Below are 57,671 nucleotides of genomic sequence, written 5' to 3'. Positions count from 1 at the left end.
GCTACCTGAATCTCGGCACCACCTACCAAACGTGCATTTTTCATTACTTTGCCAGAAGTGTCACCTTTTACTGCCGGTTCAGTATATTCCACTTCACGCACGATAATAGTAGGCAGTTCTACAGAAATAGCGCGACCGTCATAGAAAGTTACTTCGCATTTTTCTTCCATGCCGTCTACAATAAACTTGATGGCATCACCGATGTTTTCTGCTTCCACTTCATACTGATTGAATTCATCATCCATGAAAACATACATCGGATCAGCAAAATAGCTGTAAGTGCACTGTTTGCGATCCAGCACTACCACATCAAATTTTTCATCGGCTTTATAAACCGTTTCTGTAGCAGCACCAGTCAACAGGTTTTTCAATTTCATTTTTACCACGGCAGCATTACGACCGGATTTATTGTATTCGGACTTCTGCACCACCATCGGATCATTGCCCACCATAAATACATTACCCGGGCGCAATTCTTGTGCGGTTTTCATCTTTAATCTAACTTCCAAAAATGTTCAGCAAATAATAAGTATATTATTTTAGCGGAAGATGGCTGAATCTGGCTAGTTTTTCCAGCGCATTGTCCTGCCCATGCAGCATTTCTGACCACGCAGCGGCTGATTTTACCCAACTTTGCCAATGCGCGCACAAATACTGCCATGCCTGTTCACATTTTAACGAACTCACAGCCCCTGCACCATTCAGATCATCCGACAAAACAGTAAACGCCTGTCTGAGTTCTGCCGGCCAGCCTTGCATCGCCTTAAACCAGAATGAATGCAGCTTTTGCAGATGGACATCATCATCCTGACGGTAAATATGCCAGAAAAACGGTAATCCTGCCCATAATGCCCGGACAAAACTGTCTTCACCGCGCACAATAGCCGCATCTGCCAGCCACAGCAAACGGTCAAAGGCCGCCTGTGGCACAAACGGAATACGTACCAGCGTCACGTTCCCCAGCTCACAGATATCCCCTTCCTGCTGCAGCTCCTCCGGTGCAATTAATTTTGCCGCACGTAAACTTTCAATGACCTGTCCGCCGGCAAGCCACAACGTTACCGGCGTATCCGCCTGCTGCCACATAGCCATCCATTGTGCCCACTGACCGGAAGTATAAGCAAATATCAGCCATAACTGCCCTGTATGCTGTAACGGCAAACCATATTCCAGCCTGAATGCCTGCTGAAGCTGCGGCTGCTGTCTGAATTTTTCCCGCTCAGCCAGATAATCCGGTTCCCGTAACAAACCGCCACTGTCCGCATCAATACCCATAAACCAGAAATACTTTTCCAGACCATTAGGCTGCAACGATGACATAGCATGTAAACCAACCGCCCAGTCTTCGGCGGTCAGATACTCCCAGTTCAGCCACAATGGCCGGCACTGCCTCATTCTTTCCAATACCTGAGGCGGGAGCTCACAACCAAACGTTTCTATTACCAGTACCGGATCGGCAGCAGCAGACAGCTGTTGCTGCATCATGGCATCGCCCTGCCATGCTTCGATAGTAATCCGTGCCTGTTTTTCCGGTGCCGGCACTAGCTTATTAAGTGCATCAGTATCATCAATCCACAAACGCACATGCATGTGCAGATATTCAGCCAGCAGACAGCTTAGCCGCCAGCCTACGCCTGCATCACCATAATTATCAATTACCCGTACAAATACCCATGCCTCTGCCATAGACTCATCCGACAGCATAGTTTCAGGTAAATTTAAAACATGCATTAAAATTTCCTTACAGACAGCACAACTTACTCACACATTCTCACTATTTATCCTTTTGTCAACCATAAAACAGACTTGACAAACTGATTTTATCCACATGAATTAAGCAACGCATACTGAACCCTATAAAAAGCAAAAATAGCTGCACACATGCAACTTATTTTTATATATATTTGTTTTTAAACAATTTTATTTTAAGGCTTATTTTTTAAGCAAGCACATCCAAGTCTTGATTTATAGGCAATTATGCACGCTCATCTTTCATTTTCCACAGATTTATCCACAAATATTGTGAGCATATCTTTAACCCCTTTAACAACAAGGTTTTTTATGCCAGATCATCCGCGCCATGAAAAATAATCAGAAACTAATTACCATTATGGTAAAATAAACCATGCTCTCTAAAGTAGTAAAGCCATTATGTCTGATGCACTTTTTGCCAAAGAAACCATAGCAGTATCACTTGAAGATGAAATGCGCAGTTCCTATCTGGATTACGCCATGAGCGTGATTGTAGGACGTGCCCTTCCTGATGTACGCGATGGGCTGAAACCGGTTCATCGTCGTGTGCTGTATGCAATGAACGAAGCGAATAACGACTGGAACCGGCCTTACAAAAAATCTGCGCGCATTGTCGGCGATGTTATTGGTAAATACCATCCGCACGGCGATACAGCAGTTTACGATACTATCGTACGTCTGGCGCAGGATTTCTCCATGCGTTATCTGCTGGTCGACGGACAGGGTAATTTCGGTTCCGTTGATGGCGACAGTGCAGCGGCTATGCGGTACACCGAAATCCGCATGACAAGAATTGCGCATGAGCTAATGGCTGATATCGAACAGGAAACTGTTGACTTTGTCCCGAATTATGACGGCAAAGAACAAGAGCCGGCGGTATTGCCAACACGTATTCCGACATTACTGATTAATGGTTCTTCCGGTATTGCCGTCGGTATGGCTACCAACATTCCGCCGCACAATATTAACGAAGTAATAGGCGGTGCCAAAGCTCTGCTGGCTAATGAAAACCTCAGTATTGACGAGCTTATCGATCTGATTCCTGCCCCGGATTTTCCAACTGGCGGTATTATTTACGGACTTTCAGGCGTACGTGAGGGTTATCGTACCGGTCGCGGTCGCGTCATTATTCGTGGTAAAACCCATATCGAACCTGTCGGACATCATGATGAACGCGAAGCAATCATCATTGATGAAATTCCGTATCAGGTAAACAAAGCCAGACTAGTCGAAAAAATCGGCGAACTGGTACGCAATAAAATTCTCGAAGGTATTTCAGACCTGCGCGACGAGTCGGACAGATCCGGCATGCGTGTGGTTATTGAGCTCAAACGCAATGAAAATAGCGAAGTTGTTCTTAATCAGCTATATAAATTAACTCAGCTTCAGGACAGTTTCGGCATCAATATGGTGGCTCTGGTAGACGGTCAGCCGCGCCTGCTGAACCTGAAACAGATTCTGAATGAATTTCTGCGTCACCGTCGCGAAGTTGTTACCCGGCGTACCATGTTTAATCTGCGTAAAGCACGTGAACGCGGACACTTGCTCGAAGGTCTGGCAGTCGCTCTGTCTAATGTCGATGAAATCATTGCCCTGATTAAATCGTCTCCTACCCCTTCAGAAGCCAAAATCGCTTTAACCTCACGGGCATGGCGTCCTGATCTGGTTAAAAACATGCTCGTACGCAGCGATATTGATGCAAAATTGATCAAGCCTCAGAATTTACCGGAAAATACCGGTCTGAGTGCTGACGGCTATTTCCTCTCCGACGCACAGGCTCAGGCCATTCTCGAAATGCGCCTGCAACGTCTTACCGGTTTGGAACAGGATAAAATTGTCGATGAATACAAAACTATCCTTGATAATATTGTCGACTTACTTGATATTCTTGCCAAACCGGCTCGTATCAACCAGATTATTCATGATGAGCTGACCGCCATCCAGCAACAATTCGGAGATGAACGTCGCAGCGAAATCAACACTTTTGGTGGCGACATTGCCGATGAAGACCTGATACCGAAACGTGACATGGTGGTTACACTGACTCACGGCGGCTATATCAAAACCCAGCAGGCAGATGACTATCAGGCACAACGGCGTGGCGGTCGTGGTAAACAAGCTACTGCCACCAAAGATGAAGACTTTATTGAAACTCTGTTTATCGCCAACACACACGACTACCTGCTGTGTTTCACCAGTCTGGGTAAATGCCACTGGATTAAAGTATACAAACTGCCTGAAGGCGGTCGCAACAGCCGTGGGCGGCCGGTTAACAACCTGATTCAGCTTGAAGAAGGTGAAAAAATTAACACCATTCTGCCAGTACGTGAATTCAGTGAAAATGAATACGTCTTTATGTGTACCGAACAGGGTATCGTTAAGAAAACCTCACTAATCGATTTCTCACGTCCGCGCTCAGCCGGCATTATCGCCCTCGGACTGGATGAAGGTGACCATCTGATTGGTGCGGTTAAAACTGCCGGTAAACACGACATCATGTTGTTTTCCAATGGTGGTAAAGCAGTACGTTTCAGTGAAGACAATGTTCGTCCGATGGGACGCAGTGCCCGCGGCGTACGCGGCATGAAACTGGCTGAAAATAATCAGGTAATCAGCCTGCTGGCCTATGATGCTGAAGAAGATGGCGACAAACTGGTACTGACCGCCACAGCCAACGGCTTTGGTAAACGCACTGCTGTCGATGACTACCGTCGTTCCGGCCGTGGTACTCAGGGCGTAATTGCCATCGATACCGGTGAACGTAATGGTGACCTGGTAGCCGCTACACTCGTAGCCGATAGCGACGACCTGATGCTGATTACCAGTGGCGGTGTACTGATTCGTACCAAAGTCGATCAGATCCGTTCTACCGGTCGTGCCGCTGCCGGTGTTAAACTGATTAACCTGGATGAAGGCGAAAAACTGGTCAGTCTGGAACGTATTGCTGAAGCAGAAGAAAACAGCGATAACGAAGTAGATATACTGGATACACCAGAAGCTTAATTCCGACATTTAAAAGCATGAAGCCGACTTTCCCAGTCGGCTTTATTTTTACCGGTATAAACATAATCAGCTTTCAGACAGCATAAATCCACTACTTGATAATAATAATGAAATCCACTATCATCTTTACCCACAAAAGAAACCAAACACACACAAAGGACAAAACATGTACGTTTGTCTGTGCAATGCCATTACCGATCGCCAGATAAAAGAAACTGTTGCTGCCGGCGCCTCAAGTCTCACTGATTTACAGGCTCAGCTTGGTGTAGCCACTTGTTGTGGCTGCTGTGCTGATTTAGCCAGCTCATTCCTGTCCTGCCATCAGGATCGTCAGATTAATTGCACCAAAGCGGATAACACATAAAAATTTGATACTCATACGAATAATTAACCGTTATTTTCTTTACTGCATTCTTTATTTATCAAACATTTCATATTTTTATCTTTTAACTAAATATAGATAACTTATTTATAATTAGTTGCGCTACCCGAATCAACAAAACCATATATTTTACATAAATCAACAAACAGGCATATAAGAACACATAAGCCTTTTGGTTTGTTTATTATGTTCAATGTTTTGTTTTTTACTTAAAGGGAGCAATAAATGAAAAAGAATAATCTGATAAAACACTATTTTCTTACATCAAGCTTAGCGATATTAATTACATTAGCATTACCTGCTACTGCAAAAACCACTACCAGAGTTAATAAAGCTGAAGTTGATCGTTTATCGAATTATTTTATAGCTCAGGATAAATCAGTCAGCAGCAAAATTGATTTTGATGGTTACATGAAATTAGCCGAAGAAGTAAAACAATACAGAGCTAAAAGACTTCTTCCTTTAAACCAATTTTTGGCCAAATCCAAAAATTCAAAAACCATTATTTTGGACTCCAGATCTAAAGAAATGTATGACAGAAAACATTTGAAAGGGGCTATTCATCTGAATTTCTCCGACTATAATCAGATTAGCCTATACAGATTAATTCCAGATAAAAATACAACCATTCTCATTTATTGCAATAATAATTTTATAGATGACCAGGAAAACTTTGCCAGTAAAATGGCAGTAACACCAAAAGACCTGAACGGACTGCCATCTTATCGTAATAAGATCAGTTTAGCCCTTAATATACCTACCTTTATCAATCTATACGGATATGGCTATCGTAATGTTTACGAATTAGGAGATCTCGTTTCTGTTAACGATAAAAGATTAAAATTTGAAGGTAGCGAAGTTAAATAAATCATTTATCCGCACAAATCATTAAACCCATCTATTCTGACTATTCACATGAGTAGTCAGAATAGATGACCGTACTTACTTTTTTCTCTCTGTTGATTGAAACCATACTAAGTTATTAACTTGCAGGCAAATACCAATATCACCTTCAGGAGCAAAACAGGAATCCGCCATCATAGCCCTGCACTTATTTTGTGATTATCGACCAAACCTGCCTGTCCGGCACCCGTCACGACAAAAGAATAATCAATAGCAACGAACTGTATTTACTATCATAACGGTTTCTTTAAAACCCATGCAGATGTATGAGCAGTAAAACCGATATGACCATAATAGTCGACAGCCTGTGGGGCAGCAATTAAAACAATTCCGGCATTCTCTCCAGTATTTTTCTGAATTTCCCGAATCAACTGCTTACCAATACCCTGCTTTTGATAGCGCTCATCAACAGCCAAATCAGCCAGATAAGTAATATAAACAAAATCAGTTAAACAGCGCGCAATACCTACCAACTTCTGTCCGTCCCATGCTGTAATAATTAAATTTGCATTATTCAGCATAGACTGAAAACGGGATTTATCCGTAATCGGACGCCGCTCCCCCAGACTGCAATTTCGGTAAAGATTCAGCGTTTCTTCGAGTTCGGGTTTGATATCAGAACGGTAAGCAATATTATTCATACATAATACCTCCAGTAAACGAACAAATTATTAACTTCACATACAGATACAGTGAAAAACTAATTTGTTCAGATGAAACCAACTAATAACCCTGTTCATGGTTCAGCATACTTTAAAATTTGTTTAGAAACTCAATATAATCAGCAGCACTTTGATTGATTGCCTGCGGAGTAATTGTTACTAATAAAGCATCTGTATTAGCGCCAAACAAAGAAAATGCACCCTGATAATTTGCTTTAACATAATGTAAAGTCATTTCATACGGACGCAGAACTGCTGTTAAATCATAATGTGCCCGATAATCCTGTTCCGAGCTTCCCATAGAAACAGCCAAACCGATTTTTCGATCTTTAAGCTGAGTCCCGCGGGAACCATATGCCCATCCGTAGGTTAAAACATCATCAAACCACTGTTTCATTAGTGGCGGGCAGTTAAACCAGTAAACCGGAAATTGCCAGATCAGACTACCATGTACCTCTACCAAAGCCTGCTCTTTCTCCACATCAATCTTACCGTCCGGATAAGACTGATACAGCTCATGCACCGTAAATTTTTCCGGAAATTTTTTTTACTTCTTCAATCCAGCGTTTATTAACTAAAGAATGTTCAATATCAGGATGCACTACAATAATCAGTATTTTTTCATTTTATTCCCCTTGGTTATTTGATTACTAAATATAAATAAAAATTAGCTTATCCGAACACATCCGAATTTCAGTTTACAGTACAGCCTGCACTTAAACCAGACGACAGAGCACAGCATTACAGACTATGGCCGTTGCTGATTAAATATTCAGCAAAACTCACCTGTTCAGATAAAAGACCCTGCTGCCGTCGCTGATACCATTCAATCTTGTCATTCAAAATCTGCAGATGTTTTTGCAGTTTTGCCTGCTGTTGCAAAAAATTATCACGAGTCTGTAACAACAACTCCAGCCGCTCAGCAATAGTTATATCCCCCTGACTGCGCAGCAACACATACTGCTGAAGCTGTTCCATACTCATACCGGTATTTTTCAGATGCAAAATAAAACGCATCCAATCAACGTCCTTTTCGGTATAGAAACGACGCTGATTGACAGAGCGCTGCGGAGAAATCAGCCCAAGACTTTCATAATACCGGACAGTTGCCGGCGTTAATCCGAATATATCCGCAAAAGCACGGATACTGTATTGTTGTGACTCTGTCATTCTTATTCCCATCACTAAAATAAAGCTCAAACAACTTAAAATATCATTTCATATTAAAAACTAAGTAATAGCAAATCAGGCAAAACAAACAGACTGAGCAATAACTTGCCTGCCTAACCCTTTTAATGCGTAAAATAAAGAATCAATCTGTATAAAAATAGTAATAAAACTTTGATAATGAATAAAAAATATAATTTAAAATAGATATTCAGATAATAATACAGGAAAGCATATGCTTAATATATTGCTAAGGTATAATCAAACCACCACAGCAAAATCAGACAGTACTGGTAACCGTACTTAATTTTTACCAGAGATTAACACCATACATAAAACTCTAAAATATTAAAAATCTGAAAAATAATGGAATACCTGAATAATATTAATTGCCAACACTTTCCATTGGTATGGGATAACCATAAAACCAGTATTTATCAGTTTTTACTCCCTTATCAAAACGCGGATAAACTTCCCGAAACGGCCAAAGTTCTGCCTGATCACTCTTTAGATAGTAGAAAAATAAAACGGATAGCAGGAATGAGGGATGGAATTACAAATTATCATAGCGCCTCTGCAGAACAAAGTTACGTAGAAAAAATTTTAGCATTACTCACCAAAATAACTGCGCAACCTAATCAATCAGATATCGAAACACTTTACACCCTAGTCCAAACAGGACGAACCTTAAGTTATATTGAAGATTTAACTGAGGAAATACCTAAACTCATTATTGATTTTGATAAATTATACGAATTTATTTATTGGCTAGCACTTAATAGTCCGGATCGTGAAATCATTAAATTCAGTATTGCGATATTAGGATGTTTTACTACCGAACAAACAGAATTATTTTTGTTATTTGGTATGCATGAAGAATTTTCATTATATTCTGCTGGCGCATTACAAAATACACTATCATCTGAAACCGATATTGAAAATGCCTTGCTGACATTAGCAAAAAAAATTGATGGCTGGGGACGTATCCATATCATTTATCGTTTAGCAACATATCCCTTATCATCATCAACAAAAGACTGGTTACTAATATCCGGCTATCGAAATAGTTTGATGAATGAATATCTTGCTTATACCTGTGCAATGTCAGGTGAATTAGATAAAGCTTTAGCGCTTGAAACCATTGATAGTGAATTAATCAGCTCCACAAGTGAAATTATTGAAGCGCTGATAAACGGCGGACCCACCCAGGATATGCATAACTATGCTGCTGGTGCTAAAGTCTGTCTAAATTATTTAACTCATTTACTCAATCTACCAAATTTAACGGATCTGAAAATATTATGAACCGTTTGGTTATTACACGATTTTGTGGTTAATAAAGTAAACGATTATTATCCTAACTGGGATACGCAAATCAAAAATCAAATAATCAACAAAGCAAATGAGGTTATTAAGCAGGATAAATGGTTAGACTTGCTTAAAAATACGCTGACAACTAATAATACGCAACAATTTCAGCTGGCTGCAAACCTTTATACACAATATGGCTTTGATGCATGGGAAGCACGTTTTGAACATCAAAAAAATTATCATAGCGATCAGTGGCCTTATTTACTACTAAGTGATTCATTACCTAGAATAAAGCAAGTTATTCAATTAGCTAATCAACAATATGATTTTTCTAAAATCGCAACAGGTCCTGCATTAATCCATGAATATGAAACAGAAATTGACACACATAATTTATTAGATTTGATTTTACAAGAACTCAATCATTTTCCCGGTGTTGGAGAAGACTTAATATTAATCGGCTTGAATAGCCCGGTAATACAAAACCGCAATATAGCATTAAATACTATAGAAGCCTGGGATCGATCATCTTGGTCAGAAAGAATCAAAACCGCAATCCAAGAACTGGCAATTATTGAACCTGATGACAAAATTAAACACAGAATCATCACATTATTAACTTAAGACAATGATTAATAGCCTTATTATTAAAACAATCTTTATAAAAATTAATTAACAGATATGTTAAAAACCGTATTAAACAGAACTGACTGCATTAGAGCAGCAAAATAATATCAGAATCATTTTGCCTGCGAATCTGGCAGCCTCACTTAGGGATTTCCTTTACCAAGTAGTGATTATGATGTGGGATTTATATATGTTTATCCGTTTGCTAAATACTTATTAATTGATAATCCGGCTTCTCATATAACTTTTCCATTTAATGATAAATGGGATTTACATGGTTTGGATTTAAAAAAAACCTTACAACTGCTTCAAAAATCGAATACTACGCCTTTTGAGTAAAAGATTGAGCAAACCTATCAATATAATAAATCAGTCCGAACGGTCAAAAAAGATAGTAGACAAAATCTCAAAAAATAAGAAATTCGAGGCACTAAATATATTTAAAAAGCATATTTTTCGTTATATCTATGATGAAGACAGATATTCTTGAAACAACTGCTATACTTTTAAAACTGAATCTACAATCTTTTAACTTTAATCTTTGCATAATAAAAACTATATCTAAAGTTGATGGTTCTGGTTCAATACAAAATAACTCTTGAGTTAAAGTTAACTTTAAGTTTTATACTCAAATACTGATAACAACAGGAGTAAGCCATGTCTACAGCATTCAAACAGATCTTTCCGCAAGGCAAGATTAATATTAATTATGCACAATATTTTATCGGCCAAAGCTATTTATCTAATTTAGCCGCTATCGATGAACAAATAGATGTCGATGTTAGCAATGTTACTTTTGAGCCGGGCTGCCATAATCACTGGCACAAACATCTGCATGGCTATCAGATTCTGCTTGTTACAGCAGGACAAGGCTGGTATCAGGAAGCAGATAAACCAGCGCGACTGTTAAATCCTGGGGATTCGGTAGTCATTCATGCCGGAGTCAAACACTGGCATGGTGCCACTAAAGACAGCTGGTTCAGCCATATAGCCATTACTAAAGGTCAAAGTGAATGGCTGGAACCGGTAGACAGCATTGATTACAACAATCTTTAACTTATCTTTTTTAATCTATAGGAGAAAACCATGAAAAAACAGACAGCAGGCCATGATTTATTAGGTGATTTTGCCCCCTTGTTTGCACATTTTAATGATGAAGTACTTTTTGGAGAGGTGTGGTCTCGCGAACAGCAATTACCGGCACATCAGCGCAGCATGATTACTATTGCCGCACTGATCAGTGCCGGTAACTTTGAGCAGTTACGGCCGCATTTAAACATCGGACGACAAAACGGTATTACTGAAACTGAAATCGTTGAGATTATCACTCATCTGGCTTTTTATGTTGGCTGGCCCAAAGCATGGTCAGCATTTAATCTGGCTAAAGAAATATATCACGATACTAAAAAGTAATCTGTGCAATAATCATCATATCAAACAAATTAATTGTCAGATTATAGACTTATTTGCAAACTATTCTGATTTGTTTGAAGACAGTAAATGCCGGTTTATTAAATTTTCTGCCGGTAATGTTCAATTTTACAATCTGCAAAGGAATAAATATGAGTGTTCAGAATAAGGTTGTTATTATTACCGGTGCATCATCCGGTATTGGTGCGGCAACAGCCCGCTTACTGGCTCGGAACGGAGCTAAAGTTGTTCTGGCAGCACGCCGTGAACAGCAACTGCAATTATTGCAACAGGAAATTACTCAATCTGGCGGTCAGGCAGTTTATCAGGTTACAGATGTGCGCCAGCCGGAACAACTGCAGACACTGGTCGAACTGGCACAAAAACATTTTCAGGGCGTTGATGTGATATTCAATAACGCCGGAATCATGCCTAACTCACCAATCAGTGCCGTTCAAACTCAGCAGTGGAATGACATGATTGATATTAATCTGAAAGGTGTGCTAAACGGTATAGCTGCAGTGATGCCGATTTTTACTAAACAAAAATCGGGACATATTATTACCACCTCTTCTATAGCCGGTATCAAAAGCTTTATGGGTTGTGGTGTTTATGGAGCCACCAAATTTGCTGTACGCAATCTGATGGAAGTGATCCGGCAGGAAAGTGCAACCGAACAAACCAATATTCGCACCACTACCCTATATCCGGCTGCAATCAATACCGAGCTTTTACAAAGCATTACCGATACTGCTGTTTTACAAAGTATGACTGAACTCTATAAACAGGTAGGCATCAGCCCTGACGCCATTGCGCGCGTAGTAAATTTTGCTATTGAACAACCTGAAGATACCAATATTAGTGAATTAACTATTTATCCGACTAAACAAGCATAGAAGTTAAATGTGATTTACCAACAAGAGTGTAATATTCATCTGTTTGAGCCGATATTACACTCTTATTACGTGAGCTGATACGGAGTGAATCACGATCATTTATATTTTTTCTTCATATATAGCATAGTTGCCTGTATGCAATAAAATATTCAGCATAATCAGATACCATTAAACAACTAAATGATGTATATCTAATGAATTCATTGTTGATAACATTCGATTGAATCTGTGCAGATATAAAAAGCCCGGACAAATTGTCCGGGCTTTTCAACATCTCAGTCAGGCAATCAGATAGTTATAGATTGATTGCCATCAAAGTTGTTTATTTTCGATGCGTGCGCAAATAGTCCAGCGTTTTCAGTTGGGCAATTGCCGCAGCTAAAGCCACATGTGCTTTTACCAGAGAAACATCATCTTTGGCTTCATGTATACCTGATTCTGCTGCTTTTTTAGCCTCTTCGGCACGCTGCTGATCCATTTCTTCACTGCGAACGGCCACGTCCGCCAACAGCGTAAGCTTATCCGGCTGTACTTCCAGGACACCACCTGATACGGCTACCAGAATTTCTTCTTTCTGGCCAGGCACTGTCAAACGCAGGGCACCAGGACGCACCAGGCTCATAATGGGTTCATGGCGAGGAAAAATACCAAGCTCACCTTCCAGAGTAGGCACGACTACAAAACTCGCTTCTCCGGAGTAGATGCTTTCTTCATTACTCACCACTTCCACTTGCATGGTACTCATCAAGTGCTCCTTAGTTTAGGGTTTTCGCTTTTTCAGCAGCTTCTTCGATATTGCCTACCATGTAGAAAGCCTGTTCCGGCAAGTGATCATATTCACCGCTCAGAATAGCCTTAAAGCCGGCAATAGTATCACGCAGAGATACATATTTACCCGGCGCACCGGTAAATACTTCCGCTACGTGGAAAGGCTGTGACAAAAAGCGCTGAATTTTACGCGCACGGTTTACAGTCAGCTTGTCTTCATCAGACAATTCATCCATACCCAGAATTGCAATAATATCGTTTAATTCTTTGTATTTTTGCAGAGTAGTCTGTACACCGCGTGCAACATCATAATGTTCCTGACCGATTACAGCAGGATCAAGCTGACGGGAAGTGGAATCCAGCGGATCTACAGCAGGATAAATACCTAAAGAGGCAATATCACGGCTCAGCACGACTGTAGCATCCAAGTGGGCAAAAGTAGTAGCCGGAGACGGGTCAGTCAAGTCATCCGCAGGTACATATACGGCCTGAATAGACGTGATAGAACCAGTTTTAGTGGAAGCAATACGCTCCTGTAAGCGTCCCATCTCTTCAGCCAGTGTCGGCTGATAACCCACAGCAGACGGCATACGTCCTAATAATGCAGATACTTCAGTACCGGCCAGTGTGTAACGGTAAATGTTATCGATGAACAGCAATACATCGCGACCTTTACCATTTTCATCTTTTTCATCACGGAAATATTCCGCCATGGTCAGCCCGGTTAATGCCACACGCAGACGGTTACCTGGTGGCTCATTCATCTGACCATACACCATCGCTACTTTATCCAGTACGTTGGAATCTTTCATCTCGTGATAAAAGTCGTTACCTTCACGGGTACGTTCACCAACGCCGGCAAACACAGACAAACCACTGTGTGCTTTAGCAATATTATTAATCAGTTCCATCATGTTGACGGTTTTACCCACACCGGCACCACCGAACAGACCAACTTTACCGCCTTTAGCAAACGGGCACAGCAAATCAATCACCTTGATGCCGGTTTCCAGCAATTCAGTAGAGCTGGAAAGTTCATCAAATTTCGGTGCCTGCTGATGAATAGAACGGGTAGTATCGGTTTTGATTTCACCTGCCTCATCTACCGGGTGACCCAAAACGTCCATAATCCGGCCCAGAGTCGCTGTGCCTACCGGTACGGTAATCGGAGCACCGGTATTGATTACGGCCATACCGCGTTTCAGACCATCGGAAGTACCCATCGGAATGGTACGTACAATACCATCACCCAGTAACTGTTCAACTTCCAGAGTTAAATCAGTATCAACCAGTTTAAGAGCGTCATACACATTGGGGATAGTATCATGCGGAAATTCAACGTCCACTACCGCACCAATGATTTGTACGATTTTGCCTTGGCTCATTATCGCATCCTAAGTTTATTTGACCTGTTCTGCTTAAACAGCAGCAGCACCGGCCACAATTTCTGACAACTCTGTGGTAATCGCTGCCTGACGCGATTTGTTATATATCAGACGCAATTCTTTAATGGCATTGCTTGCATTATCAGTAGCAGCTTTCATCGCTACCATACGTGCAGCCTGTTCGGCAGCCATATTTTCAGATAAGGCCTGATAAACCACAGACTCTAAATAACGGCGGACTAAAAATTCCAGCACCTGCTGTGGTGATGGTTCGTATACATATTCCCAGCCGAACTCTTTGCTTTCAGATACTTCATCCAGAACATTCTGACCAATCGGCAACAGGGTTTCCAGACGTGCTTCCTGACGCATAGTATTGATAAAACCGGCATAAACCAGATAAATAGCATTCAGTTTACCTTCGGCATAGCGCTGGAAAATTTCCGTTAACGGACCTAATAATGTAGCTACTTTGGGTGTATCACCCAAACCCACAGCACTGGCAATGACATTCAGACCCACACGGTTACAGGCTGCCAGCCCTTTACCGCCCAGACACACAATCTCTGCATCCAGACCATTCTGCTCACATTCCTGCACCTTATGAAAGAATGCTTTTAAAATATTTGCATTCAATCCGCCGCACAAGCCTTTATCTGTGGTAATAACAATAAAGCCAACACGCTTGCTGTCATTATTACTGCGCAATAAAGGTACATTATGAGTAGAATGGGTTTGTGCCAGATGGCTCATCACCAGACGAATTTTATCGGCATACGGACGCGCCTGACGCATCCGTTCCTGAGTCTTCCGCATTTTAGAGGTTGACACCATCTGCATCGCTTTAGTGATCTTTTGAGTATTCTGAACACTGCGAATTCTGGTGAGAATCTCTTTTCCTACTGCCATTTCAGACTCCTTTCAATAACACGCTTACGCAAAGCTGTAAGACGATTTGAAGGTCTTCATGGCGTTGTCCAATGCTTTGGCATTATCATCGCTCAAAGCGCCGGTTGTATCAATGTCCTGTAACACATTCGGACACTGGGTACGCACATAGCTTAAAAATTCTGCTTCAAAGGCCAATGCTTTTGATACCGGCACATCATCATAAGAGCCGTTATTAATCGCCCACAGTGTCAGCGCCATTTCACCTGTGCTCAGTGTACTGAACTGCTTCTGTTTCATCAGTTCCGTCACAACTTCACCATGACGCAGCTGTTTACGGGTAGCTTCATCCAGATCAGAAGCAAACTGCGAGAATGCAGCCAGTTCACGGTACTGTGCCAGTGCCAGACGAATACCGCCGCCCAGCTTTTTAATGACTTTAGTCTGTGCTGCACCACCTACACGGGATACTGAAATACCGGCATTGATAGCAGGACGAATACCAGAGTTAAACAGGTCTGTTTCCAGGAATATCTGACCGTCTGTAATCGAAATTACATTAGTAGGTACGAATGCAGATACGTCACCGGCCTGAGTTTCAATAATTGGCAAAGCAGTCAGAGAACCGGTTTTACCTTTAACGGCACCTTTGGTCAGTTCTTCTACCTCATGTGCATTAATGCGGGACGCGCGTTCCAGCAAACGTGAATGCAGATAGAATACATCACCCGGATAAGCCTCACGGCCTGGCGGACGACGCAAAAGCAGGGAAATCTGACGATACGCCACAGCCTGTTTAGACAGGTCATCGTATACAATCAGCGCATCTTCACCGTTATCACGGAAATATTCACCCATACTGCAACCGGCATATGGCGCAATATATTGCAGTGCAGCTGCTTCTGATGCAGTGGCAGCAATAATGATGGTGTGATCCATAGCACCATGTTCTTCCAGTTTACGTACTACACTGGCAATGGAAGAAGCTTTCTGACCGATAGCAACATAGATACAGATAACACCGGTATCTTTCTGGTTAACAATGGCATCAAGTGCCACGGCTGTTTTACCAGTCTGACGGTCACCAATAATCAGCTCACGCTGACCACGACCAATCGGTACCATTGAGTCAATGGCTTTCAAACCGGTTTGCATTGGCTGATCTACAGACTGACGCGCAATCACCCCGGGAGCAATTTTTTCTACCGGAGCAGTATGTGTAGTATTAATCGGACCTTTGCCATCGATCGGGCGGCCAAGTGCATCAACTACGCGACCAATCAGTTCACGGCCAACCGGTACTTCCAGAATTCGGCCGGTACAGGTAACTTCGTCACCTTCCTTAATATGTTCTGATTCACCCAGAATCACGGCACCTACAGAATCGCGCTCCAGGTTCATGGCGAGACCAAATGTATTGCCGGGAAACTCGAGCATTTCACCTTGCATCACGTCTGATAAGCCGTGAACGCGAACAATCCCGTCAGTTACAGACATTACAGTACCGCGGGTACGTAATTCTGAATCAACGTTCAGGTTTGCGATTTTAGCTTTAATCAAATCGCTAATTTCAGCAGGATTAAGCTGCATGAAAACTCTCCTAATTCATCAATGCCGTATGCAGGCTGTTTAATCTGCCTTGCACCGACAAATCCAATACTTGGTCACCAACTTCTACTTTTACGCCACCAATCAATTCCGGGGCAACCACCTGACGCGCTTTCAACCGGCTTTTGAAATGGGCTTCCATATCTAAAACGACTTGTGTAAATTGTTGTTCGTCAATGGGATAAGCCGTGTATACAGTGGCCTCTTTTATGTCGTTTAGGGACAAAGCATAGTCTTGGAATAACGTATAAATTTCTGGCAAAACTGTTAAGCGTTTGTTCTGCGCTAACAGAAAGATGAAATTTTTTAATTCATCAGCCGGCGTAAAATCCACTAATGACAGGATTTGTTTTGCCTTTTCTGTGTATTCGCATTCCGGCTCGTCAATCAGTAACTGCACTTTGGGTTGCAGAATAATTTCAGCCAGTGTTTTCAGTTCGTCCAACCAAGACTCAATTTGATTCTGTTCTTGTGCCAGACTGAATAATGCCTTTGCATATGGTCTGGCTATGGTTGCGAACTCAGCCATGGGATTACAGCTCCTGTTTCAGGTTCGCCAGTAAATCAGCGTGACGTGAAGGATTAACTTCGCTGCGCAGGATAGATTCGGCACCTTTAACAACCAAATCAGCTACCTGTTGACGCAATGCTTCACGGGCTCTGTTGGCTTCCTGCTCAACATCAGCTTTTGCCTGAGCCATGATACGGGCAGCTTCTTCTGATGCCTGCGTTTTGGCATCTTCAACAATCTGCGCGGCACGCTTTTCCGCATTGGCCACCATTTCGGAGACCTGACTGCGACCCTCGGCTAAGATATCAGCAACACGTTTTTCCGCCTGAGCAAAATCGTTTTTCCCGCGTTCGGCAGCAGCCAAACCTTCGGCAATTTTGTCGGCACGGGCATCAAGCACTTTGACAATGGGCGGCCATACGAATTTCATCGTAAATAGCACAAACATGACAAAAACGAGTACTTGTGCAATTAGGGTTGCATTGATATTCACGATTAAACCTTTAGAATTTGTGTTTATTAATTAAAACAGTTAACAACCAGCAAATCCAAGTTTATCAGCCGCCAATTTTGGCAAAGTATAAGAATGATACGCCCAGGGAGATAATGAACGCAGCATCAATCATACCCATGATAATGAAGAATTTACCCAGCAATGAGTTCATTAATTCAGGCTGACGGGCAGAAGATTCCATGTATTTTGCACCCAGCATACCAATACCGATAGAGGCACCCATTGCAGAAATACCAATCATCAGACCACAAGCGATAGCGATTAAACCACCCATTTACTTAACTCCTTAAATATAAAGAAAAGAGAATACTACAACAAATAAACTGACCCTTAATGGGAATCGTGAGCCTGACCCAGATAAACAAAAGTCAGTACCATAAAGAGATAGGCCTGCAGGGCGATTACCAGAATATGGAATATAGCCCATGCCAGACCTGCAATTATCTGCAGGATAAACAGCACAACATCACTGACACCGGCGGCACCGGACATACCCCATGCACCACCCATTAAGGCAATAACCATAAACAGAATTTCACCGGCATACATATTACCGAACAGTCGCATACCATGTGAAAGGGTTTTGGAGAAAAACTCAATAATATTCATCAGAAAGTTTGGGATAAACAACCAAACTTTGTTGCCGAACGGCGCACTGAATAATTCATGAATCCAGCCACCCAGTCCCTTGATTTTAATATTATAAACAATACATAAAAACAAGACTGAAATAGCCATGGCCATGGTAGTATTCAGATCGGCGGTAGGTACCACACGCAAATAGGCATGATGATCACCGGTAGCATGCTGCCATGCCCATGGCAGTAAATCCACCGGCAATAAATCCATGATATTCATGAAGAGAATCCACATGAATACAGTCAGCCCCAGAGGAGCAATAATCTTACGAGATTTCTCGTTATGAATCATATCTTTGCAGATACCGCTAACAAATTCAATTAGCAATTCAATTGCAGCCTGAAAACGGGTTGGCACGTCTGCTTTCATACGTCTGGCTGCTATAAACAAGATAGCAGAAGCGATTACACCGGTCAGAATGGAAAAGAATAGTGTATCCAGATTGAGAAATGAGAAATCAACCATATTTGTCTGATAATCTGGTGATTTCTGGGTGTAATTAATTAAGTGATGGCTAATATATTCGCCCGGAGTCATCTCTGTGCCGCTCATAATAACAATCTTTTTCTAAATGTGAACAATCCAGCCTGACTGACCAGTATTAGTCCTGTCAGGAAAGCAAACCAGTTAACAGCGGAATAGCATAAATACACCAATAACATCATCAGGCATATCATCAGAATTTTGCTAATCTCGGCCATTAACAGTGTTGCAGGTAATAGCGCCGGTAATTTTTTTGCAGCAATAATAGTTAATATCGCCAGTAATGTAGGTATCAGGTAACTCAGCCCACCTAATACTGCTGACCAGATAGCAGAATAATTCCACAACCATGCGGACACGCAAACTGCGGCAAACAACATGACTGTTTGCCAAAACATGATCCACTTCATTCTGTTACCCTGAAAAACACTTCGGTAAGCTGCAATAATATAATCAACTAATACAATATCGTCAAGTAATTTTGTGAAATTTTGTTAAATTAACTACACCTAATTAATTAATTTTTCTATATATTTCTACAATATTGCTTAAACTGATAACCCAACTAAACAATTTTGCCACAGTTAATTTCTGTTTGCAGGAATTATTCTAGTCCTAATTTCTGTAATAAATGACTTAAAGTTTCCGGATTATCAAACTGTAGAATAATCCGGCCGCTGCGCTGATTTTTACTTTGTACCTGCACTGGCACAGAAAAACGCTGCTCAAGCGCCGCTTCTATTTGTTGAACTTCACAGCTTTTTTCTGCCGGATGGCGTTTGGTAGCCTCCGGTTTAGCCTGAATTTGCTGACAGCGACGCTCAACTTCCCGTACTGACCAGCCATTTTGTACTGCTTTCTGTGCCAGGTCAATTTGCTGGATAACCGGCAAAGTTAATAAAGCTCTGGCATGTCCCATTTCCAGCTGACGGCCATACATCAGGTCCTGAACCGGTTGAGGAAGATTAAGTAAACGGAGACTGTTAGAAATACTGCTGCGGCTACGGCCAACTGCTTTGGCTACTGTATCATGTGTAAGACCGAATTCATCTACCAGACGTTTCAGCCCCTGGGCTTCTTCGATAGGATTCAGGTTCTGCCGCTGAATATTTTCAATCAGTCCCATTGCCAGCGCAGCTTCATCGGTAATACTTTTAATGACTACGGGTATTTCCTGCAACCCGGCAAGCTGAGCAGCACGCCAGCGACGCTCACCAGCGATAAGTTCGTACTGATGCAGCCCCATTTCACGTACGATAACTGGCTGAATAACGCCCTGAGCACGAATTGAATCAGCCAGTTCCTGTAACCCTTCATCATCAATCTGGGTTCGTGGCTGATAACGCCCGGGAATAATATCTGTAACTGCTACTGTTGTTAAACGATCCCCTCCGGTAATATCGCTACCGGAACCAAGCAGGGCATCCAGTCCTGCACCCAAACCTTTTGCTTTTACCATGTATTGCTCTTTAATTTCCGGATTAACACCACATTGTGGCAAAGGCTGTTATTACATAAATACATTTAATTTATGCTTATTAACTGCTTATTTACTAGTACGCAGCAATACTTCATCTGCAAGTGCCAGATAGGCTCTGGTACCAGTGGCACGAGGATCATATTGCAAGGCCGGCATGCCATGGCTTGGTGCTTCAGCCAGACGTATATTACGCGGAATCGGTGTACTGAACAGCTTATCGGGAAAGTGGGTACCCAGCTGTTCGTCCACTTGTTTTGCCAGCAAACTGCGCGGGTCGTACAGGGTACGGACAATACCTAAAATATCCAGTTGCGGATTGATGGCCTGGCGGATTTTGCGCACGGTGGCAATCAGATCGGAAATACCTTCCAGTGCATAATACTCACACAACATGGGTACAATAATGTGCTGTGCTGCAACCAGACCATTAATGGTTAATAAAGTCAGTGTTGGCGGACAGTCAATAATAATGTAATCGTACTGATCAGCCACTTGTGCCAGTGCATTTTTCAGGCGCATTTCCCGCGCCAACTCCTGCACCAGCTCCACCTCAGCACCTGCCAGAGCACGATTAGCAGGCAAAACATCAAAACCGCCATGCTGAGCAGAAGTAATGGCCTGCTGAATAGTTTCATTACCAAGCAATACAGCATAAACTCCGCTGGTTACATTGGCTTTATTAATGCCACTACCAGTCGTGGCATTACCCTGAGGGTCGAGATCAACTATCAGAACTCTGGACTTTTTTTCCACCAGCGAAGCGGCCAGATTAACTACGGTTGTAGTTTTACCTACCCCGCCTTTCTGGTTGGCTACTGCAATAATATGCGCACTCATGCACTTTCTTTCTTGCGTACCAGAACCATATGCCGCTCTGCATCCAGATGCGGTACGCTGAGTTTATCTACCCGGATCAGTTCTGTATTTTCAGGTAACCGTTCAATTTCTTCATAGGGATAAACTCCCTTCATAGCCGCCCAGTAACCGCCTTTTGCCATCAGCTGTTTAGTGATGGTAACAAAATCATTCAATTCAGCAAAAGCCCTGCTGGTAATGACATCGAACTGCTCACCAACCATGGCTTCTACCCGTGCCGTTATAACTTGTACATTACTTAAGCCCAGCTCGATTACTGCCTGTTGCAGGAATGATGTTTTTTTGCTGTTAGCATCAAGCAGGGCGACAGCCAAATCAGGGCGTGCTATAGCTACGGGTATGCCCGGCATACCACCGCCGCTGCCTACGTCAATCAGGCCTCTGGCATGCTCTACATAAGGCAAAAGAGTGAGGCTGTCGAGAATATGATGACTGATAACATCCTGATCATTGCGCAGTGCAGTCAGATTGTAGGTACTATTCCATTTTTTCAACAGCTCTACGAAGGCCAGTAATTGTAATTGCTGCGGAACAGTCAGTTCGATATTCATCTGCTGCAAACCTTGTTGCAACATGGTTTTCATGTCATTCATATTTTTTTGCTCCCTCAAAACCCCGTTTCAGATGCACCATCAGTAATGCGACTGCCGCCGGTGTGATACCGGATATACGTGAAGCCTGTCCAACTGTTTCGGGACGAAATTGATTCAGTTTTTGTTGTACCTCTGCGGAAAGGCCTTTTACCAGTGTGTAATCAATGCTGGCCGGTAATTTTAGTTTTTCCAGATTCTGACGGTGGCTGATTTCTTCATTTTGCCGCTCAATATAACCCTGATATTTAGCCTGAATTTCTACCTGCTCAGCCGCATCGGCTTCAAGTACTTCTTGCTGTGCATTAGGTAAAGTCATTAAGTCAGCATAGCTAACATTAGGCCGGCGCAGCATATCCAGCAAACTGGATTCTTTACTCAGAGGCTGACCCAGCACTCGCTGCTGATCACTCAGTGGCAGATTCAATGGTGTATACCATGTGTGACTCATGCGTTGCAGTTCGCGCTCAACTGCTTCCTGTTTTCGCTGAAATATTTGCCATTGCGCATCATTTACCAGACCAACAGCTCGTCCCAGACCGGTCAGACGCATATCAGCATTGTCTTCACGTAATTGCAGACGGTATTCGGCACGGCTGGTAAACATGCGGTACGGCTCAGTAACGCCTTTAGTAATCAGATCATCCACCAGTACACCTAAATAAGCCTGATCACGTTGCAATACGAGTGGTTCAGCTTCACGCAGATATAATACAGCATTGGCTCCGGCAAGTAAGCCCTGAGCGGCGGCTTCTTCATAACCGGTAGTACCGTTAATCTGTCCGGCAAAAAACAGTCCGGCTATATTTTTGGTTTCGAGACTGGCCTTGAGATTACGCGGATCAAAGTAATCATATTCAATGGCATAACCGGGGCGCAGGATATGTGCGTTCTGCAATCCGGGCATTGAATGCACCAGCTTTAACTGAATATCAAACGGCAGACTGGTAGAAATACCGTTCGGATAATATTCGTGTGTTTTCAGCCCTTCAGGTTCCAGAAAAATCTGATGGCTTTCTTTATCGGCAAAACGATTGATTTTATCTTCTATAGAAGGACAGTAACGTGGACCGACTCCCTCAATCTTACCGGTAAACATCGGGCTGCGGTCGAAACCGCTACGGATAATATCGTGGGTGTGACTATTAGTATGAGTAATCCAGCAGGAAATCTGCTGCGGATGTATCTCCCGGCTGCCACGTACTGAAAATACTGGTGCCGGATTGTCGCCCGGCTGTTCTTTAAGCTGGCTGAAATCAATACTGCGACCATCAATTCTTGGCGGGGTACCGGTTTTCAGACGTCCCTGCGGCAAATTCAGTTCTTTCAGGCAGCCTGATAAACGCTGGGCAGCCGGATCACCGGCACGGCCACCGGCATAGTTTTCGAGACCAATATGAATTTTACCAGCCAGAAAGGTACCAGCCGTCAGCACCACTGCACGACTACGGAATATAACACCCATTGCCGTCATTACTCCGACAGCACGGCCATGTTCCACAACAATATCTTCTACCTGCTGCTGAAATAATTGCAGGTTCGGCTGATTCTCCAGCATGGAACGGATAGCTGCTTTATACAGAATGCGGTCGGCCTGTGCCCGTGTTGCACGTACTGCCGGTCCTTTTGATGCATTCAGGCGACGAAATTGAATACCTCCGTAATCAGCAGCCAGTGCCATTGCCCCGCCCAGTGCATCCAGTTCGCGCACCAGATGACCTTTGCCGATGCCGCCAATAGACGGATTACACGACATTTGTCCCAGAGTTTCGATATTGTGGGTAAGTAATAATGTTTGCGCACCCATACGCGCAGCGGCCAAAGCCGCCTCTGTACCGGCATGTCCGCCGCCCACCACAATTACATCGTATTCAATCGGATAATTCATTTGACAACAGTTGATTCCATAGCATTGTTTTTTCAAGAAACAATGCCTGAGCAAAATAGTGCTATTTTACGCGAGCTGTTGCCATTTGTCAGGCATGTAAAAATGCAAAGTGATTTTTCACCCCGGCAGTTATTGCAGTCTGTCTGTTTTAACGGCCGTGCACACCCTGCCATGCGGCATCCAGTCTGGTACCGGCTGCCTGTAATGCAGCATCAGCCTGCTGGCGCTGAACATCAGCCTGATTAAAATCATTTTGCAGACGAGTAACATTATCCTGTGCATTTTTCAGCTGTAACTGCGCTGATTGCAACTGAGTTTGCAATTGCAATGCTTTACTCTGGCTGGCACTTTGTGCTGACAGTGCCGCCTGATAAGCTTTCTGAGCACTGAGTAATTCAACATCGGCAGGAGATTCAGCCCATGCCGTAACCGCCAGACCTAAAATCAACCACAAGCTATATTTTACTTTCATGCCTGCTAACTTTCTTAATCAGAATTAATCTTAATTAGAATTAATGTGCACATACATGCTGATATTGCTGTTCGGAAGCTGAACCACTGGTAATACCCATCGGGCGCAAGTCTGTTTCACCGAAATGATCCTGACGGATCAGTTCGCCATGCGCATCCAGCAACTCTACATCAAGTACCTGGAATATTTTACGACTACAGTCAATCTGTGTTGTACTCAGTGCGGTTTTATAAGCCGGTGTGTTACTGTAATATTGCTGTTTAGGGTCGATAACGGTTTTGCGATCGCGGAAAGTAACCAGATTACCCTGGCGTTTAATACTGCCGCTATCAAGCGCATACTGGATATTACCACTGGCGGATACACCAAGCTCAACCCAGCTGCCGCTGGCTTTCGGAACATTGGTGGTAGTACATGCAGCCAGAATAGCACAAACAGCCAAACTGGTTATCAGGTGACGGAAATAAATGATTTTCATGCTAATTCCTTGCAACAGCCATCAGGTAACTGTCGGAAATAAAGGTAAATTGCAGTACAATACCCGTTTCAGATTAAATGTAACAGGTGTTTTGTGACCCATGCCGAGCAAATTTTACACGATGTTTTCGGCTATCCGGAATTTCGCGGACAACAGGCAGAAATTATCGACACAGTAGCCAGCGGTCATAATGCACTGGTACTGATGCCTACCGGCGCGGGCAAGTCTTTATGTTATCAAATTCCGGCATTAATGCGCGATGGTGTCGCTATTGTGATTTCACCACTGATCGCACTGATGCAGGATCAGGTTACAGCTCTGAATGTCAATGGTATTTCTGCTGCCTGTGTACACGGAGGCACCAGTGGTGAAGAGATACAGCGTATTGCTGATGAAATCGCGGCTGAGCATCTGAAGCTATTATATGTAGCACCGGAACGTCTGGTTATGCCGCGTTTTTTACAGTTTTTACACAACACCCGTATTAGCCTGTTTGCGATTGATGAGGCTCATTGTGTGAGCCAGTGGGGACATGATTTTCGCCCTGAATATCAGCAACTGAGCATTCTGGCAGACGAATTTGCCGGTATTCCGCGTATTGCCCTTACCGCCACAGCAGATAATGTCACCAGAGCAGATATTCAGCACTATCTGGATTTAACAGACGCACGATTATTTGTTTCCAGCTTTAACCGCCCGAATATTGACTATCAGGTTATTGAAAAAAACAACGGCAAGAAACAGTTATTACAATTCATCCGCAGCCAGATGTCCGGAGAGAATGGTATTGTGTATTGTCTGTCACGCAAGCGTGTGGAAGATATTGCTGCTTTTCTAAGCGAAAACGGTTTGACCGCCCTGCCCTATCATGCCGGACTGGACTGGGAAATACGCAGCCGGAATCAGCGCCGCTTCACACAGGAAGATGGCATTATTATTGTAGCAACAGTAGCATTTGGTATGGGTATAGATAAACCGGATGTACGTTTTGTTGCCCATCTTGATATGCCTGCCAGCATTGAACATTTTTATCAGGAATCAGGGCGTGCCGGCCGTGACGGCCTGCCTGCTACCAGCTGGTTGTGTTATGGTCTGAATGACTGGGTACTATTGCGCGAACGGATTGAGCTTGCTGAGCGCGATGAAGCGCAAAAACGCATTGATTTACAAAAACTCGATGCCATGCTGGCCTTTTGTGAGACTGCAGACTGCCGCCGCCGGCTATTGCTGCGTTATTTCGGAGAGGAAGGTGAGTCCTGCGGACATTGCGACAACTGCACTGATCCGCCCAGCAGATTTGACGGCACTGTACTGGCACAAAAATTACTTTCGTGCGTGTATCGGGTAAAACAGCGTTTTGCTACCGGACATGTGATTGATGTTTTGCGCGGTCGCGAAACAGACCTGGTAATACGCTGCGGACACCAGCATTTATCTACTTTCGGTATAGGCAGTGAATTAACAGTTAAAGAGTGGCGTACAGTGGTACGGCAATGCGTTGCGTCAGGGTATCTGAATGTTGATATAGCCAATCAGGCATTACAGCTTACTGAGCAGGCACGGGCAGTATTAAAAAACCAGCAACAGGTCTGGCTGCGACCATTGAAGCATGATAAAACCCGCAACAATCGCAATACTGATACCTGGCTGCGTACTGAACGCGAAGAACGTTTGTGGCAAACGCTGCGCAACTGGCGTAAAGAACGCGCCAGCAAAAACAATGTACCAGCCTATACCATTTTTGCCGACCGGACATTACAGGATTTAGTCCGGCATCCGCCGGCCACACTGGCTGATTTAAACCATATTTATGGATTAGGTGAAAGTAAAATCAGAAATTTCGGTGCAGATATTCTGGCTCTGTGTCGCAAATGGGCGCAGTAGCAGTCAAAGCGTCTCTGCGATTCTGCTCATAAATCACTTATTTTTATACCTTTTATCTTTGCTTATCCGGTCATGATTCTGCCTTTATACCAGCAAAGCAAATAGTTTTTCATAACAGGTGATTATCGGCAAAATAACACCTGATTTTGCCTACTTTATGTGCATGAGAATGTCCGGTAATACGGGCATTCTGCTGCCGGTATCCTGCCATTATCTGATTGTTATTTTTTATCTGTTTTTTAGTAATTTATCGCATCTATTCCGAGATTTATTTATCCATCTATCTGATTAGTTTGTCCACCTGCTGTGCTTACAACAACTAAAATATTTTTATTCAATCCTATGTCCTCATTATTTTTTAGTCCATTCTTTGTAGATTGGATTAGATCAGTCAATATTTAAGACACAACAATAGTACATTAAAGCTATACTCTGATTTTTTAGAGTATTTTTATGAAGTTTGATATTGGTAATTGGGTAAAATCAGCTCATTTGAATGCGGATTTAAGTCAGGAAGAATTAGCTTTAGCACTTAATTTATCGGGAAAGGCATCAGTATCTGCATGGGAAACTAATAAAAATGGTGTGTCATTTGATGTAATGGTAAAAATCTCAAATTTATGTGGATATCCACTTCCATATATTGAACCAGACAATACTAAGATGATCCGTAAATCAAAAAATGGATACATCAGAATAAATTATCTAAATGTCTGTAGTGATATTGAAGAAAGAAATGTTGAAAATACTGAAATTGAGCCGCTGGAAGCAGAGCAGATAATTGAGATACCTGAAGCTTGGGCGAAAGAAAATATAGGGAATAACCTAACATCAATTGCGATAATAAAAGCAAAAGGTGATTCTATGAATCCCACATTAAAGAACGGTGACCTACTATTTATTGATACTACAATTCAATTTTATATGTCTGATGGTATATATGTTTTTTACGTTGATAATGGTTTTAGTATTAAACGATTGCAATTATTATTTGATGGTCAATATCGCGTAATGAATGATAATCAATCAAGATATCCCTCGGAAACAATTACTCGTGGTGATTTGGATAAAATTCATATTTGTGGCAAAGTCGTCGCATATTGGACTATTAATAGGTTATAAAGAAATAATCAATAAATATAGAAGTTCATATGATTTGGACTTTTGTTTTTTCTTTTATCTCTAATTATCAGACACCTACCATGCTCAAATTTATCTGTTATATAGATTCACTATCATTACCGATGGCAGACTGTATTGTTTACCCGGTTGTCAATTATAAGTATCCCCATCTGATTTAACTTAGGCTACTTGCATAGCAATCATCAGATAATGACAATAAGCATATTACTGAAAATAAAATAATCTAATTCAGACCTGTTACCTTCTAACAGAGATTTCAGACAAGTTGGTTACAGACATCAGTATTTCAGTCGCAGGCAAGAAATGACCATTTTTTACACTTTGTTTTCAATAATATAAACCAATGATTTATCTATAATAAATGGCCATGTCAACCATGAATGATGCGCTATATCAAATAAATGTGAAAAATGCTGCTTTATTCATCATACAAATCCCATATATAGTAAAAAAAAGCGCAACAAAAGCATTTAAACACTAAATATAGTATTTTTTACATATAAGCACTGTAATCAGATAAATTGTTATTATTTAATAACAATGCAGTAACTGCTGCCGGTTATTACAGGTGGCAGAAGGATAATCAGCATGAAACCCATTGTAATTAAAAGAGATGGTTGTCACATACCTTTTGATACAGCCCGCATCAAAGAAGCCATACAACAAGCAGCCAAAGCAGTACAGATTAACGATATCGATTATTGCCATCAGGTGGCAGAAAGTGTGGCCGGTCATCTTGCCGAGCGTGAATATATTGATATTCATGATATCCAGCAGGCTGTTGAAGACCAGTTAATGGCCGGACAGTACAAGGAGCTGGCCCGTGCGTATATTGAATACCGCCATTCCCGAGATGTGGCACGTGAATCACGCAGTCGTCTAAATCGTGAAATTCAGGGTCTGGTTGAACAGACCAACTTTAGTCTGCTCAATGAAAACGCCAACAAAGACAGTAAAGTTATTCCGACACAGCGCGATTTACTGGCCGGCATTGTCGCCAAACACTATGCACAACAGCACCTGCTGCCACGCGATGTGGTACTGGCACATGAACGGGGTGAAATCCATTACCACGATCTGGATTATGCGCCTTTTTTCCCGATGTTTAACTGCATGCTGATTGACCTGAAAGGCATGCTGACTAACGGCTTCAAAATGGGTAATGCCGAAATCGAGCAGCCGAAATCAATTGCCACTGCCACTGCGGTAACCGCACAGATCATTGCACAGGTAGCCAGCCATATTTATGGCGGCAGCACCATCAACCGTATTGATGAAGTACTGGCTCCCTTTGTTCGTGCCAGCTACAACAAACATCTGGCAGTAGCAACTGAATGGCAGATTGCCAATGCAAACGACTATGCACGTGCACGTACTGAAAAAGAGTGTTATGACGCCTTTCAGTCACTGGAATATGAAGTCAATACCCTGCATACGGCCAATGGTCAGACTCCTTTTGTAACCTTTGGCTTTGGTCTGGGCACAAGCTGGGAAAGCCGGCTGATACAAACCGCTATTTTACGCAATCGTCTGGCAGGCCTTGGTAAAAATGGCAAAACAGCCGTTTTTCCCAAACTGGTATTCAGCATAAGAGATGGTATTAACCACAAAGCCGGTGATATTAACTACGATATTAAACAACTGGCTCTGGAATGTGCTTCCAAACGTATGTATCCGGATATTCTTAACTATGATCAGGTTGTCGCTGTTACCGGTTCCTTCAAAACCCCGATGGGCTGCCGCAGCTTCCTTGGTGTCTATGAAGAAAACGGTGAGCAAATCCATGAAGGACGAAACAATCTGGGGGTTATCAGCCTGAATCTGCCCCGTATCGCCATAGAAGCCAGATATGATGAAACACGCTTCTGGCAGTTACTGGATGAACGTCTGCAACTGTGCCGCAAAGCACTGATGACACGCATTGCCCGTTTTGAAAATGTCAAAGCCAGAGTGGCTCCGATTCTGTATATGGAGGGTGCCTGCGGGGTACGTCTGAATGCTGATGATTCAGTAGCTCAAATATTCAAAAACGGCCGCGCCTCAATTTCACTGGGCTATATCGGTCTGCACGAAACCATTAATGCCCTGTATGGTACCGAAAAACATGTTTTTGATAGCGAAACCCTGCGCGAGAAAGCCATTGCTATCGTACAAAAACTGCGTGACACTGCCGACCGCTGGAAAGCCGAAACCGGTTATGGTTTCAGCCTGTACAGCACACCCAGTGAAAACCTGTGTGATCGCTTCTGCCGGCTTGATACTGCCGAATTCGGGGTTATCGATGGTGTGACTGATAAAGGTTACTACACCAACAGCTTCCATCTGGATGTTGAGAAAAAGGTTAATCCTTACGATAAAATCGATTTTGAAGCACCCTATCCGAAAATGGCCAGTGGCGGTTTTATCTGCTACGGGGAATATCCGAATCTACAGCACAATCTTAAAGCATTAGAGGACGTGTGGGACTACAGCTACCGTTATGTTCCCTATTACGGAACCAATACACCGATCGATGAATGCTACGACTGTGGATTCAGCGGTGAGTTTTCCTGTACCAGCAAAGGTTTTGTCTGCCCGAAATGCGGCAATCATGATCCTGCACGGGTATCCGTTACCAGACGTGTATGCGGTTATCTGGGCAGTCCGGATTCCCGCCCGTTTAATGCCGGCAAACAAGAGGAAGTTAAACGACGGGTCAAACACCTTGGTCAGCAATGTGGTGCACTGTAAGAATGAATTATCATCAGTATTATCCGGTTGATGTTGTCAACGGTCCCGGAACCCGCTGTACACTGTTCGTAGCCGGCTGTGAGCACAAATGCAGGGGCTGCTATAACGCCACCACATGGCGGACAGATTCCGGTAAACCATTTGACCAGCAGATGGAAGACCTGATTATCAGCGACCTTAACGACAAACGTATTGTGCGTCAGGGGCTGTCGCTCACCGGCGGAGATCCGCTGCACCCGCATAATCTGAATGCTATCCTGAAACTGGTCAGACGGGTACGGCAGGAAACCGAACATAAAGACATCTGGCTATGGACAGGCTACACACTGGCAGAATTATCACCGGCACAAATGCAGGTTGTAAATGAAATCAACACCCTTATCGACGGTAAATTCATACAGGAACTGAAAGATCCGGCATTAATCTGGCGCGGCAGCAGTAATCAGCAGATTCATTACCTGCATCCGGTATAATTCAACCATTTGGCACCATTGTAGTTAACAGATTAATTCTGCATAACAGCAATGGTGCTTCTTTATCTCTTGCTGTCAGAAAATTTTTCTAATAAACCAGTCAGTTATTTTACTCGCTTGTTCTCAGACTGCCCGAAATGGCCGGAATGGCATAAAATTCGCATATTACAAGTAAAATTCTGGGATAATTTACCTTTAATATTCTGGTTTAAACAATCAAAACACATTCGTCTTAGTGCTGCCAAATCACCAGAGCAGCACAAATTTACTCAATTAAACCGTAGACAACACTACCTGCATCTATTCTGAGCATATTGGTGGTCAGTTAATAGTGACATACGGTTTTACTTACCCGGATACACATGGACAATACCAATGAGCATAATTGATGTAACTGACAGACGCGACGAAACTCAGGCAATGCTGGATAAAGCAGATCTTTTGTTTGACCGCAGAACCTGTGAAACCAGGCTGGAGCAAATGGCTGCGGACATCACTGCAGCATTAAGTGATAAATACCCGCTGGTATTACCGGTGATGGGCGGTGCAGTTGTTTTCACCGGAAAATTACTGCCATTACTGCGTTTTCCGCTGGATTTTGATTACATCCATATTTCCCGCTACGGTGATAAACTTAAAGGTGGTAATTATCAGTGGCTGCGTGCCCCGCAGAATGCGGTAGTCGGACGCCACATTCTGGTACTGGATGATATTTTGGATGAAGGGCATACACTGGCAGCCGTAAAAAAACAGATACTGGAAATGGGTGCAGCCAGCTGTTCTACAGCTGTTTTTGCCAACAAACTGATTGGCAAAGAAAAGCCCATTATGGCTGATTTTGTCGGACTGGATGTTCCCAATCGTTATGTTTTCGGGTATGGCATGGATGCTGAAGGTAAATGGCGTAATCTGGACGAAATTTATGCTCTGGCTGAGTAATCGTCAATAACAGTATCTATTGTATGCAGGCCATGGTTATCTACACCGTGGCTCCTTGCTCATTCTTAGATTTTCCGGTTTTGAAATACATATAACATAATCAAATTTAATTCCATCATTATCATTAATAAAATCACGGTTCACTCAAAGCTATAGCATTAAAACTGTATCTAAATCATTAATATATCTACTGCATTAAATGATCATTTTTGAAAGACAGCAAACTGTTTCAAATCTGCTTTGAAATATATTATTTATAAAAAATAAAGAATTAATGCGGGATTAAGCTAATTCATGTTCAAATTTAAATAACAGCCATACAGCACTAATAAAAATGTTAATATCATAATATATCAGCATACATAGAATATATATGTAAAATATACATACAAAATAATATGTTATATTTTATTAAATAATTTTTTTAATGATTACAATAAAAAAATAAAATATTACATTAACTATTGATTATATTATTTAATTAACACATTCTTGACAAATTTAATTACTCGCCAGTATGATGTCTATACCGTATTAAATAGTACGGTCAGCTCTGGAAGGCTGTTTTATCAGACAGATAAACCATTGATATTTTTATTATGGTTTTTTCATATTCTGTTCACCAAGTCATTGGCATATCTTTTCGATGGTAGACAATGGCAGGGAGGCTTTATGCCTGCCGGTTCTGATTAACGGTCTTCCAGCCTTGCCATTCTTCTGCCGCCAGATGCGTCTGGAAGCGCATAGCGGTTTGATTAGAATAATCAGGAAAGGCAGTGTTTATGACTATTTTTGTGGCGGAAAGCCGCCATTTGGAAGCGTATATGTTACGCCTGTTTCCGCCAGCGATGGCTCCAATTACCAATAAGCAGGTTTTACCAGAGTTTTGTCATATTAATTTGCGTGAAAGCAACACCTTTGGTTCTGATATACGCTCATTTATCAGATATAAACTGAAACGCCCTAAAAAAGTAATTATTTACTCAGCCAAGCCTGACAGCAAAGTTAATTGAGTATTATAATCAGTAATGAGATAGTTAGTTTTTATAATATATTATATTTATTGCATTTAGTATATTTTTGTATTAATAGCTACAATTATCTGATTGTAGAAAGGGGATAAAGAAATGTTGCAAAAAAAGGATTGCCTGAAAAATTTAAGATAATGTCCGTACAGACTCATTGATTCCGGTCATTATCTATCAGTTAGTTTATTTGTCTATGTTTCCTGGTTCTTTAGCTTTTTAAGGGGCGGAACCAGGCTTTTTGCATTCTGGACTATCGTTTTTACTGCTATACCGCCCTAGTATCTTTTATTGCCTCATCGCTTTATGCCCTTCATCACGTAATTGCAATATTTTCTTACCTTCTGCCTTAGCCTGTACCATTTTTCCCGCTTTAACCAGATTATTGGTTTTATCAATTTCTGCAATCAATTTATCCATCTCAGCATAGTATGCTCTCAATTTTGGATTATTCGGTGCAGCATTTTCCAGACCGGAAGGTTTTTTTGCTTTAGCGGCCACGGCAGCAGCCCGCATACTGGCCAGAGCTTTACTGGCATCTGCGACTGTTTGCGCTGAATTAAAACGCGCATAACTCATATTAATAGCACTCATATAAACGTTTACGCCATTCGCCTGAACAGTCATCACTGATAATATCAGTGATAATAACAATATCCCTGCAGAGAGAAATTTTTTGGTTGCCATCTGATTTTCCTGTTCTTCAGTTAATCCTAAACATTTTATATATAAAACAGCGCAGAGTTTGATAATACCGTATCAAGTAAATGATAAGCTTTGCACCTGAATCAGTTTGCGTAAAAAGTGATCACAGCGTTCAAGCTGCTCCAGTTCTATATATTCATCAGCCTTATGAGCCACTGTAATACTACCGGGACCACATACAACAGTATTGATACCGCTATTCTGAAACTGGCCGCCTTCAGTCGCATAGGCCACTTTGGCTTGTTGTTTATTATCCACTAGTTGAGTAATCAATGCATGCAGCTGCTGATTATTTGCGTCATTTAAAGCAGGTACCTGTACATTATGGGTTAGCTTAATTGATGCTTCCGGTACCACTGCCTGCATAGCGGGTAAAAGGGTCGTTGCAATATATTGCCGAATCGGTTCAGTCAGTTCTTCTACCGTCATATGCGGCAAATTACGATAATCAAATTCAAAGGTACAATAATCCGGCACAATATTAATAGCAGTACCGCCACGAATCAGGCCAGTTGAAACAGTAGCAAACGGCACATCAAAAGCATGATCCAAATCAGCCCGCTGTTGTAATTGCTGAGCCAGCTGGTTGATAAATACAATCAGACGGGCTGCATATTCAATTGCATTCACACCATCAGGCGTGAGCGAAGAGTGAGCATTTTTACCGTGTACTTCACAACAGAAAGTATGGATCCCTTTGTGGGCCACTACCATTTGCATGGATGTAGGTTCACCAACAATACAGGATTGCGGCTGCAAACCTCTTTTTTCCAGCTCAGCCAGCATCACCGGTGCACCGAGACAGCCGACTTCTTCATCAAAAGACAAAGCAATATGTAATGGGACTTTCAGCTTTGTCTTCTGCATGTCCGGAACCGCAGCCAGTACGCTGGCAATAAAACCTTTCATGTCACTACTGCCACGACCATATACGCGACCATCCCGTATATTTGCTGCAAACGGGTCTGATAACCATTTTTGCCCGTCTACCGGCACAACATCAGTATGACCGGAAAGTACTATCCCACCGGAAGTACTGCCATTAGCAGCCGGGATAGTGACAAACAGATTGGCTTTATCCCCCTTTTCATTATGTGCCAGCCACGGCGACAGTTTACGGCTCTCCAGATAATCGGCCACATAATTAATCAAGGCCAGATTACTCTGACGGCTGGTGGTATCAAAAGCAATCAGCTGACATAACCAGCTAAGTGTATCCACGGCAAATCTCCGGTAAACTCTGGTTAAACCATAGCATATTTTATGCCTTTAGCGTAACCAATACATAAAACAAAATCCTCTTCGACGCTGATAATAGCTACAATAGCTATTTATGGAAAGGTATAACAGATGAAACAGCAATTTGACTTAGCCGGACATCCGCATGTTGCGTTATGTGATCTGCTTAAACTGACCGGGCTGGCAGAAAGCGGCGGCAGAGCCAAACAATTGATTGCCGAAGGTAAAGTACTGCGCAATCAGCAGCCGGAAACCCGTAAAACCGCGAAAATCATTGCCGGAGACAGTATCCGGCTGGGTGACAGTGAAATCAATGTCATTAATAGTGAGTTATGAGCGCACCGGAATTATTAACTCCGCCAGTACCACCGGAAGACTGGGAATGCTGCAATAGTGACTGTGGCGATGCCTGTGTCTGGCAAATTTATTACCGCGAAAAAGCTGCATATGAAGCGATCCAGGCACAGTTGTCCACATCATCTTCTAATAACGAAAAAAGCTCATGAATATTGATTTACATTGTCATTCCACGGTTTCTGATGGCGCACTGACGCCAGCCGAAGTTGTCCGACGTGCTTCTGCTAATGGTTGCAGATTGCTGGCATTAACAGACCATGACCATACCGGTGGTCTGGCTGCTGCGCATGCACAGGCCAAGCAGTCAGGAATCACTTTGATTAACGGGGTGGAAATCTCAGTAAGCTGGCGCGGACGCACTATACATATTGTCGGTCTGAATATATCTCCGGAAGATGAAGTATTACAAACTCTACTCGGACGTCTTCGCAGCGGCCGTTTACAGCGTCTACAGGCCATTGCCGATAAGCTGGCTAAAAAAGGAATTAGTGATGCTTATGAAGGTACACTGGCACTTACTACGAATATAGATATGGTGACACGTACGCATATTGCTGATTTTTTAGTCCAGTCCGGCCATGTAAATAAAAAAGCTGATGCATTTCGCAAATATCTTGGTGACGGTAAATCCTGTAGTGTTAAACATCACTGGGCAGAACTGGCTGAGGTTGTTGCCGCTATCCGGCATGCCGGCGGGATTGCGGTTATTGCGCATCCAATGCGCTATGAGCTGTCTGCTACTGCACGCCGCAATCTGTTCAGTGATTTTAAGGCTTGTGGTGGCGAAGCGATTGAAGTGCATAGTGGGCGTTCTAATCTGAACGATAGACTGAACTATGCCTTACTGGCACAACAATTCGATTTTTTAGCCAGCTGTGGCAGTGATTTTCATCGTGATGGTGATTTTGGTGGTGGCCTGCTCGGCTGCTGTCCTGAACTACCACCTATCTGTAAACCAGTATGGGATCATTTAGCTGATTAACCGTATTATCTCTGATAAATTTTAAATCAAATCAGGTATTTCAAGTTTGTTTCAGTCATAAACCAATCACAAAATGTTTGATTATAATATGCCAAAATCATATAAAAATTCAGATAATAAGAATTAAACAGTAAATCAAATTTTTATTGCCTGTACAGTAATAGCCAGTATGACCGGGAAAGTAAGATATATACGGAAATCCGCTAAAAAAAATAATATTAAAATGTCTATCAATTTTGCTGAAAAACCGTACAGTCTTATTACTTACCAGATATGCGTGCTTACTTCGCTATTAATATTAATAAATAATTGGCCTATTACAGATAAATTTATTTTATTTATATATTACTAATATTGTTGCTTAATAGGCATTACCATTCCAATAAAATGTAAAATATATCTACATATACAATAATTTAATAGCAAATTATCTACAAAATAAAATAAGATTTAAAAATAAATAAAATAACAGTATTAGACTTACCTTATTTTAAATTTGTGTTTTCCTATCGATTTCTTTTTTAACAAAAAATTATTAATCGCTTTTCTGAACTTATTCAAGTCAATATAAAGGAAATAAAAATGAGCACTCAGATCTCTGATATTCAATCAGAGGCGTTAAACTTTATCCGCCCTCTGAACAGACTGGAAAGTGGTATGGCAAATTTGCATACTAATTTTTCAGGAACAACACAATTTACTTTAATTCTGGAGGTTGAAGGTAAACTGGAACCGAGCAGAGTAGAGCAGGCTTTACAAATCATTCAAAAGCAATATGAGGCACTGGCCTCCAAAATTCTTCTACAGGAAAGTCAATGGCATCTGGTTAAATCCTCTTTATCTTTTCCCATAATATTCACCGTCATTACCATACCGGAATTACCCTCAAATGATGTCCGCTCTTTTGATGAATTACTGGAAAGAGAGGTAAATGATCCGTTAGATATCCATCAGCAATTATGCAGATTGACCATGCTGAGTCAGGATAATTTTAATCGCCACTTACTGATACTGACACTGGCTCACGTCATTGCAGACGCCACAGCCGGTCTGAAGATTTTTTCTGAAATATTACGTCTGTCTGCACAAAATTTTTCTGATAAAACTATTGACCGAAATATATCTCCAGAAAATACAGGTTTTAGTTCTGCAAATAAGACAGGACACAGTTATCCTGATTATCAACAAGCTGTAAAAATGTGGAGTAATCCTGCCAGAGAAATCCAAACAGCAAGCTATACGGCCATAATTGAAGCAGAAACTGTTGAAAAATTAAGCTCAATAGCAAGCAGACATAATCTGACCATGAATTCATTATTGACTGCCCTGATTCAGCAGACCAATACTGATTTTTTTAAGCTGGATTCATTTCCCATATTAACTGCGATTAACTGCCATCCGATACTCAACATAGAAGACAGCTTTACCTGCTTAATTCAGCAGGCAATAACCACTATTTCCGGAGATATTTACACCAGTGCACAGCAAATTAAACAGGATATTCTGGATGCCAAAGCAACAGTTGCAGCAAATAAAATGCTGTCACCGATAACGTTACAAAATCTGCAAAAAGATTTGGTTTTTATATATACCAATAATGGCCGGATTAACAAAATAACCGTACCGCCAAACTTCAAGCTGCATAACTTTCGTACCGGAGCCAATATGAACAGCGGCACTCTGACTGCCACCTTTCATCTGGCTTTCCTTAATGGCTGCCTGATACTTTGCCTTTCTTATTACACCAAAATATTACAACGTAAAATTATCAGCCAGTTGATGGAAAGAATTGCCAGACAGCTAACAAATTTCGCCATAAAAGAGTATTGAGCATTTAAAAATCAATAAATTAAATACTCAAAATATAGCTGCGATTGCTGCATTTGACTTGGAAAATCCTTGTTTTAAAGATAATGAGTACACCTATATTTCAGATATATCAGCATTTTCTAACAAGGAAATCAGGCATTTCTGGCTGATTTTTATGCTTGCACATCAGTCAGCGCCACTATTGATATATTAAGTTTGATAGTGGCGCTTTCCGGTTAATAATTTTATTTATACATACAAATATACTATCCATACTGGCATACAAATAAAATTCATTAGAATATCAATATAAATCAGATTTTTACACTCATAATATTTATTCTGCACAGCTTTTCTGGTCTCATATTCAGACTATCAGACTGGCAATTAAGAATCTGACAATTGATTTATTGCTGCAATCCCGTTATGTTAGCCGAATACATGTGCTTATTAATTCAGAGGATAGAGTATGAAATCTCGTGCCGCAGTTGCCTTTGCTCCGGGAGAGGCATTACAAATTGTTGAAGTAGACGTTGCTCCGCCCAAGGCTGGTGAAGTACTGGTAAAGATTACTCATACCGGTGTTTGCCATACTGATGCATTTACTTTGTCGGGCGATGATCCTGAAGGTGTATTTCCGGTTATTCTGGGGCACGAAGGTGCCGGTATTGTGGTAGAAGTTGGTGAAGGCGTCACTTCTGTCAAACCCGGTGATCATGTCATTCCCTTGTATACCGCCGAATGCGGGAAGTGTTTGTTTTGCCGTTCGGGTAAAACAAACCTGTGTACCGCAGTAAGAGCAACACAGGGTAAGGGGCTGATGCCTGACGGCGCAACACGTTTTTCCTATCAGGGAAAACCCATTTACCATTATATGGGTTGTTCAACTTTCAGCGAATATACCGTTGTGGCAGAGGTATCTCTGGCTAAAATCAATCCTGAAGCCAGACATGATCAGGTTTGTCTGCTAGGCTGCGGAGTCACTACCGGTATTGGTGCAGTACACAATACTGCTAAAGTACAGGCAGGTGATACTGTTGCCGTATTCGGGCTGGGTGGTATCGGGCTGGCTGTAGTACAGGGGGCACGACAGGCCGGAGCCGGACGAATTATTGCTGTTGATACCAATCCGGCTAAATTTGCCCTTGCCAGACATTTTGGTGCCACAGAATGTATTAATCCGAACGATTATCAGGAACCTATACAACAGGTAATTATTGGTCTGACTGAATGGGGCGTAGATCATAGTTTTGAGTGTATCGGTAATGTAGAAGTGATGCGTGCTGCTTTGGAATGCGCTCATCGGGGCTGGGGACAAAGCATTATTATCGGCGTCGCCGGTGCCGGTCAGGAAATAGCCACACGCCCTTTTCAGCTGGTTACCGGACGGGTATGGAAAGGATCTGCTTTCGGTGGGGTTAAAGGACGCTCACAACTGCCGCAGATGGTGGAAGAAGCCATGCAGGGTAAAATCGAGTTGACACCATTTATTACTCATACATTGCCGCTGACTGATATTAACCAGGCATTCGAGCTGATGCATACCGGCGAATCAATTCGTACAGTCATTTATTATTAATAATATGCGTATGTGCATACACATTATTAATGTAATTGCCTGTATTTCATCATGTTATAAACTCAATACGGATCCTTTAAAATGGCTGAAATTACTCTGCTGACCACCCATAAACTGTTTAACGGCGAACAACGACGTTACCGGCATTACAGTCACTACAATCAATGTGACATGACATTTTCTGTCTATCTTCCGTCACGTGCCTTACAAGGCTACCGGCTGCCTGTACTGTATTGTCTGAGCGGGCTCACCTGTACTGATGAAAATTTTTCGATGAAAAGTGGTGCACAGCGTTTTGCTGCTGAATGGGGTATTGTTCTGGTTATGCCGGATACCAGTCCGCGCGGTACTGATGTAGCTGATGCAGATGTGCACTATCTGGGACAGGGAGCCGGTTTTTATCTTAATGCTACCCTGCAGCCATGGGCTCAGCATTACCAGATGTATGATTATGTGGTCACAGAACTGCCCGAACTTATCGAAAAACATTTTTCGGTCAATGAACAGCGCAGTTTATGTGGCCACAGTATGGGTGGTCATGGTGCGCTGATGATTGCCCTGAAAAACCCTCAGCGCTACGTTGCTGTATCGGCATTTGCTCCTATCGCCCATCCGGTAGCCGGATCATGGAGTCAGGCAGCATTCTCAACCTATCTGGGAACCAATCAGCAAGACTGGGCTGCATATGACAGTACCGAACTGATCAGCCGGTATCCGTTTTCATTACCAGTTCTTATCGATCAGGGAAGCGGGGATGAATACTATCCTGAGCAATTAAATCCACAGGATTTCGTTCAGGCAGCCAAAGCCAAAGGCATTAACATTCGGTATCATCTGCGTGAAAACTATGATCACAGCTATTATTTTGTCAGTACATTTATAGAAAGCCATATCAGCTTTCATGCCGAAGCATTCGGACTATAAATCACCAGACCGGTTAATTAACAGCTAAGCTTCAATCACGGATTCGCGCGCAAACGTTTTTTCGCAGTAATGACAGCATAAACGGGTTTCGCCATGGCTCACCCGAACAGAAAAATGGCTCTTTACCGGTTCTCCATGGCTGGCACAATTGCTGTTCGGACAACGAAACACTTCACTGATACTTTCCGGTAAAGTCAGTGTACGTTTGCGTACTACCCGAAAATTTTCAATATCATTAACTGTAGCCTGCGGCGCGAACAAAGCCAAACGGTTAGCCGCAGCATCATCAAGATACTGACCGGAAATTTTAATAATATCCTTGCTGCCGGTGGATTTACTGCTCAGATTAAACCCTACCGTAACCGCATCACCGGAATGCAGCAATTTAAACTGGCGCAAAATAGTCAGCCCCTGCCCTACCGGGATGTGATCAATCACAGTACCATCTTTTATTGCCTCAACACTCAGTCTGGTCTGATTCATCATTGTTTATCCTTTTGCTACAACTATATCAATATGTTCATTCAGAATCGCCGCCAGAATAGCCTGCCGCGCATACATACCATTATTGGCCTGCTGAAAATAATAAGCATGAATACTGTCATCGACATCTGCATGGATTTCATCCACACGCGGTAAAGGATGCAAAATACGCATATTCGGTTTAGCCTGCCCGAGCATAGCCGCACACAAATTAAAATGACCACTGATTCTGGCAAACTCCTGTTCATCGAACCGCTCACGCTGAATACGCGTCATATACAGAATATCTGCCCAGGCCAATGCTTCTTCGAGACTGCCGGAAGTCCGGTAATGTACGCCATTATCATCCAGCTGCTCACAGATATAAGCAGGCATTGCCAGAGTTGGCGGAGACACAAAAATAAATTCACACCCCCAGCGACTGAGAGCCTGCGCCAGTGAATGTACAGTACGGCCGTATTTCAAATCACCAACTAAAGCAATTTTAAGATTCTGTAAATGCCCCTGCGTTTCATAAATGGTGACTAAATCCAGCAATGTCTGCGACGGGTGCTGATTCGTACCGTCTCCTGCGTTAATAACAGGCACCCGGGCAAACTCACTGACCACCCGGGCTGCACCATCTTTCGGATGACGCATTACAATTGCATCTGCATAATTACTGATAATTCTGGCGGTATCAGCAAGCGTTTCTCCCTTCTTGGCACTGGTATTGGCACCATCAGCAAAACCAATAACTTTACCGCCCAGCCGCTGGATAGCAGTTTCAAATGACAAACGGGTTCGTGTAGACGGTTCAAAAAAACACGAACCAATTAAACGTCCGTCTAATAAATCAGCCTGAGGCTGCTGTTTTAACTGTAAAGCGAGCGCCAGCAAAAATTCCAACTGCGCAGTAGATAAATCATTAATAGAAATGAAATGTTGCCGATACAGCGGATTAGCCATAATTTAACCTTCAGCATTTATCAATAGGCACAAAAAAACCCGTCTTCAAACGGGTAAAATCTTACGGAAATTAGCTGTACTGATGTAATACCTGTTCCAGACAATCTTGAACATCTGCTGCCAGTATCTGCATCACGCTATCATTCCCGTAATAATAAATTAATACAAATTATCGCATAAACAGCGCAATGATAAAAGCTGGCCAAATTGAGTTACAATCAGCATTTCATTGCCTTTTTTATTTCTACTTACATTGATTTACCATCAACTGGCACTGAATGTGCCCCTGTATTCACTGCTTACCTATGCCCATACCACAGCCCTGCCCGCCGGTACACGGGTAGCAGTACGCTTTCGCAAACGTCTGGTGGCCGCCATAGTATGGGAAAGTAATGTAGAACCGGAAATTGATATCAGCAAAATACGACCAATAGAATCAGTGCTTTCTGATGACTGGCAATTGCCTGAAGACTGGCGCACATTACTCAGTTTTACTGCCCGCTATTATCACTATCCTCTCGGGCAGGCAGTAATGGCAGCGTTGCCGAAGGGACTGCGTCAGCCTGAAGTCGTGCAACTACCCCGACCGGAAGTGATTTACACGTTAAATGCTCTGGGGCATGAACAGCCTCCTCCACCGGCACGCTTTCACAAACAAAATGCATTATGGCAACATCTGCAAACAACATCTGCTACATTACAACAACTTAAGACCATACATTCACAGGCTGCACATTATCTTAATCAGTGGCAACTACAAGGCTGGATACAGACTACTTCAGTTCCGGCCTGCGGCAGCATTCCGGAAAGCCGGCATCAGCTTAATCAGCAACAACTGCTTGCCAGTACAACAGTACAGAATAAATTCGGTCAGTTTGCTCCGTTTCTGTTATATGGCATTACAGGCAGTGGCAAAACAGAAGTTTATTTCGACATCATGGCCAAAATATTGCAGCAGGGCAAACAGGTTTTATTTCTGCTGCCCGAAATCAATCTGACCCCGCAATTATTGCAGCGTGTGCGCCAGCGATTTCCACATACTACTACTGCTCTGCTGCACAGTCAGACTGCTGCCGGACAACGGACAACCAGTTATCTTCAGGCAGCACTCGGACAGGCGGCTTTGATCATTGGCACCCGACTGGCTGTTTTCACTCCCATGCATAATCTGGGATTAATTGTAGTCGATGAAGAACATGATTACTCATTCAAGCAGGAAAGCGAACTGCGTTATCAGGCACGGGATCTGGCTGTGTGGCGTGCGCAGCAGGCAGGATGTCCTATTGTACTGGGCAGTGCCACTCCGTCTCTGGAAAGCTGGTATAAAGCCCAGCAAAAAGATTATCAACTACTGCAATTAAGCGAACGCGCCCATATCAGTGCTCAATTACCGCAAATTCATCTGGTAGATATTCGCCGGTTACCACTGGATAATGGTTTGAGCGACATTATCAAACAAAAATTACAGACCAATTTTGCCAATGGTGGCTTAAGTATGGTCTATCTGAACCGTCGCGGCTTTGCTCCAGCTTTATTCTGCGCCGCCTGCGGGCATACTTTCGGTTGCCCTAACTGCTCGGCCAAGATGGTTTTACATCAGCATGCCGGTCAGCTGCGCTGCCATCACTGTGATTTTCACCAGCGTATTCCACATTGTTGTCCGGAATGCGGTAATCAGGATTTAACAGCTGTCGGGCAAGGAACACAACGCATAGAAGAAAACCTGCAATATCTGTTACCTAAGGCACGTATTCTGCGGGTAGACCGCGACAGCACCACCCACCGGCAGGATTGGTCAGATATTTACAGTAAAATCATTAACCGGCAGGTAGATGTTCTGATCGGTACCCAGATGCTGGCCAAAGGTCATGATTTTCCGCAATTGAATCTGGTTGTTGTTTTAAATGCAGATAACAGTCTTTATAGTGCAGACTTTCGCGCACCAGAACGCTTGTTTGCCGAATTGATGCAAGTAAGCGGCCGTGCCGGCAGAGCAGAATGCAGTGGCGAAGTCTGGGTACAAACCAGACAACCCGAACACAAAGTTTATCAGGCGCTGGCTGCACAAAATTATATTACTTTTGCAACAGCAGAACTGACGGAAAGACAGGAACTGGGCATGCCACCTTTCAGCTATATGGCAGCTATTCGTGCTGACGCCAGAACCATGCGTGAAGCACAGGAACTCCTGCGACAGGCATTACAGGGTATCGGACAACAACAGTCTTTACCGCCCAGTGTCAGTATTTTCGGACCAGTACCAATGTTAATGGCACGGCTGGCCGGTTATGAACGGGCACAGGTCTTTCTGGAAAGTCATAACCGGCGCGAATTACATCACAGCATTACCATATGGCAAAGCTGGCTATTGCATCTGGAAAAAACCAGCCCGCACACACGCTGGCTGATCGATGTAGATCCGCTGGAAATGTAATTATGATGCCATTTGAATTATAAGCATACATTCATTCATTTTTGCCCCTATCAGTAACAAAAAACTGGTCATCAGCCAGATTGGCAGATGACCAGTAATCAGATTTAATTAATAACTTATTCGCGCCCACGCAGACTATGCCAAACACGTGAAAGTAATGGTTTTTGTTTTTTCTGGCGGGTAACTTCATTGCCATCATAACCTACTTGAGATTCCTTAGGGAAAGCACCAAAAGGTTCCACAGCATAATTTTCCAGCTTATAGCCGGCATCCAGAGCTTCCTGATAGTACTGGTCAAACAGCTCAACCAGATCTTTACGCGGATGAGGCAGAATATCACTATCAAACCAATGTTTCTGGCCAGCTGCAGACAAACGCGGGATTGAATACTTATGGCTAAATTGGGTACCCATATCCGAATAATGCAAAATTTTCATCTGCTCGATCGGCATACCTTCACCATCGACACAATTCCATGCAGCTGTATAAGCCTGTACCCATTCAGGATGCTCTTTAAACTTAGCCATCATTTTCTTATGCGAATCAGGGTCAGCACGCAGCGTAGCCTGTTCAGGCAATTTAGCTTTAGCTTTCGCACAATCCCAGACACAAGTACACAAGCGGGTAAAACGTTTGCCCTTGGCATGATCATGCACTTCCTTGGCAGCAACAATTGCTTCACCTTCAATAGGATGCTCCCAAAGTTCGGCTAAATCAGCCAGAATAATCATATCTGCATCCATATAAATAGCCCGGCCTTCATAATTGCAGGCAGCAGGAATACCCCAGCGGAAACCTGAAAACGGTGTTGCCCATTTTTCAGTATGCCAGCCGGCACCAGACTGCGGATCAGAGTACCAGGGGCTTTCCGGGTCATGACTTAACTGCATCCAGACAATTTCCACTGGCCGCGATGTATGTTTATGGATGCTGTAATCCACCACCATCATCTGTTCCAGATCACAGTTATTCGGGTCACAACCCACAAAGACCTTAATTACATCGTTGCTCATGCATATACTCCCGATTTGCTTACGTTATAAAGATAATTGTAATCTTACCGCAAAAATACCAGTAAAAATGATAATATTAATCAAGTAATATTTGATATGAAACAAATAATTCCAATTAAATTTATAAATATCAGACCGGTAGATACCTATTATCAGGTATTAATTCGTTTTAATATGGGCAAGTTAACAGATTAGCCGACAATATCTGCCACACTCTTAAAAATATAATAAGACTCAAGTAATTTATCCATATCATAAATATAACTCACAGCCATTACTTCATCCGGCTGTAAGCGCAGGCGATATTCCTCCAGCTGCTGACGAATAGTATCAGGAGCACCCAGTAATGTGCAGGCAGTAAAGTTACGCACATAAGTTTCCTCCTCAGCAGTCCATAAACCGTGCATATGAGGGACTGGTGGCTGTAACGGCGCCCGGCTATTGCGAACCAGTCCCAATACTGATTGAAACTGCGTAGTTTGCAGGTAACGAGCCTCTTCATCCGTTGCCGCGGCAACAACATTTAAACACAGCATAAAAAAGGGCTTACTCAGCTGAGCAGAAGGCTGGAAACGTTCCCGGTAAATCGCTGCGGCCTCTTCCAGAAAACGCGGTGCAAAATGTGCAGCAAAAACGTATGGCAGTCCCATTTTGGCCGCCAGATAAGCACTATCCGTACTGGAGCCCAGTATATAGAGCGGAATATGTGTACCAATACCCGGATAGGCCTTTACTATTCCCTGACAATTCTCATCGCCAAGATAACGTTGCAACTGCACCACATCATCAGCAAACTGTAATGAAACATCATTTAACTGCCGACGCAACGCTGCAGCTGTTACCCTGTCAGTACCGGGTGCACGCCCAAGTCCCAAATCAAGCCGGTGCGGATAAATGGTTGCTAAAGTGCCATACTGTTCTGCAACCATTAACGGACTGTGATTAGGCAGCATTACTCCTCCGCTGCCTACCCTTATCTTATGGGTATGTGCCAGTGTATGACCAATCAATACCTGAGTGGCAGAGCTAACTACCATCGGCATATTATGATGTTCTGCGATCCAGTAACGCACAAAACCTAACTGTTCAGCAGCCTGTGCCAGACGCAACATATCCTGTATAGCCGCTGCAGCAGTACCTTTATCCCGACGTGGTACCAGATTCAGTATAGAAACAGGAATAGCCATAAATTCCTCACATTGAAGAAAAACAGATATAAATTAAATTCGTCCTATGCGCAGAAAACGAATACTCTGCCCGCGTATAAAAAACCGCTGCATAAATTATACAGCGGCCTATACACAATCATGATACAGGCTTATTCCGGCAGTAACTCAATTTTACTCGGATCTCTTCCCTGCTGTTTGAGTGACACCACAGAGGTAAACAGCATATCGCTGGAAGAATTCAAAACTGTTTCAGCTGAGTCCTGAATTTCACTGATAACGAACCCGATTGCTACCACCTGAGCGGATATAGCCGGATCAATACCAAACATACTGCATGCTACCGGAATCAGTAGCAGCGAACCGCCGGGCACACCGGAAGCACCAAGAGCACATACCGTTGCCAGAATACTCAGCAACAATGTCTGAATAAAGCTCACATCCAGACCTAAAGTATGCACAGTAGCCATCGTCATCGTCGTAATCGTGATAGCTGCTCCATTCATACTCATTGTCACACCCAGAGGAATAGACAGCGAATAAATTTCTTCCGGCAATTGCATACGCTGAGCCAGACGGATATTTACCGGAATATTTGCTGCTGAACTACGGGTAAAAAACGCTGTAATTCCACTATAACGCAAACAGGTAAACACCAGCGGATATGGATTTTTACGAAAATTCAAAAATACAATCAGCGGATTAATCACCAGTGCCACAAACACCATCAGACCCAGTAATACACCAATCAGCTCAAGATAATTCTTCAGCTTAGCCAAACCATCACTCGTAAAGTGGGAAGCAACCAAACCAAGTACACCATAAGGCGCAATTGCCACAACAAGGCGAACCACCCAGATAGTGGCATCCGACCAGTTTTTAATCACCGATTTCGTTGCCTCACTACTCTGGCGTAATGCAATACCCAATGCTGTTGACCATGCCAAAATACTCAGAAAATTACCGGTTGCCAGTGCATCAACCGGATTATCTACAAACTTGAGCACAATATTCATAAGAATTTCTGCCACACCTTCCGGCGGTTTTTCAGATATCGGCGGTACATCCATTACCAGCTGTAGCGGATATAAAAAACTTACCGTAGAAGCCAGTACAGCAGAAATCAGAACAGTAACAGCATATAACCATGCTACTGACTTAATACTGGAAACATTATCAAATTTATTATTAACAATAGAAGATATGACTAATACAAAAACCAGTATCGGAGCAGCTGCACGTAAAGCCTGAATAAATACCTTACCCAGAAATTCCAGTTTCACCCCGTACTGCGGTAAAAACGCCGCAATAAACGCGCCGATAATCATACATATCAGCATGCGTACAATCAGATTACTCTTAAATAATACCCATAAAAGCTTCTTCATTCACAATCCTTGGTTATCGCCGGATTCAAACACATTTAAAAACAGATACAAAATATCATCAGAACTGACAATAAATCTGTGAACAGCAAATTATCTCTCATCAGAAAATCTGTTTTAATCCGTCTTTTCAACACCATTAAACCTTAACAGAAAACCATTTCAGTTTACCTAGCAGATAATAAGTTTAGCATTAAAACGAACACAAACAGCGAATAATCAATAAAACCGCGAAAAACAGTTAAAATCAATCAGCAATTTATTATTCTTAATCAATGGAATCAAACTATACAAAAATCTAAAATGCTATACTCCCACACCAGTAACCACCCAGACAAAATATGCCATGGACACAGCTTCACAAAACTACATACTATGCATGAAATGGGGGCAAAAATATGATGCTGAATACATCAACCGCCTCTATAACATGGTGCAACGCCACTTAACGCTACCATTTACCATGATTTGCCTGACAGATGATGCTAAAGGCATCAATCCGGCTGTTCAGTGTTATCCGCTGATACCTCTTGATTTGCCTCAGGGTCTGCCTGAACGTGGCTGGAACAAACTGACAACATTCAGTGCAGATTTATACGGTTTACACGGTACAGCTTTATTTCTTGACATAGACATAGTCATAATCGATAACATAGACTGCTTCTTCACACATCCTTCCAGCCGTCAGGACGAAGTATGGATTATTCGTGACTGGAAAAAGCCGTGGCGAAAAGTCGGCAATAGCTCAGTATACCGATTTCAGATTGGTGCATTACCAGATTTAATGAACTATTTTCGCAAGCATTTCCAGACTATCCGTCAGCAATTTCGTCATGAACAGGCATTTTTATCATGGTATGTGCGCGAAAATCATAAACTAAGTTACTGGCCTGAAAACTGGTGTCTGAGCTATAAATATGACGTATTAAAAAAAATGCCTTATGCGCTATGGCAGCCACCGGAAAAGCCGGATTACGGCAAAATTATCATCTTTCATGGCGAAGTTAATCCTCCGGATGCCATCAGGGGAGGCGGAGGAAAATGGTACCGTAAAGTTTTACCAGCTCCATGGTTAAAAAATTATTGGCAATAAAATTACTATTATGAAAATCGTACAAGCACACAGTAAATTCTTCATCATTGGCAATGCTGACGAACAAAATTCTATTGCCGGATTAATTCATGAAGACGATATCGTAGTCCGCTTTAACACCCCCAATCCAAACTGTACACTTATGGCCGACTGGGTATTTATTGCCAATGGCTACACACAAATCAGACATCTGAATATTGATCATCAGTTTTTTAAACCTGACACACAAATATTTTTCCGATATACCACAAAAGATATTTGTCTGGGACGATATCAGAATATTCCTTTACATAAACGGATAAAATATATTTGGCGCTTTCCTAAATGGATTAAACACTCTCATCTGGATCAATATCAAATAAACACGATACCTACAGATACTTATCAGCACTGTGCCAATACACTGGGTTTTCGCCAGCCAAGCACAGGTTTACTGGCCATTGATTACATTTGTCAGCATTATCCGGAAAAACAAATTTATATACATAATTTCACCAGTGAAGGCTGGACGGGGCATAACTGGGATGATGAAAAAAAACTAATTTATAAATGGATTACCGAAGGTAAAATAACTGCAATCTGAACAGAAAATATTTACCTGCATGAGAATCGGGCTAAACCTGATTTTAATATCAGTTTAGCCGCCTTGTCCCACATACCCGTACGTACTAATAACGAAACAGTTGCGCAAGTCGATAACTGTTTTTGTGCATATAGCTCTTTAGCCAAAAGCAAAATATCGGCTTTTTCCATTTCCGGAAGATTCATTTTTCTGAGTTTACGACACAACCTGAAATAATAAAGATGAGCTTTATATAATAAATAAGCACAGCACTTTTTATCATCAACCACTTTATCAGCATATTCAGCCTGTGTCAGATAAGCCCTGATACCATATACCTGTTTCAGACTCATTTTCTGCACAATCGAATCCGGCCAGATACGATAATGTACTAAAGTTTGCGGATAATAAAAGTAAGTCTGACATTGATTCAGAATAATCGGAGTATTCGCAATATCTTCATAGGCAGGTATAGTGAAATCACTCGAATCTGTTACCAAAGTACGCCGGAAAACTTTATTCCAGAAATAATGTTTACCATCCATAATTGCAAGGCGGTATAACTCACCGTTATTCTGATGCAGCAAAGTATTTGCGGGAGTAACTGATAAATGTTCATGGTATTTAATTTTACCACTACCATCAAAAAAAACATCATAATCAAACAGTACTACATCCGGATGATACTCACTCAGAATATTCCTTATCTGCCGTACCGCTTGCGGTTCAATCAAATCATCTGAATCAATAAACCAGACATATTCAGCATGACTGGCCTGCAACAGACACTGGCGAACCTGAGTAATACCCAGATTTTTCTTTCCGCACAGTACACGAATATTCACTTGCGGATAACTCTGCTGATATTTGCGAATCACACTAAGTGAATTATCCGGTGAACAATCATCATAAAATATAACTTCAGTTAAAGCAGTCAAATCCGGAAATAAAGCATCCAGCAATCCGGAAAGATACGATTCAACATTAAATACAGGAATCAGAATACTTAAATCTACTTTATCTGTACCTGCATAATTATCTTTTACCCCATTCACACAACTATTCCTCAAAATCACTTTTTATTATTGGCACCAGCATACGTTGTGCACACCGCAGCACGGATAACTGCCTCCATCCCATACGAATTTGTGCTGCCAGACGACGATATTTAAAGCATACGTTACTATAAATATCTTTTGCATGAGGTTTCAGATTATTCTCAGGAGTGATAGTAGAAACAAAAGATTCTGTATGCTCCAGACCATAATTAATACACTGATCCAGTTGAATTGCAGCGGCCGGATACACTTGTCTGGCATTCAAATCATATGAACGACACAAAAATGCATCAGCAAGCGCCGGTGCCGAATATTCAGCTCTGTTTAACAGCTTCCGTGCCCCGGAAGGGAATAAAACATATGCAGCGGCACCTGTCCGATCCTGATATAACCGGCGTAATTCATAACCATCAATTAAATTAAAAGCTTTTTTACTTATCCATTTACGTCGATGGCGCGTTTCCAGATTTACATAATCAACTTCATTTGCCAGAGGAATTAACGCAGCAAGAATATCTGCTGTTTTACGCGATAATAGAGCATCATCTTCAAGAATTAACCAGGGTTTATCGGTATTAAGTACATATCGCCATGCAGCTTTATGGCTTAAAAAACAGGCTACCTCAGCCGGACGCAATTTACGCTCCCAGCCATTTGCTAATTGTTCATATTGTTCACCAAGAATATCCGAACTATTAACAGCAGACAGGCGCTGCATAGGTATTTGCAAATGAATCAGTTGTTTGCGCTGAAATTCCAATCGCTCAAATGAATGATCCAGATTAATTACTAGAGCAGAAATCATCTGTTTGTATCACCACAGATATTATAATTAATCATCAGATTTTTGCTTAAACAGAACATCCTCAATTTCTCGTATCCGATCCATGCGGCGCTGTACTTTACTTTTCCGTATTGAAAACAGCTTCCCGCTGGTTCTCAGATTTTCATGAACCACACGGGCCGCCTGTAACTGTTCGATATAAACCTGCTGTTTAGGTGCACGCAGATTGTCTTCACGATCAAATATCCAGCAAAAGCCAACAGGCAAATGAAAAACTTTATAACGAGGATTGTCAGATGCCTGATCAGCAGCAATGACAGATTGTAAAACCTCCTGATCCCAGATTTCCGGATGTGCTATACACTGCCGGTTCCATTCGGCCAGCAAGTGTCTTGCAGCCTCAGTGTCCTGGAAAAAAAGAGTTGCAGATACTAAATGACCATCTCCTAAATCATAATACACTGCAATATCACAATCCAGACTGGCAAGATATTTTAACGGAGAAACATGAAAAACCGCATCAACATCCACATACAGCATCGGTCCGCTGACTATATCACGTTCACGAAGTAAATAAGCTGCTTTAAACGACGTATTGGCTTCCCACCCACCCTGACTGGAAATAGTAGTTGTCTTAACCCTGATACCCAAACGTTCAGCAGAAGCACACATACGTCTGGCTTCATGCGTATAAAATTCATCATCTGTATGATAGGCTACAACTGTTACCGCATCATCTGCTGATGCTTTCATCTCATCAGTAACAACCCGTGCCAGCGGAACCACAACTTTACGATTCTTGGCTCGCCATGCATATTCTCTGCCCAGTTTAACCATTAGTATTATTCTCAGTGATTAACATACATTTATTATAAACGTGTCCATCCATACATTTTCACAACATCAAAATGACGCCGCCAATGCCGCCCCTTAAGAAAAAATCTTTTAATTTTTTGTCCCAAAGTAAGTTTAAAACGCACACGATGAGGAATATCTGAATCCAGATTCTGAAATGCCAGCGGCTCAACCAAAAAAGCCTCTTTTAACCGGCCACCACTATAATGCCAGACCTTATCAATAGGATAAAAGAGATTTTTACTTGCCTGCAGCATATTTTTAGCTCCCTGCAAAGATACAATATAACAACATGCCAACGACGGAGCGATATCACACTCACAGGCAATCATATGATTACAGAGCATATGTAAACGAAAAATTTTCCACCGGACAATAGCTTTACTTTCCATAAAGCGCCATAATCTGCGCCTTACCAATTGCCAGAATCGCGGTCGAACAAACTGTTTCTGCGCAATACAAGAATTAACTGCCGCAACATCAATATCGTAAAAAGGTCTTTTTAAAGTTAGATTTAAAAAATCAAAAGACTGAAAATTTTTTTCATCAGCCAGCAAAGAAAGCAGTTCAGGTTTAAGCTGTACATCATCTTCCAGAATCAGAGCATAGGGTATATTTTCATCTACCATTCTCTGCCATACCGTCTGATGGGATAAGGCACAACCAATTTCTCCATTAACGGCCTTACGTTTACATTCCAGTGCAAATCTTTTCTGGTTAAAAAAGGCTTTTTGCTCATCAGTTAAACAATTGCCATCAACTGCATTTACCCTTTCAAAAGCAATATTCAGATTTTCCAGTTGTTGTTTAACAAACATTAATCTATCCGGACGGCGTTCAAGATTAATTAAAAAAGTTTTGAGCATTGATTAGCCCTGCACATACTTTAGTCATAAATTATCTATAAATTATAGCTAAAATATGTCTGCCATTCATAGATAAATCCAGTATCCTGATACACTCACCGGTATAAACTGCTAAAATAGCTATCTGATCTGATAATAGTTACACTATTTCAACTTTACAGCTATCGAGAATACCAGATTTCATAAAATTAAGTTAACAATGTCGCAACCAACTATTATTCTGGCAATGTCAAGCTATAGTGACTTCGCTGCTGCCATTCAAAAGCATTTAGAATACCATAATTTTAAAGTTATCTTTATAAACAGCACTTCAGAGGAATTGAAGAAGCAAGTTGATTCCAGTTTTTATTATCCTAACCTGAAATCGCACCTGATTCATACAGCCCGAAAAATTTTTCTTTCAGATTGTTCATACAAAGCATATCTGAAAGAACAAATGTACAATCAGAAATTACTGGCAAATATTAAAAACCTATTAGACAACAATCATTACGACTATACTTTGGTTATACGCCCAGACTTATTTCCTATAGAGGCCTTACAACTGCTAAAAATTCATACAAAAAACGATTTTGTTGCTTATCAGTGGAATGGAATCAGACGATTTCCTAAAACAAAGCCGACAATAAACTTATTTGATCGTTTTTATGTATTCGATTCTGAAGATCTGCATAATGAGGAATACCAGCAGTACCGGCTAAATGGAATCAGTAATTTCTATTTTGATATGTATCAGCCACAACCTGTATTACATACCGGAACCATTGCCTATTTCGTCGGACTGCATGTAGATAGTCGCATTGCCGCTATAGAAGCCTGTGCAAATGCATTAATTAAAAACGGGATAAATCTAGATTTTAATATAAAATTTCGCCCGTCTGAAGCTAGCAAAGCAGAACTATATTCTTGCAGGGAAATTCATTTTATTCCTGAAAATATTACCTTCGATGACAATTTAAAGCATATCAACAATGCAGATATACTCATTGATATCGTTAATCCGGTTCATCATGGTTTATCATTTCGTACATTTGAAGCTTTATATTACCAAAAGAAATTAATTACCAATAACCCACAAATCAAAAATCTTGATTTTTATCATCCGGATAACATTTTTATATGGAAGAATGCGGATGATTTACAGAAAATAGAGAGCTTTCTGGCCAGACCATTTGTCAGCATCAATCCGGATATTATAAAAAAATACAGTTTTGCAAACTGGATAAACAATATTTTAAACAGACAGCCATTCCAGAAAATATCCGTTATATAATTGAAATATTCTAAAAAAATGCTGTAGACTCAAATTTGTATTTAAAAAATGCTAATTACAGCACATTCAATTACACCACATCTGCTTCAGCAAAAGATAAACCAACGGAACTTACTCTGCAAAATTGAATATTAAGAGAATTATCGTACAACAATTTTATATCATACTGAATATGAGTAAATCTTTTTGCTTTAGATATTAATCGAATTGAATGAAATTAATGCATTTAAATTTAATACCGGATACCATTATTTCTACAATCATGGTATCCGGTTAGCAATCTATTTATAGATTTATTATGAATAAAGTACTGAAAATCTAATATTTCTGCTACTTTTCAACATATAAACCAATAAATAAAAACAATATAGGCAAATTTTAAACACTCTTAAAACTGTTAATTTAATGATTTATCTTCAGCTGAATTGCGGGTTTCACCAAACTGCATCCGATGTAAGAATGCATAACGTCCATTTTTTGCCAGTAAGTCTGCATGCTTACCCTGCTCGACAATTTTCCCCTGATGCATCACCACAATATTATCGGCATTTTCAATAGTCGACAAGCGATGCGCGATCACAATTGTGGTCCGGTTTTTCATTAGTGTTTCCAGAGCAGACTGCACTAATCGTTCTGATTCAGTATCCAAAGCACTAGTTGCCTCATCAAGAATTAAAATAGGCGCATCTTTTAACAATGCCCGTGCAATTGCCAAACGCTGTCGCTGACCTCCGGACAGCTTCATCCCCTGATCACCCACTTCAGTTTTTAAGCCTTCAGGCATATTACTGATAAATGACCAGGCATTAGCAGCTTTCGCAGCCTGAATAATATCTGCCTCTGTAGCATGTGGCGAACCATAAGCAATATTATTCGCAATAGTATCATTAAATAAAACAACATCCTGACTAACTAATGCCATTTTGGAACGAAGATTTTTCAATTCAAAATCATCAACATTTATACCACCTATACTTACATGTCCGCTGGTCGTATCGTAAAATCGCGGGATAAGATTTACTGTAGAAGTTTTACCGCAACCAGACTCCCCTACTAACGCAACCACACTACCCTGTTTAATTGTCAGGTTTAAATGATCTATCGCATTTTTATCCGCATGCTGATAACGCAATGTTACATTCTGAAAAACAATATCTCCAATAGGAGCAGTCAGCTGCTTTTTTCCCTGATTTTTTTCTTCTGGTTCATCCAGAAAGTGAAATACACTATCTGCAGCCATCAGTCCGGCCTGCAAAACACTGGACATATTGGTAATCCGTTTTAACGGATCAAACATCATCAGCATAGCTGACAGAAAAGACATAAAATCACCGGCAGTAAAGCCTGCATGACTGGCTCTTTTAGCAGCAACATATAAAATAATTGATAACGATGTGGCAATTAACAGTTGTGTTACTGCACTGCCAATAGACGTATACGACTGACGTCTTACAGCAAGACTACGCAGAGCCTTATTGGTTTTTTCCAGACGACTCTGTTCATACTGTTCACCACCATAAATGCGTACAACCCTTGTACCATCAATTGATTCAGACAAAATTTGCATGACCTGACCAAGATCATTCTGACTTTTAGTAACTAATCGGCGAATACGCTTATTAATAACCCTTACACACCACGCAATTAATGGAATGGTAACAAAAGTGATCAGTGTTAATTGCCAGTCAAGATAAAACAACCAAATCAGAAGTCCCAAAACAGTCACACCATCTTTGGCAAAGACAGTGATCACATCAAAACCGGCAGCCGTTATTCCTTTAGCGTCATTGGTAATGCGCGACATCATGCGCCCGCGGCTGTTTTCCTGATAGTAACTCACAGGTAACATCATCATTTTTGCAAACAAATCACGCTGAATTACCTGGACCATCTGATTAGAAATATAAGCACTGGTATATTCATTTATATAGTTGGCAACCCCACGAAAAATGAACAAACCGATGATTTCAAATGGTACCCATTTCATAGCTTCGATATTTTTGTCAACGAAACCATTATCAATGATCGGCTTTAACAAATAAGCAAAAAGGGGACCTGTCACACCTACGACAACCATTGCCAATACAGAAATAAAAAAATACTTTACCAGCCCGCGCATATACGGAAATAATCTTTTATAAAGATTATGCGGTGAAAAAGCATCAGCCTTTTTACTTTTTTTCATTCGCTTCCCAGAACAATCAAATACAAAACAAAATAAAACACAGTGTCGATGAAATTACCTGTCGCTATCTCATCATAAACGGCATAAATCCATTAAATTCAGCAAACTATCAATCTAAAACCTATACCAATTATCAATTTCTAAAGTCACATACAACTTGTATTCTATCAAATCGAAAACAATCTGAATAAAATACCTGATAAAAAATTCTCTCCAGTACAAAAATTCACTATCAAATCAATGAAATTTAAATCAGTTGAGACAAACTAAGTACTGATCTTACCGACTTCAATTTACATATAGATAACAAATACTGTTTAATTCAAACAATTTTTAATAGATATTGTATATATTTTTACTCAAAAAGAATAATCAAAACACATATGATATTTAAATTTGAATTAAAATATAAATTTATTCTATATATTGATTGGATAAACCCAATTCTTTACATTTAGCAGTTTTAATTGTTATCAACATCTGAATCAGTTTTTATTCATGACTCGTAAAACCATCATATTAGCTATGCCACCAAGCAATGGCATAGTTGAATTAATTGAAAAAAACCTTCAATTTCACGGATATCAAGTTTTACGATTAGATAGTGTACTGAAATTCAAATATAATAGTATTTGGGAACGTATATATCACTTTCTGCATAAAAATATCACCCAGAGTAAGACATATAAAAAAACTCTACGAGAACAACAAAGTTTTTATAAAGCAAAACAACTTCTGGCAGATAATCTTTATGACTATGCCTTAGTTATCCGGCCAGATATCTTTCCGCAAAAGGTATTAGCTTTATTAAAAAAGCATACTAAAAAAAGATTTATTGGCTATCAATGGGATGGACTAAAACGCTTTCCAGTAAAAAATATTATTCATTTATTTGATCAATTTTTTATTTTTGATCATACCGATTTAAATAACCCTGACTACCAAAATCATCAACTGTACAGTACTACTAATTTCTATTTTGATGTTATAAAGCCGGATTATGTCCAAAATGATAAGTTAGAAGCTTACTATATTGGTGACCATCAGAAAAGTCGCGTTGCCATGATAGAGCAATGTGCCGAAA

General features: G+C 41.7%; 58 protein-coding genes and 1 pseudogene (2 of these 59 running past the window's edge). 27 read left to right on the top strand and 32 right to left on the bottom strand.

Features of this window, described 5'->3' with window-relative positions:
- Positions 1-491 carry the 5' portion of an elongation factor P gene (gene efp, locus H3U73_RS09000; RefSeq protein ID WP_025331610.1) on the bottom strand. It extends 70 nt beyond the left edge of the window, so only the first 491 of its 561 coding nucleotides appear in the window; it begins with the start codon at positions 489-491; its stop codon lies off the left edge, out of view.
- Between the two features lie 43 nt (positions 492-534).
- A complete protein-coding gene (gene earP, locus H3U73_RS08995; protein WP_232336252.1) occupies positions 535-1,731 on the bottom strand; it encodes an elongation factor P maturation arginine rhamnosyltransferase EarP in 1,197 nt (398 codons plus the stop codon).
- Positions 1,732-2,151: 420 nt separating this feature from the next.
- Between earP and gyrA the strand changes: the two genes are divergently transcribed.
- The 3 genes from gyrA (at position 2,152) to H3U73_RS08980 (ending at position 6,004) form a co-directional block, all read left to right on the top strand.
- Positions 2,152-4,755 (top strand): DNA gyrase subunit A, encoded by a 2,604-nt coding sequence (gene gyrA, locus H3U73_RS08990; RefSeq protein ID WP_198190414.1) that lies wholly within the window; start codon positions 2,152-2,154, stop codon positions 4,753-4,755.
- Between the two features lie 166 nt (positions 4,756-4,921).
- On the top strand, positions 4,922-5,119 hold the full coding sequence (locus H3U73_RS08985) for a (2Fe-2S)-binding protein (RefSeq protein WP_078475503.1): 198 nt from the start codon (positions 4,922-4,924) through the stop codon (positions 5,117-5,119).
- Positions 5,120-5,362: 243 nt separating this feature from the next.
- Positions 5,363-6,004, top strand: a complete 642-nt coding sequence (locus H3U73_RS08980; protein WP_084551382.1) for a rhodanese-like domain-containing protein — start codon at positions 5,363-5,365, stop codon at positions 6,002-6,004.
- Positions 6,005-6,273: 269 nt separating this feature from the next.
- On the opposite strand, the gene H3U73_RS08975 is transcribed toward H3U73_RS08980, so the two are convergent.
- From H3U73_RS08975 to H3U73_RS08965, 3 genes are all read right to left on the bottom strand, one after another.
- A complete protein-coding gene (locus H3U73_RS08975; protein WP_084586228.1) occupies positions 6,274-6,681 on the bottom strand; it encodes a GNAT family N-acetyltransferase in 408 nt (135 codons plus the stop codon).
- Positions 6,682-6,793: 112 nt separating this feature from the next.
- The gene (locus tag H3U73_RS08970; protein ID WP_198190413.1) at positions 6,794-7,225 is read right to left on the bottom strand and encodes an NAD(P)H-dependent oxidoreductase; all 432 of its coding nucleotides are present in this window, start codon (positions 7,223-7,225) and stop codon (positions 6,794-6,796) included.
- A gap of 218 nt (positions 7,226-7,443) precedes the next feature.
- On the bottom strand, positions 7,444-7,872 hold the full coding sequence (locus H3U73_RS08965) for a MerR family transcriptional regulator (protein WP_198190412.1): 429 nt from the start codon (positions 7,870-7,872) through the stop codon (positions 7,444-7,446).
- Between the two features lie 363 nt (positions 7,873-8,235).
- On the opposite strand from H3U73_RS08965, the gene H3U73_RS08960 reads away from it, so the two are divergent.
- The 6 genes and pseudogenes from H3U73_RS08960 (at position 8,236) to H3U73_RS08935 (ending at position 12,113) form a co-directional block, all read left to right on the top strand.
- The gene (locus tag H3U73_RS08960) at positions 8,236-9,174 is read left to right on the top strand and encodes a hypothetical protein (protein ID WP_198190411.1); all 939 of its coding nucleotides are present in this window, start codon (positions 8,236-8,238) and stop codon (positions 9,172-9,174) included.
- 24 nt (positions 9,175-9,198) lie between these two features.
- Complete coding sequence (locus tag H3U73_RS08955) at positions 9,199-9,804, top strand: hypothetical protein (RefSeq protein WP_198190410.1); 606 nt, start codon at positions 9,199-9,201, stop codon at positions 9,802-9,804.
- Positions 9,805-9,966: 162 nt separating this feature from the next.
- A pseudogene (locus H3U73_RS10845) lies at positions 9,967-10,146 on the top strand (DNA polymerase beta superfamily protein); the annotation flags it as partial.
- A 318-nt stretch (positions 10,147-10,464) separates the two neighbouring features.
- Positions 10,465-10,863 carry a cupin domain-containing protein gene (locus H3U73_RS08945; protein ID WP_025331618.1) on the top strand — a complete coding sequence of 133 codons (399 nt, stop codon included), beginning with the start codon at positions 10,465-10,467 and terminating at the stop codon, positions 10,861-10,863.
- A gap of 30 nt (positions 10,864-10,893) precedes the next feature.
- A complete protein-coding gene (locus H3U73_RS08940) occupies positions 10,894-11,220 on the top strand; it encodes a carboxymuconolactone decarboxylase family protein (RefSeq protein ID WP_025331619.1) in 327 nt (108 codons plus the stop codon).
- Positions 11,221-11,369: 149 nt separating this feature from the next.
- The gene (locus H3U73_RS08935) at positions 11,370-12,113 is read left to right on the top strand and encodes an SDR family oxidoreductase (RefSeq protein ID WP_084565262.1); all 744 of its coding nucleotides are present in this window, start codon (positions 11,370-11,372) and stop codon (positions 12,111-12,113) included.
- Between the two features lie 322 nt (positions 12,114-12,435).
- Here the strand turns inward: H3U73_RS08935 and H3U73_RS08930 are convergent, their stop codons facing one another.
- From H3U73_RS08930 to H3U73_RS08860, 15 genes are all read right to left on the bottom strand, one after another.
- Positions 12,436-12,858, bottom strand: a complete 423-nt coding sequence (locus tag H3U73_RS08930) for a F0F1 ATP synthase subunit epsilon (protein ID WP_025331621.1) — start codon at positions 12,856-12,858, stop codon at positions 12,436-12,438.
- Between the two features lie 10 nt (positions 12,859-12,868).
- Complete coding sequence (atpD, locus tag H3U73_RS08925; protein WP_025331622.1) at positions 12,869-14,266, bottom strand: F0F1 ATP synthase subunit beta; 1,398 nt, start codon at positions 14,264-14,266, stop codon at positions 12,869-12,871.
- Between the two features lie 33 nt (positions 14,267-14,299).
- Positions 14,300-15,175, bottom strand: coding sequence for a F0F1 ATP synthase subunit gamma (gene atpG, locus H3U73_RS08920; RefSeq protein ID WP_198190409.1), 876 nt, complete (start codon positions 15,173-15,175; stop codon positions 14,300-14,302).
- A 24-nt stretch (positions 15,176-15,199) separates the two neighbouring features.
- Complete coding sequence (gene atpA, locus H3U73_RS08915) at positions 15,200-16,744, bottom strand: F0F1 ATP synthase subunit alpha (protein WP_025331624.1); 1,545 nt, start codon at positions 16,742-16,744, stop codon at positions 15,200-15,202.
- 10 nt (positions 16,745-16,754) lie between these two features.
- On the bottom strand, positions 16,755-17,291 hold the full coding sequence (locus H3U73_RS08910; protein ID WP_078475494.1) for a F0F1 ATP synthase subunit delta: 537 nt from the start codon (positions 17,289-17,291) through the stop codon (positions 16,755-16,757).
- Between the two features lie 4 nt (positions 17,292-17,295).
- On the bottom strand, positions 17,296-17,766 hold the full coding sequence (locus H3U73_RS08905) for a F0F1 ATP synthase subunit B (protein WP_025331626.1): 471 nt from the start codon (positions 17,764-17,766) through the stop codon (positions 17,296-17,298).
- 64 nt (positions 17,767-17,830) lie between these two features.
- A complete protein-coding gene (gene atpE / locus H3U73_RS08900) occupies positions 17,831-18,061 on the bottom strand; it encodes a F0F1 ATP synthase subunit C (protein WP_025331627.1) in 231 nt (76 codons plus the stop codon).
- A gap of 56 nt (positions 18,062-18,117) precedes the next feature.
- On the bottom strand, positions 18,118-18,978 hold the full coding sequence (atpB, locus tag H3U73_RS08895) for a F0F1 ATP synthase subunit A (protein ID WP_025331628.1): 861 nt from the start codon (positions 18,976-18,978) through the stop codon (positions 18,118-18,120).
- Positions 18,975-19,307 carry an ATP synthase subunit I gene (locus H3U73_RS08890; RefSeq protein ID WP_171991531.1) on the bottom strand — a complete coding sequence of 111 codons (333 nt, stop codon included), beginning with the start codon at positions 19,305-19,307 and terminating at the stop codon, positions 18,975-18,977. Before H3U73_RS08890 ends, atpB begins: the two co-directional genes overlap by 4 nt.
- A gap of 206 nt (positions 19,308-19,513) precedes the next feature.
- Positions 19,514-20,368, bottom strand: coding sequence for a ParB/RepB/Spo0J family partition protein (locus H3U73_RS08885; protein ID WP_198190408.1), 855 nt, complete (start codon positions 20,366-20,368; stop codon positions 19,514-19,516).
- Positions 20,369-20,455: 87 nt separating this feature from the next.
- A complete protein-coding gene (locus H3U73_RS08880; protein ID WP_025331630.1) occupies positions 20,456-21,226 on the bottom strand; it encodes a ParA family protein in 771 nt (256 codons plus the stop codon).
- Positions 21,223-21,858, bottom strand: a complete 636-nt coding sequence (rsmG, locus tag H3U73_RS08875) for a 16S rRNA (guanine(527)-N(7))-methyltransferase RsmG (protein WP_025331631.1) — start codon at positions 21,856-21,858, stop codon at positions 21,223-21,225. Before rsmG ends, H3U73_RS08880 begins: the two co-directional genes overlap by 4 nt.
- Entirely contained in the window at positions 21,851-23,743 is a 1,893-nt protein-coding gene (gene mnmG / locus H3U73_RS08870; protein WP_025331632.1) for a tRNA uridine-5-carboxymethylaminomethyl(34) synthesis enzyme MnmG, read from the bottom strand. The genes rsmG and mnmG overlap by 8 nt, the downstream gene beginning before the upstream one ends.
- A 148-nt stretch (positions 23,744-23,891) precedes the next feature.
- Entirely contained in the window at positions 23,892-24,215 is a 324-nt protein-coding gene (locus H3U73_RS08865) for a hypothetical protein (RefSeq protein WP_025331633.1), read from the bottom strand.
- A 40-nt stretch (positions 24,216-24,255) separates the two neighbouring features.
- On the bottom strand, positions 24,256-24,693 hold the full coding sequence (locus H3U73_RS08860) for a surface-adhesin E family protein (protein ID WP_198186551.1): 438 nt from the start codon (positions 24,691-24,693) through the stop codon (positions 24,256-24,258).
- Positions 24,694-24,786: 93 nt separating this feature from the next.
- Here H3U73_RS08860 and recQ point away from each other — a divergent pair, with 93 nt between their 5' ends.
- From recQ to H3U73_RS08825, 7 genes are all read left to right on the top strand, one after another.
- Positions 24,787-26,577 (top strand): DNA helicase RecQ, encoded by a 1,791-nt coding sequence (gene recQ / locus H3U73_RS08855; protein WP_037394741.1) that lies wholly within the window; start codon positions 24,787-24,789, stop codon positions 26,575-26,577.
- 453 nt (positions 26,578-27,030) lie between these two features.
- Positions 27,031-27,699: a LexA family transcriptional regulator gene (locus H3U73_RS08850; protein WP_198190407.1), complete on the top strand. Its 669-nt coding sequence runs from the start codon at positions 27,031-27,033 to the stop codon at positions 27,697-27,699.
- Between the two features lie 609 nt (positions 27,700-28,308).
- Entirely contained in the window at positions 28,309-30,450 is a 2,142-nt protein-coding gene (nrdD, locus tag H3U73_RS08845; protein WP_198190406.1) for an anaerobic ribonucleoside-triphosphate reductase, read from the top strand.
- Positions 30,451-30,452: 2 nt separating this feature from the next.
- Positions 30,453-30,923, top strand: a complete 471-nt coding sequence (gene nrdG, locus H3U73_RS08840; RefSeq protein ID WP_025331637.1) for an anaerobic ribonucleoside-triphosphate reductase-activating protein — start codon at positions 30,453-30,455, stop codon at positions 30,921-30,923.
- A gap of 381 nt (positions 30,924-31,304) precedes the next feature.
- Entirely contained in the window at positions 31,305-31,862 is a 558-nt protein-coding gene (locus tag H3U73_RS08835) for a hypoxanthine-guanine phosphoribosyltransferase (RefSeq protein WP_198190447.1), read from the top strand.
- A 492-nt stretch (positions 31,863-32,354) separates the two neighbouring features.
- Positions 32,355-32,555: a hypothetical protein gene (locus H3U73_RS08830; RefSeq protein WP_198190405.1), complete on the top strand. Its 201-nt coding sequence runs from the start codon at positions 32,355-32,357 to the stop codon at positions 32,553-32,555.
- Positions 32,556-32,644: 89 nt separating this feature from the next.
- Positions 32,645-32,875 (top strand): hypothetical protein, encoded by a 231-nt coding sequence (locus H3U73_RS08825; RefSeq protein ID WP_025331640.1) that lies wholly within the window; start codon positions 32,645-32,647, stop codon positions 32,873-32,875.
- A 300-nt stretch (positions 32,876-33,175) separates the two neighbouring features.
- Here the strand turns inward: H3U73_RS08825 and H3U73_RS08820 are convergent, their stop codons facing one another.
- Together H3U73_RS08820 and argE are read right to left on the bottom strand one after the other, a co-directional pair.
- The gene (locus H3U73_RS08820; protein WP_025331641.1) at positions 33,176-33,574 is read right to left on the bottom strand and encodes a cytochrome b562; all 399 of its coding nucleotides are present in this window, start codon (positions 33,572-33,574) and stop codon (positions 33,176-33,178) included.
- Between the two features lie 72 nt (positions 33,575-33,646).
- Positions 33,647-34,813: an acetylornithine deacetylase gene (gene argE / locus H3U73_RS08815; RefSeq protein ID WP_198190404.1), complete on the bottom strand. Its 1,167-nt coding sequence runs from the start codon at positions 34,811-34,813 to the stop codon at positions 33,647-33,649.
- 129 nt (positions 34,814-34,942) lie between these two features.
- On the opposite strand from argE, the gene H3U73_RS08810 reads away from it, so the two are divergent.
- The 6 genes from H3U73_RS08810 (at position 34,943) to fghA (ending at position 40,482) form a co-directional block, all read left to right on the top strand.
- Positions 34,943-35,167 (top strand): RNA-binding S4 domain-containing protein, encoded by a 225-nt coding sequence (locus H3U73_RS08810; RefSeq protein ID WP_174830728.1) that lies wholly within the window; start codon positions 34,943-34,945, stop codon positions 35,165-35,167.
- Positions 35,164-35,337, top strand: coding sequence for an oxidoreductase-like domain-containing protein (locus H3U73_RS08805; protein ID WP_198190403.1), 174 nt, complete (start codon positions 35,164-35,166; stop codon positions 35,335-35,337). Before H3U73_RS08810 ends, H3U73_RS08805 begins: the two co-directional genes overlap by 4 nt.
- Positions 35,334-36,170, top strand: a complete 837-nt coding sequence (locus H3U73_RS08800; RefSeq protein WP_198190402.1) for a PHP domain-containing protein — start codon at positions 35,334-35,336, stop codon at positions 36,168-36,170. Before H3U73_RS08805 ends, H3U73_RS08800 begins: the two co-directional genes overlap by 4 nt.
- Positions 36,171-36,752: 582 nt before the next feature.
- The gene (locus H3U73_RS08795; RefSeq protein WP_198190401.1) at positions 36,753-38,000 is read left to right on the top strand and encodes a condensation domain-containing protein; all 1,248 of its coding nucleotides are present in this window, start codon (positions 36,753-36,755) and stop codon (positions 37,998-38,000) included.
- Between the two features lie 448 nt (positions 38,001-38,448).
- A complete protein-coding gene (locus H3U73_RS08790) occupies positions 38,449-39,558 on the top strand; it encodes an S-(hydroxymethyl)glutathione dehydrogenase/class III alcohol dehydrogenase (protein WP_198190400.1) in 1,110 nt (369 codons plus the stop codon).
- Between the two features lie 90 nt (positions 39,559-39,648).
- Positions 39,649-40,482: an S-formylglutathione hydrolase gene (gene fghA / locus H3U73_RS08785; protein ID WP_198190446.1), complete on the top strand. Its 834-nt coding sequence runs from the start codon at positions 39,649-39,651 to the stop codon at positions 40,480-40,482.
- Between the two features lie 24 nt (positions 40,483-40,506).
- Here the strand turns inward: fghA and pyrI are convergent, their stop codons facing one another.
- Together pyrI and pyrB are read right to left on the bottom strand one after the other, a co-directional pair.
- Complete coding sequence (gene pyrI, locus H3U73_RS08780; protein ID WP_025331648.1) at positions 40,507-40,965, bottom strand: aspartate carbamoyltransferase regulatory subunit; 459 nt, start codon at positions 40,963-40,965, stop codon at positions 40,507-40,509.
- Between the two features lie 6 nt (positions 40,966-40,971).
- Positions 40,972-41,913 carry an aspartate carbamoyltransferase gene (gene pyrB, locus H3U73_RS08775; protein WP_084554665.1) on the bottom strand — a complete coding sequence of 314 codons (942 nt, stop codon included), beginning with the start codon at positions 41,911-41,913 and terminating at the stop codon, positions 40,972-40,974.
- A gap of 253 nt (positions 41,914-42,166) precedes the next feature.
- On the opposite strand from pyrB, the gene H3U73_RS08770 reads away from it, so the two are divergent.
- A complete protein-coding gene (locus tag H3U73_RS08770; RefSeq protein WP_198190445.1) occupies positions 42,167-44,347 on the top strand; it encodes a primosomal protein N' in 2,181 nt (726 codons plus the stop codon).
- Between the two features lie 116 nt (positions 44,348-44,463).
- On the opposite strand, the gene H3U73_RS08765 is transcribed toward H3U73_RS08770, so the two are convergent.
- The 3 genes from H3U73_RS08765 to sstT form a co-directional block, all read right to left on the bottom strand.
- Positions 44,464-45,360 (bottom strand): glycosyl transferase, encoded by an 897-nt coding sequence (locus H3U73_RS08765; RefSeq protein WP_037394709.1) that lies wholly within the window; start codon positions 45,358-45,360, stop codon positions 44,464-44,466.
- A gap of 191 nt (positions 45,361-45,551) precedes the next feature.
- Positions 45,552-46,547: an LLM class flavin-dependent oxidoreductase gene (locus H3U73_RS08760; protein WP_084563141.1), complete on the bottom strand. Its 996-nt coding sequence runs from the start codon at positions 46,545-46,547 to the stop codon at positions 45,552-45,554.
- A gap of 131 nt (positions 46,548-46,678) precedes the next feature.
- Positions 46,679-47,914: a serine/threonine transporter SstT gene (gene sstT, locus H3U73_RS08755; RefSeq protein ID WP_041880555.1), complete on the bottom strand. Its 1,236-nt coding sequence runs from the start codon at positions 47,912-47,914 to the stop codon at positions 46,679-46,681.
- A 343-nt stretch (positions 47,915-48,257) separates the two neighbouring features.
- On the opposite strand from sstT, the gene H3U73_RS08750 reads away from it, so the two are divergent.
- Both H3U73_RS08750 and H3U73_RS08745 read left to right on the top strand, forming a co-directional pair.
- Complete coding sequence (locus H3U73_RS08750; RefSeq protein ID WP_084550257.1) at positions 48,258-49,004, top strand: glycosyltransferase; 747 nt, start codon at positions 48,258-48,260, stop codon at positions 49,002-49,004.
- A 10-nt stretch (positions 49,005-49,014) separates the two neighbouring features.
- Positions 49,015-49,587, top strand: coding sequence for a hypothetical protein (locus tag H3U73_RS08745; RefSeq protein WP_025331655.1), 573 nt, complete (start codon positions 49,015-49,017; stop codon positions 49,585-49,587).
- An 11-nt stretch (positions 49,588-49,598) separates the two neighbouring features.
- On the opposite strand, the gene H3U73_RS08740 is transcribed toward H3U73_RS08745, so the two are convergent.
- Genes H3U73_RS08740 through H3U73_RS08725 form a run of 4 tightly spaced genes read right to left on the bottom strand, consistent with a single transcriptional unit; the run spans position 49,599 to position 53,129 of the window.
- Complete coding sequence (locus H3U73_RS08740; RefSeq protein ID WP_172397384.1) at positions 49,599-50,621, bottom strand: glycosyltransferase family 2 protein; 1,023 nt, start codon at positions 50,619-50,621, stop codon at positions 49,599-49,601.
- A 4-nt stretch (positions 50,622-50,625) separates the two neighbouring features.
- A complete protein-coding gene (locus H3U73_RS08735; RefSeq protein WP_084550266.1) occupies positions 50,626-51,429 on the bottom strand; it encodes a glycosyltransferase family 25 protein in 804 nt (267 codons plus the stop codon).
- Positions 51,430-51,456: 27 nt separating this feature from the next.
- On the bottom strand, positions 51,457-52,245 hold the full coding sequence (locus H3U73_RS08730) for a putative nucleotide-diphospho-sugar transferase (RefSeq protein WP_198190399.1): 789 nt from the start codon (positions 52,243-52,245) through the stop codon (positions 51,457-51,459).
- Between the two features lie 32 nt (positions 52,246-52,277).
- A complete protein-coding gene (locus tag H3U73_RS08725; RefSeq protein ID WP_084550268.1) occupies positions 52,278-53,129 on the bottom strand; it encodes a glycosyltransferase family 25 protein in 852 nt (283 codons plus the stop codon).
- Positions 53,130-53,565: 436 nt separating this feature from the next.
- On the opposite strand from H3U73_RS08725, the gene H3U73_RS08720 reads away from it, so the two are divergent.
- On the top strand, positions 53,566-54,402 hold the full coding sequence (locus tag H3U73_RS08720; protein ID WP_198190398.1) for a hypothetical protein: 837 nt from the start codon (positions 53,566-53,568) through the stop codon (positions 54,400-54,402).
- A gap of 397 nt (positions 54,403-54,799) precedes the next feature.
- On the opposite strand, the gene msbA is transcribed toward H3U73_RS08720, so the two are convergent.
- A complete protein-coding gene (gene msbA, locus H3U73_RS08715) occupies positions 54,800-56,587 on the bottom strand; it encodes a lipid A export permease/ATP-binding protein MsbA (RefSeq protein WP_084550287.1) in 1,788 nt (595 codons plus the stop codon).
- 498 nt (positions 56,588-57,085) lie between these two features.
- On the opposite strand from msbA, the gene H3U73_RS08710 reads away from it, so the two are divergent.
- Positions 57,086-57,671 carry the 5' portion of a hypothetical protein gene (locus H3U73_RS08710; protein WP_084550289.1) on the top strand. It continues 419 nt past the right edge of the window, so the window shows 586 of its 1,005 coding nt (coding positions 1-586); its start codon is at positions 57,086-57,088; the stop codon falls past the right edge of the window.

The sequence above is a fragment of the Snodgrassella sp. W8124 genome (assembly GCF_016100875.1).
Classification (GTDB): domain Bacteria; phylum Pseudomonadota; class Gammaproteobacteria; order Burkholderiales; family Neisseriaceae; genus Snodgrassella; species Snodgrassella alvi.
This window is presented reverse-complemented; position numbering and strand designations above follow the sequence as displayed.

Excerpts from the sequence above, each read along its gene's own strand:
- earP (WP_232336252.1), bottom strand. The coding sequence starts at position 1,731 with ATGCATGTTTTAAATTTACCTGAAACTATGCTGTCGGATGAGTCTATG.
- gyrA (WP_198190414.1), top strand. The coding sequence starts at position 2,152 with ATGTCTGATGCACTTTTTGCCAAAGAAACCATAGCAGTATCACTTGAA.
- H3U73_RS08985 (WP_078475503.1), top strand. The coding sequence starts at position 4,922 with ATGTACGTTTGTCTGTGCAATGCCATTACCGATCGCCAGATAAAAGAA.
- H3U73_RS08980 (WP_084551382.1), top strand. The coding sequence starts at position 5,363 with ATGAAAAAGAATAATCTGATAAAACACTATTTTCTTACATCAAGCTTA.
- H3U73_RS08975 (WP_084586228.1), bottom strand. The coding sequence starts at position 6,681 with ATGAATAATATTGCTTACCGTTCTGATATCAAACCCGAACTCGAAGAA.
- H3U73_RS08965 (WP_198190412.1), bottom strand. The coding sequence starts at position 7,872 with ATGACAGAGTCACAACAATACAGTATCCGTGCTTTTGCGGATATATTC.
- H3U73_RS08960 (WP_198190411.1), top strand. The coding sequence starts at position 8,236 with ATGGAATACCTGAATAATATTAATTGCCAACACTTTCCATTGGTATGG.
- H3U73_RS08945 (WP_025331618.1), top strand. The coding sequence starts at position 10,465 with ATGTCTACAGCATTCAAACAGATCTTTCCGCAAGGCAAGATTAATATT.
- H3U73_RS08940 (WP_025331619.1), top strand. The coding sequence starts at position 10,894 with ATGAAAAAACAGACAGCAGGCCATGATTTATTAGGTGATTTTGCCCCC.
- H3U73_RS08935 (WP_084565262.1), top strand. The coding sequence starts at position 11,370 with ATGAGTGTTCAGAATAAGGTTGTTATTATTACCGGTGCATCATCCGGT.
- H3U73_RS08930 (WP_025331621.1), bottom strand. The coding sequence starts at position 12,858 with ATGAGTACCATGCAAGTGGAAGTGGTGAGTAATGAAGAAAGCATCTAC.
- atpD (WP_025331622.1), bottom strand. The coding sequence starts at position 14,266 with ATGAGCCAAGGCAAAATCGTACAAATCATTGGTGCGGTAGTGGACGTT.
- atpG (WP_198190409.1), bottom strand. The coding sequence starts at position 15,175 with ATGGCAGTAGGAAAAGAGATTCTCACCAGAATTCGCAGTGTTCAGAAT.
- atpA (WP_025331624.1), bottom strand. The coding sequence starts at position 16,744 with ATGCAGCTTAATCCTGCTGAAATTAGCGATTTGATTAAAGCTAAAATC.
- H3U73_RS08910 (WP_078475494.1), bottom strand. The coding sequence starts at position 17,291 with ATGGCTGAGTTCGCAACCATAGCCAGACCATATGCAAAGGCATTATTC.
- atpE (WP_025331627.1), bottom strand. The coding sequence starts at position 18,061 with ATGGGTGGTTTAATCGCTATCGCTTGTGGTCTGATGATTGGTATTTCT.
- atpB (WP_025331628.1), bottom strand. The coding sequence starts at position 18,978 with ATGAGCGGCACAGAGATGACTCCGGGCGAATATATTAGCCATCACTTA.
- H3U73_RS08890 (WP_171991531.1), bottom strand. The coding sequence starts at position 19,307 with ATGTTTTGGCAAACAGTCATGTTGTTTGCCGCAGTTTGCGTGTCCGCA.
- H3U73_RS08885 (WP_198190408.1), bottom strand. The coding sequence starts at position 20,368 with ATGGTAAAAGCAAAAGGTTTGGGTGCAGGACTGGATGCCCTGCTTGGT.
- H3U73_RS08880 (WP_025331630.1), bottom strand. The coding sequence starts at position 21,226 with ATGAGTGCGCATATTATTGCAGTAGCCAACCAGAAAGGCGGGGTAGGT.
- rsmG (WP_025331631.1), bottom strand. The coding sequence starts at position 21,858 with ATGAATGACATGAAAACCATGTTGCAACAAGGTTTGCAGCAGATGAAT.
- mnmG (WP_025331632.1), bottom strand. The coding sequence starts at position 23,743 with ATGAATTATCCGATTGAATACGATGTAATTGTGGTGGGCGGCGGACAT.
- H3U73_RS08865 (WP_025331633.1), bottom strand. The coding sequence starts at position 24,215 with ATGAAAGTAAAATATAGCTTGTGGTTGATTTTAGGTCTGGCGGTTACG.
- H3U73_RS08860 (WP_198186551.1), bottom strand. The coding sequence starts at position 24,693 with ATGAAAATCATTTATTTCCGTCACCTGATAACCAGTTTGGCTGTTTGT.
- H3U73_RS08850 (WP_198190407.1), top strand. The coding sequence starts at position 27,031 with ATGAAGTTTGATATTGGTAATTGGGTAAAATCAGCTCATTTGAATGCG.
- nrdD (WP_198190406.1), top strand. The coding sequence starts at position 28,309 with ATGAAACCCATTGTAATTAAAAGAGATGGTTGTCACATACCTTTTGAT.
- nrdG (WP_025331637.1), top strand. The coding sequence starts at position 30,453 with ATGAATTATCATCAGTATTATCCGGTTGATGTTGTCAACGGTCCCGGA.
- H3U73_RS08825 (WP_025331640.1), top strand. The coding sequence starts at position 32,645 with ATGACTATTTTTGTGGCGGAAAGCCGCCATTTGGAAGCGTATATGTTA.
- H3U73_RS08820 (WP_025331641.1), bottom strand. The coding sequence starts at position 33,574 with ATGGCAACCAAAAAATTTCTCTCTGCAGGGATATTGTTATTATCACTG.
- H3U73_RS08810 (WP_174830728.1), top strand. The coding sequence starts at position 34,943 with ATGAAACAGCAATTTGACTTAGCCGGACATCCGCATGTTGCGTTATGT.
- H3U73_RS08805 (WP_198190403.1), top strand. The coding sequence starts at position 35,164 with ATGAGCGCACCGGAATTATTAACTCCGCCAGTACCACCGGAAGACTGG.
- H3U73_RS08800 (WP_198190402.1), top strand. The coding sequence starts at position 35,334 with ATGAATATTGATTTACATTGTCATTCCACGGTTTCTGATGGCGCACTG.
- H3U73_RS08795 (WP_198190401.1), top strand. The coding sequence starts at position 36,753 with ATGAGCACTCAGATCTCTGATATTCAATCAGAGGCGTTAAACTTTATC.
- H3U73_RS08790 (WP_198190400.1), top strand. The coding sequence starts at position 38,449 with ATGAAATCTCGTGCCGCAGTTGCCTTTGCTCCGGGAGAGGCATTACAA.
- pyrI (WP_025331648.1), bottom strand. The coding sequence starts at position 40,965 with ATGAATCAGACCAGACTGAGTGTTGAGGCAATAAAAGATGGTACTGTG.
- pyrB (WP_084554665.1), bottom strand. The coding sequence starts at position 41,913 with ATGGCTAATCCGCTGTATCGGCAACATTTCATTTCTATTAATGATTTA.
- H3U73_RS08765 (WP_037394709.1), bottom strand. The coding sequence starts at position 45,360 with ATGAGCAACGATGTAATTAAGGTCTTTGTGGGTTGTGACCCGAATAAC.
- H3U73_RS08760 (WP_084563141.1), bottom strand. The coding sequence starts at position 46,547 with ATGGCTATTCCTGTTTCTATACTGAATCTGGTACCACGTCGGGATAAA.
- sstT (WP_041880555.1), bottom strand. The coding sequence starts at position 47,914 with ATGAAGAAGCTTTTATGGGTATTATTTAAGAGTAATCTGATTGTACGC.
- H3U73_RS08750 (WP_084550257.1), top strand. The coding sequence starts at position 48,258 with ATGGACACAGCTTCACAAAACTACATACTATGCATGAAATGGGGGCAA.
- H3U73_RS08745 (WP_025331655.1), top strand. The coding sequence starts at position 49,015 with ATGAAAATCGTACAAGCACACAGTAAATTCTTCATCATTGGCAATGCT.
- H3U73_RS08735 (WP_084550266.1), bottom strand. The coding sequence starts at position 51,429 with ATGATTTCTGCTCTAGTAATTAATCTGGATCATTCATTTGAGCGATTG.
- H3U73_RS08730 (WP_198190399.1), bottom strand. The coding sequence starts at position 52,245 with ATGGTTAAACTGGGCAGAGAATATGCATGGCGAGCCAAGAATCGTAAA.
- H3U73_RS08725 (WP_084550268.1), bottom strand. The coding sequence starts at position 53,129 with ATGCTCAAAACTTTTTTAATTAATCTTGAACGCCGTCCGGATAGATTA.
- H3U73_RS08720 (WP_198190398.1), top strand. The coding sequence starts at position 53,566 with ATGTACAATCAGAAATTACTGGCAAATATTAAAAACCTATTAGACAAC.
- msbA (WP_084550287.1), bottom strand. The coding sequence starts at position 56,587 with ATGAAAAAAAGTAAAAAGGCTGATGCTTTTTCACCGCATAATCTTTAT.